Annotated in this window: 49 protein-coding genes, 1 tRNA gene and 1 rRNA gene; 35 read left to right on the forward strand and 16 right to left on the reverse strand. The window is 64.7% G+C overall.

Going from position 1 to position 57671, the window contains the following annotated elements:
• Positions 1–69 precede the first annotated feature (69 nt).
• Positions 70–183: ribosomal RNA gene (gene rrf / locus M3A49_RS34490) — 5S ribosomal RNA — on the forward strand.
• 126 nt (positions 184–309) lie between these two features.
• On the opposite strand, the gene M3A49_RS34495 is transcribed toward rrf, so the two are convergent.
• Entirely contained in the window at positions 310–1503 is a 1194-nt protein-coding gene (locus M3A49_RS34495) for a M20 aminoacylase family protein (protein WP_266232906.1), read from the reverse strand.
• A 179-nt stretch (positions 1504–1682) separates the two neighbouring features.
• On the opposite strand from M3A49_RS34495, the gene M3A49_RS34500 reads away from it, so the two are divergent.
• Together M3A49_RS34500 and M3A49_RS34505 are read left to right on the forward strand one after the other, a co-directional pair.
• On the forward strand, positions 1683–3761 hold the full coding sequence (locus M3A49_RS34500; RefSeq protein WP_266232907.1) for a molybdopterin-containing oxidoreductase family protein: 2079 nt from the start codon (positions 1683–1685) through the stop codon (positions 3759–3761).
• Positions 3762–3908: 147 nt separating this feature from the next.
• On the forward strand, positions 3909–5582 hold the full coding sequence (locus M3A49_RS34505; RefSeq protein ID WP_266232908.1) for a long-chain fatty acid--CoA ligase: 1674 nt from the start codon (positions 3909–3911) through the stop codon (positions 5580–5582).
• Between the two features lie 168 nt (positions 5583–5750).
• On the opposite strand, the gene M3A49_RS34510 is transcribed toward M3A49_RS34505, so the two are convergent.
• A complete protein-coding gene (locus M3A49_RS34510; RefSeq protein WP_266232909.1) occupies positions 5751–6950 on the reverse strand; it encodes a porin in 1200 nt (399 codons plus the stop codon).
• A 306-nt stretch (positions 6951–7256) separates the two neighbouring features.
• Between M3A49_RS34510 and coq7 the strand changes: the two genes are divergently transcribed.
• The 18 genes from coq7 to lpxC all read left to right on the forward strand — a co-directional run bounded on the left by coq7 (position 7257) and on the right by lpxC (position 27771).
• Entirely contained in the window at positions 7257–7919 is a 663-nt protein-coding gene (gene coq7, locus M3A49_RS34515) for a 2-polyprenyl-3-methyl-6-methoxy-1,4-benzoquinone monooxygenase (RefSeq protein ID WP_254356883.1), read from the forward strand.
• A gap of 397 nt (positions 7920–8316) precedes the next feature.
• Positions 8317–8745: a division/cell wall cluster transcriptional repressor MraZ gene (mraZ, locus tag M3A49_RS34520; RefSeq protein ID WP_028207782.1), complete on the forward strand. Its 429-nt coding sequence runs from the start codon at positions 8317–8319 to the stop codon at positions 8743–8745.
• Between the two features lie 17 nt (positions 8746–8762).
• Positions 8763–9716, forward strand: a complete 954-nt coding sequence (gene rsmH, locus M3A49_RS34525) for a 16S rRNA (cytosine(1402)-N(4))-methyltransferase RsmH (RefSeq protein ID WP_266232910.1) — start codon at positions 8763–8765, stop codon at positions 9714–9716.
• Positions 9713–10069, forward strand: coding sequence for a cell division protein FtsL (ftsL, locus tag M3A49_RS34530; protein ID WP_254356881.1), 357 nt, complete (start codon positions 9713–9715; stop codon positions 10067–10069). Before rsmH ends, ftsL begins: the two co-directional genes overlap by 4 nt.
• Entirely contained in the window at positions 10066–11958 is a 1893-nt protein-coding gene (locus M3A49_RS34535) for a peptidoglycan D,D-transpeptidase FtsI family protein (RefSeq protein ID WP_266232911.1), read from the forward strand. Before ftsL ends, M3A49_RS34535 begins: the two co-directional genes overlap by 4 nt.
• Complete coding sequence (locus M3A49_RS34540; protein WP_266232912.1) at positions 11955–13505, forward strand: UDP-N-acetylmuramoyl-L-alanyl-D-glutamate--2,6-diaminopimelate ligase; 1551 nt, start codon at positions 11955–11957, stop codon at positions 13503–13505. Before M3A49_RS34535 ends, M3A49_RS34540 begins: the two co-directional genes overlap by 4 nt.
• Positions 13502–14938: a UDP-N-acetylmuramoyl-tripeptide--D-alanyl-D-alanine ligase gene (locus M3A49_RS34545; RefSeq protein WP_266232913.1), complete on the forward strand. Its 1437-nt coding sequence runs from the start codon at positions 13502–13504 to the stop codon at positions 14936–14938. Before M3A49_RS34540 ends, M3A49_RS34545 begins: the two co-directional genes overlap by 4 nt.
• A 20-nt stretch (positions 14939–14958) precedes the next feature.
• On the forward strand, positions 14959–16128 hold the full coding sequence (mraY, locus tag M3A49_RS34550; RefSeq protein WP_254356877.1) for a phospho-N-acetylmuramoyl-pentapeptide-transferase: 1170 nt from the start codon (positions 14959–14961) through the stop codon (positions 16126–16128).
• 28 nt (positions 16129–16156) lie between these two features.
• A complete protein-coding gene (gene murD / locus M3A49_RS34555; protein WP_266232914.1) occupies positions 16157–17674 on the forward strand; it encodes a UDP-N-acetylmuramoyl-L-alanine--D-glutamate ligase in 1518 nt (505 codons plus the stop codon).
• Complete coding sequence (gene ftsW / locus M3A49_RS34560; protein WP_266232915.1) at positions 17671–18936, forward strand: putative lipid II flippase FtsW; 1266 nt, start codon at positions 17671–17673, stop codon at positions 18934–18936. The genes murD and ftsW overlap by 4 nt, the downstream gene beginning before the upstream one ends.
• On the forward strand, positions 18933–20048 hold the full coding sequence (gene murG, locus M3A49_RS34565) for an undecaprenyldiphospho-muramoylpentapeptide beta-N-acetylglucosaminyltransferase (RefSeq protein WP_266232916.1): 1116 nt from the start codon (positions 18933–18935) through the stop codon (positions 20046–20048). Before ftsW ends, murG begins: the two co-directional genes overlap by 4 nt.
• Entirely contained in the window at positions 20045–21439 is a 1395-nt protein-coding gene (murC, locus tag M3A49_RS34570) for a UDP-N-acetylmuramate--L-alanine ligase (protein ID WP_028207791.1), read from the forward strand. Before murG ends, murC begins: the two co-directional genes overlap by 4 nt.
• Positions 21440–21444: 5 nt before the next feature.
• Entirely contained in the window at positions 21445–22398 is a 954-nt protein-coding gene (locus M3A49_RS34575) for a D-alanine--D-alanine ligase (protein WP_266232917.1), read from the forward strand.
• A gap of 60 nt (positions 22399–22458) precedes the next feature.
• Positions 22459–23214, forward strand: a complete 756-nt coding sequence (locus M3A49_RS34580) for a cell division protein FtsQ/DivIB (RefSeq protein ID WP_266232918.1) — start codon at positions 22459–22461, stop codon at positions 23212–23214.
• Between the two features lie 27 nt (positions 23215–23241).
• Entirely contained in the window at positions 23242–24474 is a 1233-nt protein-coding gene (gene ftsA, locus M3A49_RS34585; RefSeq protein ID WP_028207794.1) for a cell division protein FtsA, read from the forward strand.
• A 142-nt stretch (positions 24475–24616) separates the two neighbouring features.
• On the forward strand, positions 24617–25819 hold the full coding sequence (gene ftsZ, locus M3A49_RS34590; protein ID WP_028207795.1) for a cell division protein FtsZ: 1203 nt from the start codon (positions 24617–24619) through the stop codon (positions 25817–25819).
• A gap of 265 nt (positions 25820–26084) precedes the next feature.
• The gene (locus M3A49_RS34595; RefSeq protein WP_266232919.1) at positions 26085–26594 is read left to right on the forward strand and encodes a peroxiredoxin; all 510 of its coding nucleotides are present in this window, start codon (positions 26085–26087) and stop codon (positions 26592–26594) included.
• A gap of 259 nt (positions 26595–26853) precedes the next feature.
• Positions 26854–27771 (forward strand): UDP-3-O-acyl-N-acetylglucosamine deacetylase, encoded by a 918-nt coding sequence (gene lpxC / locus M3A49_RS34600; protein ID WP_028207797.1) that lies wholly within the window; start codon positions 26854–26856, stop codon positions 27769–27771.
• A gap of 101 nt (positions 27772–27872) precedes the next feature.
• Here the strand turns inward: lpxC and M3A49_RS34605 are convergent, their stop codons facing one another.
• Entirely contained in the window at positions 27873–28346 is a 474-nt protein-coding gene (locus M3A49_RS34605; protein ID WP_254356872.1) for a DUF721 domain-containing protein, read from the reverse strand.
• A gap of 384 nt (positions 28347–28730) precedes the next feature.
• On the opposite strand from M3A49_RS34605, the gene secA reads away from it, so the two are divergent.
• The 4 genes from secA (at position 28731) to mutT (ending at position 34215) form a co-directional block, all read left to right on the forward strand.
• Positions 28731–31535, forward strand: coding sequence for a preprotein translocase subunit SecA (secA, locus tag M3A49_RS34610; protein ID WP_266232920.1), 2805 nt, complete (start codon positions 28731–28733; stop codon positions 31533–31535).
• 118 nt (positions 31536–31653) lie between these two features.
• Entirely contained in the window at positions 31654–32895 is a 1242-nt protein-coding gene (argJ, locus tag M3A49_RS34615; RefSeq protein WP_266232921.1) for a bifunctional glutamate N-acetyltransferase/amino-acid acetyltransferase ArgJ, read from the forward strand.
• A gap of 19 nt (positions 32896–32914) precedes the next feature.
• A complete protein-coding gene (locus M3A49_RS34620; RefSeq protein WP_266232922.1) occupies positions 32915–33787 on the forward strand; it encodes an ATP-binding protein in 873 nt (290 codons plus the stop codon).
• Positions 33784–34215: an 8-oxo-dGTP diphosphatase MutT gene (mutT, locus tag M3A49_RS34625; protein WP_254356869.1), complete on the forward strand. Its 432-nt coding sequence runs from the start codon at positions 33784–33786 to the stop codon at positions 34213–34215. Before M3A49_RS34620 ends, mutT begins: the two co-directional genes overlap by 4 nt.
• A 90-nt stretch (positions 34216–34305) precedes the next feature.
• Here the strand turns inward: mutT and M3A49_RS34630 are convergent, their stop codons facing one another.
• From M3A49_RS34630 to M3A49_RS34670, 9 genes are all read right to left on the reverse strand, one after another.
• Positions 34306–34500: a DNA gyrase inhibitor YacG gene (locus tag M3A49_RS34630; protein WP_028207803.1), complete on the reverse strand. Its 195-nt coding sequence runs from the start codon at positions 34498–34500 to the stop codon at positions 34306–34308.
• 49 nt (positions 34501–34549) lie between these two features.
• Positions 34550–35305 carry a cell division protein ZapD gene (zapD, locus tag M3A49_RS34635; RefSeq protein ID WP_254356868.1) on the reverse strand — a complete coding sequence of 252 codons (756 nt, stop codon included), beginning with the start codon at positions 35303–35305 and terminating at the stop codon, positions 34550–34552.
• Between the two features lie 128 nt (positions 35306–35433).
• Positions 35434–36054 carry a dephospho-CoA kinase gene (coaE, locus tag M3A49_RS34640; protein WP_266232923.1) on the reverse strand — a complete coding sequence of 207 codons (621 nt, stop codon included), beginning with the start codon at positions 36052–36054 and terminating at the stop codon, positions 35434–35436.
• A gap of 4 nt (positions 36055–36058) precedes the next feature.
• On the reverse strand, positions 36059–36976 hold the full coding sequence (locus tag M3A49_RS34645) for a prepilin peptidase (protein ID WP_266232924.1): 918 nt from the start codon (positions 36974–36976) through the stop codon (positions 36059–36061).
• 28 nt (positions 36977–37004) lie between these two features.
• Positions 37005–38225, reverse strand: coding sequence for a type II secretion system F family protein (locus tag M3A49_RS34650; RefSeq protein WP_266232925.1), 1221 nt, complete (start codon positions 38223–38225; stop codon positions 37005–37007).
• A complete protein-coding gene (locus M3A49_RS34655) occupies positions 38222–39451 on the reverse strand; it encodes a GspE/PulE family protein (RefSeq protein ID WP_266232945.1) in 1230 nt (409 codons plus the stop codon). Before M3A49_RS34655 ends, M3A49_RS34650 begins: the two co-directional genes overlap by 4 nt.
• 141 nt (positions 39452–39592) lie before the next feature.
• A complete protein-coding gene (locus M3A49_RS34660) occupies positions 39593–40912 on the reverse strand; it encodes an HlyC/CorC family transporter (RefSeq protein ID WP_254356864.1) in 1320 nt (439 codons plus the stop codon).
• 198 nt (positions 40913–41110) lie between these two features.
• Positions 41111–41187 (reverse strand) — tRNA-Pro (locus tag M3A49_RS34665).
• Positions 41188–41224: 37 nt separating this feature from the next.
• Complete coding sequence (locus M3A49_RS34670; RefSeq protein WP_266232926.1) at positions 41225–42217, reverse strand: polyprenyl synthetase family protein; 993 nt, start codon at positions 42215–42217, stop codon at positions 41225–41227.
• A 293-nt stretch (positions 42218–42510) separates the two neighbouring features.
• On the opposite strand from M3A49_RS34670, the gene rplU reads away from it, so the two are divergent.
• The 4 genes from rplU (at position 42511) to proB (ending at position 45620) form a co-directional block, all read left to right on the forward strand.
• A complete protein-coding gene (gene rplU / locus M3A49_RS34675; RefSeq protein WP_007180329.1) occupies positions 42511–42822 on the forward strand; it encodes a 50S ribosomal protein L21 in 312 nt (103 codons plus the stop codon).
• A gap of 26 nt (positions 42823–42848) precedes the next feature.
• On the forward strand, positions 42849–43112 hold the full coding sequence (rpmA, locus tag M3A49_RS34680; protein ID WP_028207811.1) for a 50S ribosomal protein L27: 264 nt from the start codon (positions 42849–42851) through the stop codon (positions 43110–43112).
• A 200-nt stretch (positions 43113–43312) separates the two neighbouring features.
• The gene (gene cgtA, locus M3A49_RS34685; protein ID WP_266232927.1) at positions 43313–44416 is read left to right on the forward strand and encodes an Obg family GTPase CgtA; all 1104 of its coding nucleotides are present in this window, start codon (positions 43313–43315) and stop codon (positions 44414–44416) included.
• An 85-nt stretch (positions 44417–44501) separates the two neighbouring features.
• A complete protein-coding gene (gene proB / locus M3A49_RS34690; protein ID WP_266232928.1) occupies positions 44502–45620 on the forward strand; it encodes a glutamate 5-kinase in 1119 nt (372 codons plus the stop codon).
• A gap of 106 nt (positions 45621–45726) precedes the next feature.
• Here the strand turns inward: proB and M3A49_RS34695 are convergent, their stop codons facing one another.
• Together M3A49_RS34695 and M3A49_RS34700 are read right to left on the reverse strand one after the other, a co-directional pair.
• Positions 45727–46296 carry a CNP1-like family protein gene (locus M3A49_RS34695; protein ID WP_266232929.1) on the reverse strand — a complete coding sequence of 190 codons (570 nt, stop codon included), beginning with the start codon at positions 46294–46296 and terminating at the stop codon, positions 45727–45729.
• A gap of 119 nt (positions 46297–46415) precedes the next feature.
• Positions 46416–47096, reverse strand: a complete 681-nt coding sequence (locus M3A49_RS34700) for an RNA pyrophosphohydrolase (RefSeq protein ID WP_266232930.1) — start codon at positions 47094–47096, stop codon at positions 46416–46418.
• A 251-nt stretch (positions 47097–47347) separates the two neighbouring features.
• Here M3A49_RS34700 and M3A49_RS34705 point away from each other — a divergent pair, with 251 nt between their 5' ends.
• Both M3A49_RS34705 and M3A49_RS34710 read left to right on the forward strand, forming a co-directional pair.
• Positions 47348–49084, forward strand: coding sequence for a proline--tRNA ligase (locus M3A49_RS34705; protein ID WP_266232931.1), 1737 nt, complete (start codon positions 47348–47350; stop codon positions 49082–49084).
• 35 nt (positions 49085–49119) lie between these two features.
• The gene (locus M3A49_RS34710; protein ID WP_254343881.1) at positions 49120–49719 is read left to right on the forward strand and encodes a MarC family protein; all 600 of its coding nucleotides are present in this window, start codon (positions 49120–49122) and stop codon (positions 49717–49719) included.
• A gap of 87 nt (positions 49720–49806) precedes the next feature.
• Here M3A49_RS34710 and M3A49_RS34715 read toward each other — a convergent pair whose 3' ends face one another.
• Positions 49807–50358, reverse strand: a complete 552-nt coding sequence (locus tag M3A49_RS34715; protein ID WP_254343882.1) for a hypoxanthine-guanine phosphoribosyltransferase — start codon at positions 50356–50358, stop codon at positions 49807–49809.
• Positions 50359–50506: 148 nt separating this feature from the next.
• Positions 50507–51874, reverse strand: a complete 1368-nt coding sequence (gene ffh, locus M3A49_RS34720) for a signal recognition particle protein (RefSeq protein ID WP_254343887.1) — start codon at positions 51872–51874, stop codon at positions 50507–50509.
• A 116-nt stretch (positions 51875–51990) separates the two neighbouring features.
• Between ffh and M3A49_RS34725 the strand changes: the two genes are divergently transcribed.
• From M3A49_RS34725 to M3A49_RS34740, 4 genes are all read left to right on the forward strand, one after another.
• A complete protein-coding gene (locus M3A49_RS34725) occupies positions 51991–52920 on the forward strand; it encodes a cytochrome C assembly family protein (RefSeq protein ID WP_266232932.1) in 930 nt (309 codons plus the stop codon).
• 22 nt (positions 52921–52942) lie between these two features.
• Positions 52943–53251: a PP0621 family protein gene (locus tag M3A49_RS34730; protein WP_266232933.1), complete on the forward strand. Its 309-nt coding sequence runs from the start codon at positions 52943–52945 to the stop codon at positions 53249–53251.
• Positions 53248–53877: a 1,6-anhydro-N-acetylmuramyl-L-alanine amidase AmpD gene (gene ampD / locus M3A49_RS34735; RefSeq protein WP_266232934.1), complete on the forward strand. Its 630-nt coding sequence runs from the start codon at positions 53248–53250 to the stop codon at positions 53875–53877. The genes M3A49_RS34730 and ampD overlap by 4 nt, the downstream gene beginning before the upstream one ends.
• Positions 53878–54436: 559 nt before the next feature.
• Positions 54437–57427: a ribonucleoside-diphosphate reductase subunit alpha gene (locus M3A49_RS34740; protein ID WP_266232935.1), complete on the forward strand. Its 2991-nt coding sequence runs from the start codon at positions 54437–54439 to the stop codon at positions 57425–57427.
• Positions 57428–57671 lie beyond the last annotated feature (244 nt).

Consider the following 57671-nt stretch of genomic DNA (forward strand, 5'->3'; position numbering starts at 1 on the left):
GCAACACCTCTTTACGCTTCTTCCCGATTGGCTGTGGCGCAGAACCCTGCGACGCAGCAACCCGTCATGCCTGATGACCATAGCGAGCTGGTCCCACCCCTTCCCATCCCGAACAGGACCGTGAAACAGCTCCACGCCGATGATAGTGCGGATTGCCCGTGTGAAAGTAGGTAATCGTCAGGCTCCTTATGCTGTAACGTCCAGAACCCCGGTGTCTCCCAAAGAGCACCGGGGTTCTGGCGTTTGGGCTTCGGATGCGGAAAACAAGAAAGCCGTCCAATGGACGGCTTTTTGCATTGGTGCCTCGAATTACTGCTGAGCCAGAAATTTCGTCGCCAGATGTACCCAAAACGACGACCCCACCGGCAGCAGTTGATCGTTGAAGTCATAGCTCGCGTTGTGCAGCATGCAAGGGCCTGCGCCGTGTCCTGCATCCCGGTGGCCGCCTTCGCCGTTGCCGAGAAACGCGTAGCACCCAGGCTTCTCCAGCAGCATGAACGAGAAGTCCTCGGCGCCCATGGTCGGCTCGACGTTCGCGTCGACGTGATCGGCGCCGACCACCTCACGCATGACCTCCGCGGCAAACTGCGCCTCCGTGCTGCTGTTCACCGTCGGCGGATAGTTGCGATGGAAGGTGATGTCCACCGAGCAGTCGTACGCTTCAGCCGTGCTCCCGGCGATCTTGCGCAGTCGCGATTCGATCAGATCCAGCGTTTCCGTCGTGAAGGTACGCACCGTTCCCGCGATCCAGGCCGTATTCGGCACCACGTTGACCGCATCGCCCGCATGAATCTGTGTGATCGAGAGCACTGCCGTATCGAGCGGCTTCTTGTTGCGCGTGATGATGCTCTGCAACCCGTTCGCGAGCTGCACCGCCGTGAAGACCGGATCGCGGCCATTGTGCGGCAACGCGGCATGCGAACCTACGCCCTGGATTTCAATGCGGAATTCGTTGCTCGAGGCCATAATCGGCCCTTCGGTCACGCCGAAGTAGCCAGCCGGCATGCCCGGCCAGTTGTGGATACCGAAAACGGCGTCCACAGGAAACCGTTTGAAGAGGCCATCTTCGATCATGGCTTTCGCGCCTGCGCCGCCTTCTTCGGCGGGCTGGAAAATGAAGACAATCGTGCCGTCGAACTGACCGTGCCGCGCAAGATATTGCGCCGCGCCAAGCAGCATCGCTGTATGGCCGTCATGGCCGCACGCGTGCATCTTGCCTTCGTTGCGCGAGCGATGATCGAACGTGTTGAGTTCCTGGATCGGCAACGCGTCCATATCGGCGCGCAATCCGACCATCCGTTTGCCGGTGCCGCGTTTGAGCACGCCGACCACGCCGGTCCTGCCCATGCCGCGATGCACATCGATGCCCCATTCCGTGAGCTTCTCCGCAACGAGGTCGGAGGTCTGGGTTTCTTCGTAGCGCAGTTCGGGATGCGCGTGGATTGTTCGTCGGAGGCCCTGAATTTCGCCTTGGGCGGCCTGGATTTCCGGAATCAGTTTCATGGCGGGCGGTGCTCAAAAAGTGGGCGCCCGGCCTTTGTCTCCAAAATTAGCCGGGTCTAGACGGACCATTCTACGCCGAACCTTTTTTTTCGCGCCAACCCACAGGGCGCGTACAGGGCGCGCACCCCGAACATAATAAAATCGCTCTTACGACAAAACGCCTCACCCACGGATTTCCGATGAACGCCTCAGCCGAAATTGCCCGTGCAGTTTGCCCGCACGATTGTCCCGATACCTGCGCGATGCGCGTGACGGTCGAAAACGGCCGGGCGATCAAGGTGAGCGGCGACCCCGACCACCCGCCCACGCAAGGCGTGCTGTGCACGAAGGTGACCCGCTATGCCGAGCGTGTCCATCATCCGAAGCGTCTGACGCAGCCGATGAAGCGTGTGGGGCGCAAGGGGGAAGGGCGTTTCGAGCCGATCAACTGGGACGAAGCCTGTCGCCTTGCAGCCGAACGCCTCGGCGAAATCGCGCAGCGCGCGCCCGAAGCGATCCTGCCGTACAGCTATGCCGGCACGATGGGACTCGTCCAGGGCGATAGCATCGCCCAGCGCTTCTTTCACAAGCTCGGCGCATCGCGTCTCGATCGCGCGATCTGCGCGGCCGCGGGCGCCGCAGGCCTGCGTTATACGTTCGGCGCGAGCCTCGGCATGCTCACCGAGTATTTCGCGGAAAGCGAAGTGATCCTGATCTGGGGCGCCAACCCGATCGCGTCGAACCTGCACTTCTGGACCCGCGCGCAGGAAGCGAAACGCAACGGCGCGAAGCTGATCGCGATCGACCCCTATCGCTCGCTGACGGCCGAGAAGTGCCATCAGCACATTGCGCTCAAGCCCGGCACGGACGGCGCGCTCGCGCTCGGGATGATGCACGTGCTGATCACCGAGGACCGTCTCGATCACGATTACATTGCGGCCCACACGCACGGCTTCGAAGCGCTGAAGGCGCGTGCACTCACCTACACGCCCGCACGCGTCGCCGCAATCTGCGGCATCGAGGAACAGGTCGTCGTCGATCTCGCGCATCTCTACGCCTCGACGCGCAAAGCGGCGATTCGCATGAACTATGGCCTGCAGCGCGTGCGCGGCGGCGGCAACGCCGTGCGCGCCATCGCCTGCCTGCCCGCTTTGACGGGCGCGTGGCGCGAGCGCGCGGGCGGCGTACTGCTTTCGTCGTCGGGCTGGGCACCTGTCGATGCCAACGCGCTCCAGCGTCCGGATCTGATCCCGGGCTGGCCGCAGCATCAGCCGCGCATCGTCAACATGAACCAGATTGGCGATGCGCTCACGCACGCAGGCGACGCCGCATTCGGACCGAAAGTCGAAGCGATCGTCGTCTACAACTCGAATCCGGTTGCGGTTGCGCCCGAGTCGGCGAAGGTCGCGGCTGGCTTTGCGCGCGAGGACCTCTTTACGATCGTGCTCGAGCAGTTCCAGACCGACACCGCCGATTACGCAGACCTGCTGCTGCCTGCCACGACCCAGCTCGAACATCTCGACGTCCACAAGTCGTACGGCCATACGCACGTCATGGCGAACTTGCCTGCCATCGCGCCCGTTGGCGAGGCGCGGCCGAATACCGAAATCTTCCGTTCCATCGCGCGCGCGATGGGCCTGACCGAGCCGGCCCTGTTCGAAAGCGACGAAAACGTGGCAGCCCACGCATTCGACTGGAGCGATCCCGCGCTGGGCGGCGCCGACTGGGCGGCGCTCAAGCGCGAAGGCTGGCTGAAGCTGAACATTGCCGAAGCGCCGTTCGCGAACGGCGGTTTTCGCACGCCCACGGGCAAGTGCGAGTTCCACAGCGAGGCGCTTGCGAAGGCCGGGCTCGATCCGCTGCCCGATTACCTGCCGCCGTACGAGTCGGCGGACGGCGCGCCCGAACTCGCCGCGCGTTATCCGCTCGCGATGATCTCGCCGCCTGCGCGCAACTTCCTGAACAGCACCTTCGTGAACGTTGAGAGTCTGCGCGCGACAGAAGGGGAGCCGCACGTGGACCTCCATCCGGCCGACGCCGCCCATCGCGAGATTGCCGACGGCGACGAGGTGCGCGTGTTCAACGACCGCGGCTCGATGCGCGCACGAGCGCGTGTGACCGATCGGGCACGCAGCGGCCTCGTGGTGGGTCTGTCTATCTGGTGGAAGAAGCTTGCGCCAGACGGCCGCAACGCCAACGAAGTGACGAGCCAGGCGCTCACCGACCTTGGCGGCTCGGCGACTTTCTACGATTGCCTCGTCGAGGTCGAGCGCGCCTGAAAGCGCCTCATGCTACCGTTAGCGGCCCCCCAACACGCGTTCGAGGGGCCTTTCTAACTCGCTGATTTGCTGACATAAAAGCTGCGTCGCCATGCTACGATCCATTTTTTAGCACGACCATTCGAAAAATCCAGGAGGAGACGCTGCATGGAAAAAGTCTGGCTGAAATCGTACCCGCCCGGCGTTCCCGCTGAAATCGACGCGAGCCGTTACGCGTCCATCACTGCGCTGCTCGAGGAGAGCTTCAGCGAATTCCGTGCAAAGCCCGCTTTCGCCTGCATGGGCAAGATGCTCACCTATGGCGAACTGGACCAGCTCTCCCAGCGTCTGGCAGCGTGGTTCCAGGCGCGCGGCATCGTACGAGGCGCGCGCATCGCGCTCATGATGCCCAACGTGCTCCAGTACCCGGTCGCGCTCGCTGCAGTGCTGCGCGCGGGATACGTCGTCGTGAACGTGAACCCGCTCTACACGCCGCGCGAACTCGAACACCAGTTGAAGGACAGCGGCGCCGAGGCGATCGTCGTCCTCGAGAATTTCGCCGGGACGGTAAGCGCGGTGGTCGCCAATACGCGCGTGAAGCACGTGCTGGTCGCGGCGATGGGCGATCTCCTTGGCGCGAAGGGCTTCATCGTCAACTTCGTCGTGCGAAGCGTGAAGAAGATGGTGCCCGCCTGGAACCTGCCCGGCCACGTGCGCTTCAACGACGCGCTCGCCGAAGGCGCGCGCCAAGGCTTCAAGCGCGTCGAGCAGACGCCCGAGGACGTCGCCTTCCTTCAGTACACGGGCGGCACGACCGGCGTGGCCAAGGGTGCGACGCTGCTGCACAGCAACCTGATCGCCAACGTGCTGCAGTCGGCGGCATGGACCGAGCCCGCGCTTGCGAAATTGCCGTCCGGCACACAACCGGTGACGGTTGCGGCGCTGCCGCTGTATCACGTGTTTGCGTTGACCGTTTGCGGGCTGCTGACGCTGCGCACCGGTGGTCTCGCGATCCTGATTCCGAATCCGCGCGATATCGCCGGCATGATCAAGGAACTGCGCGGCTATTCGATCACGTGTTTCCCCGCGGTAAACACGCTCTACAACGCGATGCTCAACCATCCGGAATTCGGCAATCTGGACTTCACGCACCTGCTCGTTGCAAACGGCGGCGGTATGGCGGTGCAGGAAGCGGTAGCCAGGCGCTGGTACGAGCGCACGCATACGCCGATCGTCGAAGGCTATGGCCTCTCGGAAACCTCGCCCAGCGTGACCTGCAATCCGGTCACGGCGACGGAATACACCGGCACGATCGGCTTGCCGCTGCCTTCCACCGAAATCTCGATTCGCGACGACACCGGCAACGAACTGCCGATCGGCGAGGCCGGCGAGATCTGCATCCGCGGGCCGCAGGTGATGGCGGGCTACTGGCAGCGGCCAGAAGAAACCGCGAAGGTCATGACGCCGGACGGCTACTTCAAGTCGGGCGACATCGGTCTCATCAACGCGCGCGGCTACATCAAGCTCGTCGACCGCAAGAAGGACATGATTCTGGTCTCGGGCTTCAATGTTTACCCGAACGAAGTCGAGGATGTCGTGGCCAAGTTGCCGGGTGTCTTCGAGGTGGCGGCGGTGGGCGTGCCGGACCAGAATTCGGGCGAGGCGGTGAAGCTCTATATCGTCAAGAAAGACCCGGCGCTCACCGACAAGGACGTGTTCGAGTACTGCAAGACGCAGCTCACCGGCTACAAGCGGCCGAAGATCATCGAGTTCCGCAACGACCTACCCAAGAGCAATGTCGGCAAGATCCTGCGCCGAGAGCTGCGCGACGGTCGCGCCTGAAAACGCAAAAGCGAAGCGAAAGGCTGGCGAGTCACATGCGAAAAGCGGCCTGCACATCGAGGGCAGGCCGTTTTTTTTGGGGGGCGTGCGCACTGTGGCGAAACGACAAAACGCACCAAAGAAAAAAGGCGCCCGGAGGCGCCTTCGAGATTACAGCGACTGTTCTTCTTAGAACTTGTGACGGATACCGACGCGAGCCGTGAACACGTTGTTGGTCGACGACGCGGTCAGGTTGTTGATCGAAGCGACAGCTGCGACATCGTTCGAGTTCGTGCCCGTAGCGTGCTGGTAGACGCCGATCAGGTAGACGTCCGTGCGCTTCGACAGGAAGTAGTCCGTGCCCAGCGCGTACTGGAAGTACTTCGCGCCGCTGTTGCTCGAGCCGTTCGCCAGGGCGACGCTGCGGCCGTCCGTGTAGTCGAACGCGAAGCCTGCGAGCAGGGCCGGCGTGAACTGGTACTTGAAGTTCGCTTCGACGTTGTTGAACGTGGCGTTCGCGCCGCGCTGGTAAGCCGGCGTGCCGGTGATCGCGACAGCGCCGAGGTTGCGGAAGCTGATGTTCGAGTACGTCAGGCCGAACGTTGCTGCGCCGAACGTGTATGCGCCACCTGCACCGATGACCTGGTACGTGTTGGCCGTCTGGAAGCCGGAATACACGGGAGTCGTCGAGCTGCTCACCGCTGCGGTCGGCGGCGTCGTCGGGGTGCTGCCGGTGTTGAACATACCGCCAGAAGCCGACGGCGTGCGTGCGTTCAGGTAGCCAACGCCGAGAACGAGGGGGCCGTTGTTATAGCCAGCGCCCAACGACCAGATTTGATTACCCGTGAAGTTGCCAGCCTGGCCACCGAAGCTGTAGGTGCCGCCGAACGTCAGACCAGCGTAGTTCGCGCTGGTGAACTTGATCGTGTTGTTCGTACGGTAGGCATTGTTGAAGTTGTCGAGGTCATCCGGGTGAGCTGCGATGTAGCCGCCCCACTGGTCGCCTACTTCGAGCGGGCCGACATAGTCGACGACGGAATCGTACTGGCGACCCAGCGTGACCGTGCCGAACTGCGAGCTCGAGAGGCCGACGTACGCTTGACGGCCGAACAGCAGGCCACCCTGGCCGAGCTTGCCGTTGTTCACGTCGAAGCCGTTTTCCAACACGAAGACTGCCTTCAGGCCGCCGCCGAGGTCTTCAGCGCCGCGCAGGCCGAAACGGCTGCCTTGCAGAACGCCGCTCGACAGGTTGTACAGGTGATGGCCACCCGAATTCGTGTTGATGTTGAAACCTTCGTCGATGATGCCGTACAGCGTGACGCTGCTCTGAGCGTGAGCAACGCCCGCGAACGCGCCCAGCGCAGCCAGCGCGAGAAGCGACTTCTTCATTGAATGATCTCCAGTGTTTGCGAATCTTTTGCGTCTTTTAACGGGACCAGTTTTTTATAGTGCGGGGTCCTGTCCTTCTAACTTCGCGAGAAGTTGCACGTAATGTAACAAAAGGGTTAATAGTCACAAAGGAAAAGCCAGGGCCTCGCTAAGTACCTGTTTCGTTTACACAACATGGTCTAGAATGTGCGGCTATCTATCGGCGCTGCCCCGGATTGACGGATGTCCGTGAGTTTGTGTAGTGGTGAAAGGGCAGTCCGGGCGAGCGACAAATCCGGCTCGCAAACGAAATGAAAGGGAGGCTGGATGACGCTAGACGACTTGATTACCGAATTCGACCGGGGCCTGCGCTCTCTCACCGGCGTGTCGCGCATGACGCGACCGATGCCGCAGCCTTCCCCCGTTACCATCGAAGTGACGCCCGAGGGCGATGCCGTACCCGCCGGCAGTGAACTCACGCCTGCCGAGCGCACGCACGCCGCCGGCCTCATGCGCGTCAACCACGTCGGCGAAGTGTGCGCACAGGCGCTGTATCAGGCGCAGAAAATCTCGGCGCGCTCGCCCTCGCTCAAGGCTGCCTTCGAGCAGGCCGCGCGCGAAGAAGAGGATCACCTCGCGTGGACCTCGCGCCGGCTGCAGGCGCTCGACTCGCGTCCGAGCCTGCTTAACCCGCTCTGGTACGCAGGCGCGCTCGCGATCGGTTTCGCCGCCGGCCGCCTCGGCGACAAGGTGAGCCTCGGCTTCATGGCCGAAACCGAGCGCCAGGTCGAGCATCATCTCGACAGCCACCTCGACAGCCTGCCGCCCGCCGATCTCGAGTCGCGCGCAGTCGTCGAGCAAATGCGCGCCGATGAAATCTCGCACGCAAAATCGGCCGCCGATCTGGGCGGAGCCGAATTGCCTTTGCCGGTGCGTTCGCTAATGCGTGTAGCATCGAAAGTCATGACGCGCACGGCCTACTACATCTGATTAATGGGTTTGGGCCGACAATCGCTGTCGGCCCAAACCGGATTAATCTTTCAGAGCTTTCAGTCCGGTTTTAATCCCCGCAAGCCCCCCGCTCGATCCCGCCATAGGCCGTTTATCGCCGCGCTTTTCACGTATCACCTTCAGAACCTGCGTTAGCTCATTCATTCATAACGGTTTTTGGCTTTTGTCCCGACTTCAACAAGTGCCGCTAAGTCCTTGTTCTAGCGGATAAATTTCGTCAAAAAACGTCCGGTCTCCCTTGACCCTCGTTGGGCGTTCCTCTAAAGTGGGAGACAGTGTGAGAAAGTGTATTTTTGTGTGATTTCAGGCGCGCATTCAGGTAGATTTTCCGGGATTTAGGCGGGCGGCGAAAAGCGCCGCATTTGGGGGGAGCAAATTGTTCCAGGGGGCGTCGGCGCTAACACTCGATGCGAAAGGACGGATGTCGATTCCGTCTCGCTATCGGGAGGCGCTGCAACAACAGGCAGAAGGACGGGTGACGATCACCAAGCACCCGGACGGCTGCCTGTTGCTATTTCCGCGCCCCGAATGGGAAGTGTTTCGCTCGAAGGTCGCCGCCTTGCCGATGGATGCGCACTGGTGGCGCCGCATTTTTCTGGGCAATGCGTCCGACGTCGATGTCGACAGTGCGGGCCGCGTGCTCGTCTCACCTGAATTGCGTCTGGCAGCGGGAATGGAAAAGGAAGTCATGCTGCTCGGCATGGGTAGTCATTTTGAGTTGTGGGATGCGCAGACCTACGCCGCCAAGGAACAGGCGGCGATGGCGCAGGGCATGCCCGACGCCTTGAAAAATTTCACGTTCTGATCGCGGTTCAAAAAGCTATGGCATCTGCGATGGGACAGGGACTGCAGCATCGCACGGTGCTGCTAGACGAAGCGGTGAACGCGCTGATCACGCGCGCGGACGGCGTCTATGTGGACGGCACGTTCGGTCGCGGTGGGCACAGTCGCGCGATCCTCGGGCGTCTCGGCGAGACCGGGCGCCTGATCGCGTTCGACAAGGACCCGCTGGCGATCGCGACGGCGCAAACCGTGAACGACGCGCGGTTTTCGATCGTGCATGAGAGTTTTGCTTCGCTGCGCGACGAGCTCGCGTCGCGCGGGGTAGGGCGTGTGTCGGGAATATTGCTGGACCTTGGCGTGTCGTCGCCGCAAGTCGACGATCCGCAGCGCGGTTTCAGTTTCCGCGCGGATGGCCCGCTCGACATGCGGATGGACCCGACGCGCGGCGAGTCCGCCGCTGACTGGCTCGCTCGGGCCACGTTGCAGGAACTGACGGAGGTAATTCGGGATTATGGGGAAGAACGGTTTGCTTTTCAGATTGCAAAGGCGCTTGTTGCTCGCCGGGCAGAGTCCGACCGTCTCGGGCCTCTCGACAGCACGGGCGAGCTTGCCCAAATCGTGGCTAACGTCGTCAAAACCCGTGAGAAGGGTAAGGACCCGGCAACCCGCACCTTTCAAGCTATACGGATTCACGTCAATCAAGAGCTTGCGGAGCTGCAGGTCGTTCTAGAAGCAGCACTGTCGTTGCTGGAACAGGGGGGGCGGCTGGTGGTCATCAGCTTTCATTCGCTCGAAGACCGGATCGTCAAGCGGTTCATGCAGGCGCACGCGAGCGCGCCGGCGGTGGACCGCCGTCTGCCGATCCGCGCCGTCGATCTGCCGAGCCCGCCGCTCAAGCTGCTCGGCCGCGTGTTCGCGAGCGACGAGGAAGTCGCCGCGAACCCGCGCGCCCGCTCGGCCGTGATGCGCACCGCGGAGCGCATCACGCCATGAATCGTCTGAACATCTTCCTGCTGATCGTCGTCATGGGGTGCGCGCTTTCCGTCGTGAACGCCACCAATCAGCAGCGTCAGATCTTCATCCAGTTGCAACGCGCGCAGTCGCAGGAGCATCAGCTTCAGCAGGACTACGCACAGCTTCAATATCAGCAGAGCGCGCTGTCGAGAACGTCGCGCATCGAACAGATCGCCACCGACTCGCTCAAGATGCAGCCCGTCACGACCGGACGCACGCAATATCTGACGCTCGCGCCCGGCAGCGCAACCGCCGTCGACGCACCCGTGCCGACCTCGGCGCCCCCGCAGGGCGCCGCTCCCACGCCTGGGCGCCGCGGAGGCACGCGATGAAAAAGGACAATCGTCGCAAGAGCGTCGCCTTCAGCGCCAATCCCATTCTCTCCGTACGCCTGCCGATGTGGCGCTCGAAGCTCGTCGTGTTCTTGCTCTTTATGGCGTTCGTCGCGCTCGCCGCGCGCGCGTTCTGGATTCAGGGCCCGGGCAACGCGTTCTATCAGAAGCAGGGCGAAAGCCGCTACCAGCGCACGATCGAGCTGCCGGCCACGCGCGGCAAGATTCTCGACCGTAACGGTCTCGTGCTCGCCACGAGTCTGCCCGTGCGCGCGATCTGGGCGATTCCCGAAGCCGTGCCCGATGATCTCGGCGCCGACAAGCTCAACCAGCTCGGCGCGCTGCTCGGTATGAATACGAAGGAGCTGCGCGCGAAGCTCTCCGAAGACAAGACGTTCGTCTACGTGAAGCGCCAGGTGCCGCTCGACGTCGCGCAGAAAGTGACGGCGCTCGACATCCCGGGCATTTACCAGCGCAACGAATACAAGCGCTTCTATCCGGAAGGCGACGTCACCGCGCACTTGATCGGTTTCACCAACGTCGAGGACGAAGGCCAGGAAGGCGTCGAGCTGTCGGACCAGAAAGTGCTCGCGGGCGTGCCGGGCATTCGCCACGTCATCAAGGACCGCATGGGCCACATCGTCGAGGATGTCGACGAAACAGTCGTGCCCCACGATGGCAAGGATGTCGAACTGTCGATCGACAGCAAGATTCAGTACATCGCCTATTCGAACCTGAAAGCCGCCGTCGAGAAGTTCAAGGCCAAGGCCGGCGCCGCGATGGTGGTCGACGTGCGCACGGGCGAAGTGCTCGCGCTCGTGAACTATCCGACCTACAACCCGAACGACCGCACGCACCTCACGGGCGAGCAGTTGCGCAACCGCATTCTCACCGATGTGTTCGAGCCGGGCTCGATCATGAAGCCCTTCACGGTGTCGCTCGCGCTGGATCTGCACCGCGTCTCGCCGAGTACACTGGTGGATACGGGCCCGGGGCACTTCACGCTCGACGGCGCGACCATCACCGACGACGCAGCGTTCGGCGTCCTCACGGTCGGTGGCGTGATCCAGAAGTCGAGCAACATCGGCGCGACCAAGATCGCGATGACGCTCAAGCCCGAAGAAATGTGGGACATGTACACCAGCATCGGTCTCGGTCAGGCGCCGAAGGTCGGGTTTCCCGGCGCGGCGGCGGGCCGTTTGCGTCCGTGGAAAAGCTGGCGCCGCATCGAGCAGGCGACGATGTCCTACGGCTACGGCCTCTCCGTTTCGCTGTTCCAGCTTGCGCGCGCGTACACGGCGATCGCGCACGACGGCCAGATTCTGCCGGTCACGATCTTCCGTCACCCGGGCGACATGCAGCCGGTGCAGGGCACCCAGGTCTTCGCGCCGACCACGGCGCGTGAAGTGCGCACGATGCTGGAGAGCGTGGTGTCGAAGGACGGCACCTCGCCCGACGCCGCCGTGCCCGGCTACCGCGTGGGCGGCAAGTCCGGTACGGCGTACAAGCACGGCCCGCACGGCTACGATCATTCGAAGTACCGCGCGTCGTTCGTCGGCATGGCGCCGATGCCGAACCCGCGCATCGTCGTGGCCGTCACGGTCGACGAACCGACGGCCGGCAGCCACTTCGGCGGCGCGGTATCGGGTCCGGTGTTCTCGGGCATCGTCGGCGATACGCTGCGCTCGCTCAACGTGCCGCCGGACATGCCGGTGAAGCAGCTCGTTGTCGAGGACAACAGCGGCGCCGCCTCGGCCCCGGCCGTCGCGAACGCGCCCGCTGCGCCTGTGAAGCACGTGGCGAACACGAGCGCCGCGAAAAGCGCCGCAGCCGCGCATCACATGACCGTCGCGGACAACGCGAAAAATCGACCCGGAGTCGTCCGATGAACGCCACGCGCACCCAGCATCCCGCGCACCGGCAGATCGCGGACGCGCTCGCATGGCTGCGCGCGCACGTCGCGCCCGCAGCCGGCCTGCACGCCGACACGCGCTCGCTCAAGCCGGGCGACGTGTTTCTCGCCTACGCCGTCGAGGGCGCGGACAACCGCCCGCACATCGCCAATGCGATCGAGCGTGGCGCCGCAGCCGCGCTGTATCAGCCGGAGGGTTACGCGGGCGAACAGCTCGACGCGTCGATTGCGCTGGCCGTCCCGCAGCTCGACGTGCTCGCAGGGGAAATCGCCAGCGGCTGGTATGGCGACCCGAGCGATGCCATGCTCGTCGTCGGCGTGACGGGCACGAACGGCAAGACGTCGTGCAGCCAGTGGATCGCTTCGGCGTTCACGGCGATCGGCCAGAAGTGCGCGATCGTCGGCACGCTGGGCACGGGCTTTCCGGGCCAGCTCGTGCATACGGGCTTCACCACGCCCGACGCGCCGCAACTGCAACGCAGCCTCGCGCAATTGCGCAGCGCTGGCGCACAGGCGATTGCGATGGAAGTCTCCTCGCACGCGCTGCATCAAGGCCGCGTGAACGGGACCTCGTTCGACATCGCCGTCTTCACGAATCTCACGCAGGACCATCTCGACTATCACCACACCTTCGAGGCCTACGAGGCCGCGAAGGCGCGGCTGTTCGCATGGCCGGGCCTGCGCGCCGCGATCGTCAACGCCGACGACGCAGCGGGGCGCCGCCTGATCGCCGCGACGCGCGGCAAGGCTCGCACGATTGCGTATAGCGTGGCGACGCCCGCCGCCGACGCACTCGTCGCCGACGCGTGGCTGCGCGCGAGCGACGTGCGAGCGACTGCCACCGGCACGGCGTTCCATCTGGAAACGTCGGATTGGGGCGAGGCGCAAGTCGAGGCGCATGTTCTCGGCCTCTTCAACGTGAGCAATCTGCTCGGCGTGCTCGGCGCGCTGCTTGCGGCGAACGTGCCGCTCGTCGCGGCGCTCAACGAGATCTCGAAGCTGCAGCCGGTGAACGGCCGCATGGAGCGTCTTGGCGGCCGCGCCGATCACGACGAGCCGCTTGTCGTGATCGATTACGCGCATACGCCGGACGCGCTCGAAAAAACGCTCGAGGCGCTGCGCCCGATGGCAGCCGCACGCGGCGGCCAGCTCATCTGCATGTTCGGCTGCGGCGGCGATCGCGACGCGACCAAGCGCCCGCTCATGGGGGCGATCGCGGAACGCATCGCCGACCAGGTCGTCGTGACGAGCGATAACCCGCGCAGCGAATCGCCGGCCGCGATCATCGAGCAGATCGCACAAGGCATGCGCGACGCCGCGAAGGCGCGCCGCATCGAGGATCGCGCGAGTGCGATCCTGCAAGCGGTGCGCGGCGCGGCGCGCGAAGACGTCGTCGTGCTGGCCGGCAAAGGCCACGAGGCGACCCAGGAAATCATGGGCAAGAAGCGCGCGTTCTCCGACCAGGACCACGCGCGGCTTGCACTCGCCGCCCGTGCCACGCACGGGCGCGGAGGTGGTGAATGACGATGCTTTCCCTGCGGGAAGCCGCGGCGCTGATTCCCGGCGCGAGCGTCCTCGGCGACGAGAACGCCACGTTCGAGCGCATTTCGACCGACAGCCGCACCACGGGCCCGGGCGATCTCTTCGTCGCGCTCAAGGGCGACCGCTTCGACGCGCACGACTTTCTCGGCGAGGTCGCGAACCGCCACGTGAGCGCGGCGCTCGTTTCGCGCAGTCCCGGCGACTGGCGCATTCCCGCGCTGCGCGTGGACGACACGCGCAAGGCGCTCGGCGCACTCGCGCGCGGCTGGCGCCGCCGCTTCTCGATGCCGCTCGTCGCCGTGACGGGCAGCAACGGCAAGACGACGGTCAAGGAAATGATCGCGTCGATCTTTGCGGCGGCCGTTGGAGAAAATTTGCGTCTCGCGACCACCGGAAACCTCAATAACGACATCGGCGTGCCGTTAACGTTGCTGCGTTTGAGCGGCGCTCATCAGCTGGCGGTGGTCGAACTCGGCATGAATCACCCGGGCGAGACCGAGTTGCTCGCGAAATTCGCCGAGCCGACGGTCGCGGTGGTGAACAACGCGCAGCGCGAGCATCAGGAATTCATGGCGACGGTGGAAGCCGTCGCGCTCGAGCATGCGAGCGTGATTCACGCGCTCAAGCCCACGGGCGTGGCGGTGTTTCCCGCCGACGATGCCTACGCGAGCATCTGGCGCGTGGCGGCCACGGGTTCGCGCATTCTCGACTTCGCGTTGCATACGGATACGAGTGCGGTTGAAGCGGCAGTCACCGGCAAGCTCGTCGACAAGCTCGGGGGCAACCGTCTCGCGATCGCGACGCCGGAAGGCCATCTCGAGGTGGAGTTGAAGGTGCTGGGCGCGCACAACGCGCGCAACGCGCTCGCGGCCACGGCGGCGGCGATGGCGTCGGGCGTGTCGCTCGAAGCGATCGGCCGCGGGCTCGAGGCGTTCGAGCCGGTGAAGGGCCGCTTGCAGGTGAAGCGCGCGGCGCTTGGCGAGCTGACGGGCGCGACGGTGATCGACGACACCTACAACGCGAATCCCGATTCGGTGCGTGCGGCGATCGACGTGCTGGCTTCGCGCGTGTCGCCGCGCGTACTCGTGCTCGCAGACATGGGCGAAGTCGGCGACGACGGTCCCGCATTTCATCGCGAGGTGGGCGCTTACGCGAAGGAACGCGGCATCGACGCGCTCTACACGCTCGGCGACGCGGCGCGTGACAGCGCGGCGGCGTTCGGCGCTCAGGCGCTGCATGCCGCCGACGTGGGCGAACTCGTGCAAGCGCTGGCTGGTGCCGGTTACGGCGCTGGCGCAACGATTCTCGTGAAAGGCTCGCGCTTCATGCAGATGGAACGCGTGGTGGCGGCATTGACGAGCCCGAAAGCGAATCCGCAAAACCCTGCGCCGGACGCCAAGTCCGGTGCGCACTGAAATACGAAGGAATACAAGGCATGCTACTGGCGCTGGCGCAATGGCTGCAGAATGACGCAAGCTTCTTGCGCGTGTTCAGTTATCTGACGTTCCGTGCGGTGATGGCCACCATCACCGCGATGGCGATCGGGCTTTTTCTCGGCCCGTGGGTGATCCGCAAGCTCACCGCAATGAAGGTCGGCCAGGCCGTGCGTACGGACGGCCCGCAAACTCACCTCGTGAAGTCCGGCACGCCCACCATGGGCGGCGTGCTCATTCTGCTCGGCATCGCGGTTTCCACCTTGCTGTGGGGCGACCTCACGAACCGCTTCATCTGGATCGTGATGCTCGTCACGTTCGGCTTTGGCGCGATCGGCTGGGTCGACGACTATCGCAAGGTCGTCTACAAGGACCCGCGCGGCATGTCTTCGCGCGAGAAGTACTTCTGGCAGTCGGTGATCGGTCTGTTCGCTGCGGTGTACCTCGCGTTCAGCGTCTCCGAAGCGAGCAACGTGCGCGTGTTCGATCTCTTCATGGCGTGGGTGCGTAGCGGCCTGTCGATGGGCCTGCCCGCGCGCGCCGACTTGCTGCTGCCGTTCCTCAAGTCGATGAGTTATCCGCTCGGCGTGTGGGGCTTCATCGCACTCACGTATTTCGTGATCGTCGGCGCGAGCAACGCCGTGAACCTCACCGATGGCCTCGACGGTCTAGTGATCATGCCCGTCGTGCTGGTCGGCGCGTCGCTCGGCGTGTTCGCCTATGTGATGGGCAGCTCGGTCTACTCGAAGTATCTGCTCTTTCCGCACATTGCCGGAGCCGGCGAACTGCTCATCTTCTGTTCGGCGATGGGCGGGGCAGGGCTCGCGTTCCTCTGGTTCAACACGTACCCGGCCCAGGTGTTCATGGGCGACGTGGGCGCGCTCGCGCTCGGCGGCGCGCTGGGAACCATCGCGGTGATCGTGCGTCAGGAAATCGTGCTTTTCATCATGGGCGGCATCTTCGTTGCAGAGACGCTCTCCGTGATGCTGCAGGTCACCTGGTTCAAGTACACGAAAAAGCGTTACGGCGAAGGGCGCCGCATCTTCAAGATGGCGCCGCTGCATCACCATTTCGAGCTGTCCGGCTGGAAGGAAACGCAGGTTGTCGTGCGTTTCTGGGTTATCACGCTGATGCTGTGTCTGATCGGTCTGTCCACGCTCAAGCTGCGTTGAGCCTCTAAGTAAGCAAGGGAAGCAAGCGATGTTTGGCGAGAAGTTTCGGGATCGGCAAAAGCCGATGGTGCTCGTGCTGGGACTCGGGGAATCGGGTCTCGCGATGGCGCGCTGGTGCGCGCGGCATGGTTGCCGCCTGCGCATTGCCGATTCGCGTGCAGCGCCGCCCAATCTTCCCGAACTCGCCGCGCGCGGCATCGACGCCGATTTCGTAGGCGGTCCGTTCACGACGGCGCTGCTCGACGGCGTGGAACTCGTCGCGATCAGCCCGGGCCTCTCGCCGCTCGCCGAAGATCTCGTGCCGCTGATCGCGGCGGCCCGCGAGCGCGGCCTCGAAGTGTGGGGCGAGCTCGAACTCTTCGCACAAGCGCTGCGCCATCTTGGCGAGAGCGGCTACGCACCGAAGGTGCTCGCCATCACCGGCACGAACGGCAAGACCACCACGACGAGCCTCACAGGCATGCTTTGCGAGCGCGCGGGCAAGCGCGTCGCGGTGGCGGGCAACATCAGCCCGGCCATGCTCGACAAGCTCGCCGAAGCCATCGACAACACCGCGCTGCCCGACGTCTGGGTGCTCGAACTGTCGAGCTTCCAGCTGGAGACGGCGCACACGTTCGAGCCGGACGCCGCGGCGGTCCTCAACATCACGCAGGACCATCTCGACTGGCACGGCGGCCTCGACGCCTATGCGGCCGCGAAGGGCCGCATTTTCGGGCCGCGCACGACGCGCGTGCTCAACCGCGACGACGCCCGCGTCATGTCGCTCGCGAGCGTGAAGGCGAGTGGCAACGCGAAAGTCGTGACCTTCGGCCTGAACGAACCCGAGAACGACGGCGACCTGGGTCTGTTGCGCGAGAACGGCATGCAGTGGCTCGTGCAGGCCCACGATCTCGATGCGGCCGACGTGCCTGTGTCCCCGCGTCGCCGCAAGCAGCAGGAAGCGGCGCCCGTAAACCTCGGCATGAAGCGCCTCATGCCCGCCGACGCCCTGCGTATTCGCGGTCTGCACAATGCGGCCAACGCGCTCGCGGCGTTCGCGCTCACGCGCGCGATCGACCTGGCGCCCGCACCGCTTCTGCACGGCCTGCGCGAGTATCGCGGCGAGCCGCATCGCGTGGAGCTGATCGCATCGATCGACGGCATCGACTACGTGGATGACAGCAAGGGCACGAACGTGGGCGCGACGGTTGCGGCGCTCGACGGCCTCGCGCAGCGCGCGGTGCTGATCGCGGGCGGCGACGGCAAGGGCCAGGACTTCGATCCGCTCGTCGCGCCGGTTGCACGCTGGTGCCGTGCCGTGATGCTGATCGGCCGCGACGCGTCGAAGATCCGCGCGGCGCTCGAAGAAACCGGCATCGCGATGAGCGACCACGCGACGCTCGAAGAAGCCACGCGCGCGGCGGCGGCGCTCGCGCAACCCGGCGACGTCGTGCTGCTTTCGCCCGCTTGTGCGAGCCTCGACATGTTCCGCAACTACGCCCATCGCGCGGCTGTGTTCCACGACACCGTAGAAGAAATCGCCGCAGAACGGGGGACGATGATATGAGCTGGTCCGAGCGATTCGGTGCGCGCCTCTCGCGCGAAGACGGTCAGGCCGGCGGTTCGTCGGGCGCCGGCGCGCGCTCGGGCGGTCTTGCGAGCGTCGTCAACGGCGTGCGTCCCGGCCGCTCGCGCATGCTCGACTACGACCACTCGCTCCTGTGGGCCGTGATCGCGCTGCTCGGTCTTGGCGTGGTGATGGTCTACTCGGCCTCGATCGCCATGCCCGATTCGCCCAAGTACGCCTCGTACCGCGACTGGGCGTTCCTCGTGCGCCACATCGTTTCGCTCGTGATCGCCACGGTCGCGGCGCTCGTGACGTTCCGCATTCCCGTTTCCACGTGGGACCGCTACGCGCCGAAGCTCTTTCTGATCGCGCTCGCCATGCTCGTGGTCGTGCTGATTCCGCACATCGGCAAGGGCGTGAACGGCGCGCGGCGCTGGATTCCGCTCGGCGTCACGAACATGCAGCCGTCGGAAATCATGAAGCTCGCCGTGACGATTTACGCGGCGAACTACACCGTGCGCAAGCAGGAATACATGCACAGCTTCGCGAAAGGCTTCCTGCCGATGGCATTCGCCGTGGGCGTGGTCGGCGCGCTGCTGCTGCTCGAGCCCGACATGGGCGCGTTCATGGTGATCGCCGCGATCGCCATGGGCGTGCTGTTCCTCGGCGGCGTGAACGGCAAGCTGTTCGGCGGCCTCGTGGCCACGGCAGTGGGCACCTTTACGCTGCTCGTATGGGCGTCGCCGTGGCGCCGCGAGCGGATCTTCGCGTACCTCGATCCGTGGGACGACCGCTACGCGCAGGGCAAGGCGTACCAGCTCACGCACTCGCTCATCGCGTTCGGTCGCGGCGAGTGGTTCGGCGTGGGTCTGGGCGGCAGCGTCGAGAAGCTCAACTATCTGCCGGAAGCACACACCGACTTCATTCTCGCCGTGATCGGCGAGGAACTCGGTTTCGTCGGCGTGCTCGTCGTGATCCTGCTGTTCTACTGGATCGTGCGCCGCTCGTTCGAGATCGGCCGCCAGGCGCTCGCGCTCGACCGCACGTTCGCGGGCCTCGTCGCCAAGGGTCTCGGCGTGTGGTTCGGCGCGCAGGCCTTCATCAACATGGGCGTGAATCTGGGTCTGCTGCCGACCAAGGGTCTCACGCTGCCGCTCGTGAGCTATGGCGGCTCGGGCATCTTGCTGAACTGCGTCGCGGTGGCGCTGCTGTTGCGTGTGGATTACGAGAACCGGGTCCTGATGCGCGGAGGCAAGGTATGACCGCAGCGACGCGCACGCTCATGGTGATGGCCGGCGGCACCGGGGGGCACGTGTTCCCAGGGCTCGCCGTCGCGCATCGAATGGAGCAGTGGGGCTGGCGCGTGGTGTGGCTCGGCAATCCCGCAGGCATGGAAGCGACGCTCGTGCCGAAGCACGGCATCACGATGGAATACGTGCGCTTTGGCGGCGTGCGCGGCAAAGGCATCAAGACCAAGCTGATGCTGCCGCTGAACCTGCTGCGCGCCTGCACGCAGAGCCTCGCGGCGCTGCGCCGCGTGAAGCCCGACGTCGTGCTCGGCATGGGCGGCTACATCACGTTCCCGGCGGGCGTGATGAGCGCGCTTTCGGGCCGCCCGCTTGTGCTGCATGAACAGAATTCGATTGCAGGCCTCGCGAACAAGGTGCTCGCGAAGCTGGCCAGGCGCGTGCTCGTGGCGTTTCCGGGCGCCTTGCCGAATGCCGAGTGGACCGGCAACCCGATCCGCGAAGCGCTCGAACACGTCGACGCGCCGGCGGCGCGCTACGCCGCGCGCAGCGGTCCGCTGCGCGTGCTCGTGGTGGGTGGCAGTCTCGGCGCCACGGCGCTCAACGAAGTGGTGCCGCGCGCGCTGTCGCTGCTTGCGCCGGAAGAGCGTCCGCACATCGTGCATCAGGCAGGCGCAAAGCACATCGACGTCTTGCGTCAAAACTATCTCGACGCCGGACTCGAACTGAATGACACGGTGCAACTCGTGCCGTTCATCGACGACATGGCGAGCGCCTACCGGAACGCGGACCTCGTGGTCTGCCGTTCGGGCGCAATGACGGTGGCCGAAATCGCGGCCGTGGGCGTGGCGGCATGCTTCGTGCCGTTCCCCTACGCCGTGGACGACCACCAGACCACCAACGCCGCGTTCCTTGCCGACAAGGACGCAGCACTCGTGGTGCAGCAACGCGACCTGACGGCGGAAGGGCTCGCCGACTGGTTGCGGCATCAGACCAGAACATCGCTGGCGGAAATGGCAGGGCGCGCTCGCGCGCTCGCGAAACCCGACGCCGCCGATCAGGTCGCGCGCATCTGCGCGGCCGTGGCGGGCGTAAGTGCGGGCGTAAGTGCGGGAGGAAAGCAATGAAACACATCGTCAAACATATCCATTTCGTTGGCATCGGCGGCGCGGGCATGAGCGGCATCGCCGAAGTGCTCGTCAACCTCGGCTATCAGGTAAGCGGCTCGGACCTCGCGAAGAACGCAGTCACCGATCGACTCGCCGCGCTCGGCGCGCGCATCGCGATCGGCCATGCCGAAGAGAACATCGAAGGCGCGAATGCCGTGGTCGTTTCGACCGCGGTGCGCAGCGACAACCCCGAAGTGCTCGCGGCACGCCATCGCCGCATTCCCATCGTGCCGCGCGCCGTGATGCTCGCGGAACTGATGCGTCTGAAGCAGGGCATCGCGATCGCAGGCACGCACGGCAAGACCACCACGACCTCGCTCGTGGCGAGCGTGCTGGCCGCGGGCGGGCTCGATCCGACTTTCGTGATCGGCGGGCGCCTGATCAGTGCGGGCGCGAACGCGCGCCTCGGCACGGGCGACTTCATCGTGGCGGAAGCCGACGAATCCGACGCATCGTTCCTGAACCTGTTCCCGGTGATCGAAGTCATTACGAACATCGACGCCGATCACATGGACACCTACGGGCACGATTTCGCGCGCCTGAAACAGGCGTTCATCGAGTTCACGCATCGGCTGCCGTTCTATGGCATTGCGGTGCTGTGCGTGGACGACCCGAACGTGAAGGAGATTCTGCCGTTCGTCTCGAAGCCGATCATCCGTTACGGCTTCGCGTCCGACGCGCAGGTGCGCGCGGTGAACGTGATCGCGCGCGAAGGCAAGATGCACTTCACGGTGATGCGTGAAGACGCGCCGTCGCTCGACATCGTGCTGAATTTGCCGGGCACGCACAACGTGCAGAACGCGCTCGCCGCGATTGCGATCGCGACCGAACTCGAAGTGAAGGACGCCGATATTCAACGCGCGCTCGCGGAATTCAACGGCGTGGGCCGTCGTTTTCAGCGCTATGGCGAGATTCCCGTCAACGGCGGCGGCGCCTGGACGTTGATCGACGACTATGGCCATCACCCGGTGGAAATGGCCGCGACGATCGCAGCGGCGCGCGGCGCGTTTCCCGAGCGCCGACTCGTGCTGGCGTTCCAGCCGCACCGCTATACGCGTACGCGCGACTGTTTCGAAGACTTCGTGCGGGTGCTGTCGACCGTCGACGCGCTCGTGCTGACCGATGTCTATGCGGCTGGCGAAGCGCCGATCGTCGCAGCGGATGGCCGCGCGCTCGCTCGCGCGATTCGCGTGGCGGGCAAGGTCGAGCCGGTGTTCGTCGAGACCGTGGATGAAGTGCCGGAGGCGCTTGCAGCCGTGGTGCGCGACGGCGATGTGGTGATTACGATGGGCGCGGGTTCGATCGGCGGTGTGCCGGGCCGGATCGCAGCCCAGGAACAGAAGGCGTGAGCGACATGAGCAGTATCGATCCGAAGTTCGACCCGAAGCAGTTCGGCAAGGTGGCCGTGTTGTACGGCGGCGTGTCCGCCGAGCGCGAGGTATCGCTCAAGTCGGGCACGCTGGTGCTGCAGGCGCTGCAAAGCGTCGGCATCGACGCGCATCCGTTCGACCCGTCAGAACGCCCGCTTTCGGCGCTCAAGGACGAAGGTTTCGTGCGCGCGTTCAACGCGCTGCACGGCGGCTACGGCGAGAACGGGCAGATCCAGGGCGCGCTCGACTTCTACGGCATTCGCTATACGGGCACGGGCGTGCTCGGCTCCGCGCTCGGGCTCGACAAGTTCCGCAGCAAGCTCGTTTGGCAGCAGCTCGGCATTCCCACGCCGCCGTTCGAAGCGGTGCTGCGCGGCGACGACTACGCGGCGCGCGCGCCGCAGATCCTCGCGAAGCTAGGCCTGCCGCTTTTCGTCAAGCCCGCGAGCGAAGGCTCGAGCGTGGCCGTGATCAAGGTGAAGGCGGAAAGCCAACTCGTGCCGGCGCTCGAAGAAGCCGCGAGGTTCGACAAGATCGTGCTGGTGGAAAAGAGCATCGAAGGCGGCGGCGAGTACACCGCGTGTATCGCTGGCGACCTCGATCTGCCGATCATCAAGATCGTGCCGGCGGGTGAGTTCTACGACTACGACGCGAAGTACATCCTCGACACGACGCAGTATCTGATTCCCTGTGGCGTCGCGCCGGAGAAGGAAGCGGAACTGAAGAAGCTCGCGCGCCGCGCGTTCGACGTGCTCGGCTGCACCGACTGGGGCCGCGCCGATTTCATGATGGACCGGGCAGGCAACGCGTACTTCCTCGAAGTGAACACGGCGCCGGGCATGACCGATCACTCGCTGCCGCCGAAGGCCGCGCGCTCGGTAGGCATCGAGTATCGCGATCTCGTGGTGCGCGTGCTGGCACTCACGCTAAAAGATTGAACCCCTGATTAATCTCTGACCGACGAATTGCCGAACCGGAATTGAACCGACAATCTCGAAATGTGGAATAACGTACGCCAGCTCAACCTTGCCGCCAACGCGTTGCACGCGCTGCTCGCGCTCGCGCTGCTGGCGGCTGGCTGTTACTGGCTCGTGCAGCGCCCGAACTTCGCGCTGCGAGAGATCCGCATCGAGGGCGATACCGAGCACATCAACTCGCCCACCGTGCGTGCGAGCGTGGTCGGCCGGCTGAAGGGCAACTTCTTCACGGTCGATCTCGATACGGCGCGCGCCGCGTTCGAGCAGATGCCGTGGGTGCGTCACGCGAGCGTGCGCCGCGTGTGGCCCAACGCGCTGGCTGTCACGCTCGAAGAGTACAAACCACTGGGCACGTGGGGCAGCGATCAGCTCGTGAGCACGGACGGCGAACTGTTCACGGCGAATCAGGGCGAACTCGACGAAGAGTTGCCCGCGTTCGATGGCCCCGACGGCACCGCGCCCGAAGTGGTCGCGCGCTACCGCGACCTGGAGAAGTGGTTCGCGCCGCTCGGGCTCACGCCCGACGAGGTGACGCTCTCGCCGCGTTACGCGTGGACGGTGAAGCTCTCGAACGGCATGCAGGTGGAGCTGGGCCGCGAGCGTAACGCCGACACAATGAGCGAGCGATCGCACCGCCTCATCGCGGCATGGTCGGCGGTGACGCAACGTTGGGGCAAAGAGATCGAATACGCGGACTTGCGTTATCCGAACGGGTTTGCGATAAGGGCGGCCGGCATGCGCTTCATCAGTGACACGCCCGCTCCGGGCAAGAAGTAACAGAACATCACACGCAACGAGCGCGATATGAGTAAAGACTATAAGGATCTGCTGGTCAGCCTCGACATCGGGACGTCGAAGGTGGTGGCCGTCGTCGCCGAATTGAAGGGCGAGGGCCACTACGAAGTGATCGGTCTCGGCCAGAGCGAATCGAAAGGTCTCAAGAAAGGCGTGGTGGTGAACATCGAGGCCACGGTGCAGTCTATCCAGAGAGCGCTCGAAGAAGCGGAACTCATGGCCGACTGCAAGATCACTAACGTATTCACCGGCATTGCGGGCAGCCACATTCGCAGCTTCAACTCGAGCGGCATGGTCGCCATCAAGGAGAAGGAAGTCACGCAGGCAGACGTCGCGCGCGTGATCGAAACGGCGAAGGCGATCAACATCCCGACCGACCAGCAGGTGCTGCATATCCTCACGCAGGAATTCATCATCGACGGCCAGGAAGATGTGCGCGAGCCGATCGGTATGAGCGGCATCCGTCTGGAAGTGAAGGTGCATATCGTGACGGGCGCGGTGAGCGCGGCGCAGAACATCGTGAAGTGCGTGCGCCGCTGCGGCCTCGAAGTGAACGACCTCATTCTGCAGCCGCTCGCTTCGTCGCTGGCGGTGCTGACCGAGGACGAGAAGGAACTGGGCGTGGTGCTCGTCGATGTCGGCGGCGGCACGACCGACATCGCGATCTTCAGCGAAGGCGCGATTCGCCATACCGCGGTGATTCCGATCGCGGGCGACCAGGTGACGAGCGACATCGCCATGGCGCTGCGCACACCCACGCCCGACGCGGAAGATATCAAGGTGAGCTACGGCATCGCGAAGCAGGCCCTCGCCGATCCGGACGAGATGATCGAAGTGCCGGGTCTGGGCGAGCGCGGTCCGCGCACGCTGTCGCGCCAGGCGCTCGCCGCCGTGATCGAGCCGCGCGTGGAAGAGCTTTTCTCGCTCGTGCAGCAGGTGGTGCGCGAGTCGGGCTACGAAGAACTGCTGAGCTCGGGTGTCGTGCTCACGGGTGGCGCCGCGATGATGCCGGGCATGGTGGAACTGGGCGAGGACATCTTCCTGAAGCCGGTGCGCATCGGCGTGCCGGAATACGCGGGCGGTCTGGCCGACGTGGTGCGCAATCCGCGCTACTCGACGGCGATGGGCCTGCTCGTCGAAGGCCGTTCGCAGCGCATGCGCGGGCGCAAGGTTGCAGTGCAGTCGGGGTCGATGGGCCAGGTCTTTTCACGCATGAAGGACTGGTTCCTCGGCAGCTTCTAAGTACAGAAGTCGCAGGACAGAAGGCGAAGTACAAGCTTCGAAAAATCGCGCTGGTGACGGCGGCTAGCGCGCAGTGGAAGGTTGCCCGATCTTCCACTGGATAACGGCCGAGGAGCGGAATCTTTTTCTTGACGGAGGCAACATGGAATTCCAGATGCTGGAAACGGAAACCAACGGCACCATCATCAAGGTGGTAGGCGTTGGTGGTGCGGGCGGCAATGCCGTGCAGCACATGATTAACCGCGGCGTGCAAGGCGTCGATTTCATCGTGATGAACACGGACGCACAGGCGCTCTCGCGCTCGCGTGCATCGGCCGTGATTCAGCTCGGCAACACGGGCCTTGGCGCCGGTGCGAAGCCGGAGATGGGCCGCGCGGCAGCAGAAGAAGCCCGTGAGCGCATCGCCGACGCACTGCGCGGCGCGCACATGGTGTTCATCACGGCCGGCATGGGCGGCGGCACCGGCACGGGTGCAGCCCCGGTCGTCGCGCAGATCGCCAAGGAAATGGGCATTCTCACCGTTGGCGTGGTGAGCAAGCCGTTCGAGTTCGAAGGCGGCAAGCGTATGCGCGTGGCGGAAGCCGGCTCGCAGCAACTGGAGGATCACGTCGACTCGCTGATCGTCGTCCTGAACGACAAGCTGTTCGACGTGATGGGCGATGACGCCGAGATGGACAAGTGCTTCCAGTGCGCGGACGACGTTCTGAACAACGCCGTTGCAGGCATCGCCGAAATCATCAACGTCGACGGTCTCGTGAACGTCGACTTTGAAGACGTGAAGACGGTGATGGGCGAGCAGGGCAAGGCGATGATGGGCACGGCGACGGTTGCCGGCGTCGATCGCGCACGCCTCGCGGCAGAACAGGCCGTGGCGAGCCCGCTGCTCGAAGGCGTCGATCTGTCGGGTGCGCGCGGCGTGCTGGTCAACATCACGTCGAGCCGTTCGCTGCGTCTGTCGGAAACGCGCGAAGTGATGAACACCATCAAGAGCTACGCTGCGGAAGATGCGACGGTGATCTTCGGTGCGGTGTACGACGACGCGATGGGCGACGCGCTGCGCGTGACGGTGGTGGCAACGGGCCTCGGCCGTGCTGCGAAGAAGCAGCAAGCCGCGCCGATGCAACTGCTGCGCACGGGCACGGACAACCAGCCGATCCCGGCTCCGGCGGGTTCGTACGCACCGCAGCACAGCGGCCACGGCAATACGGCCGACTACGGCGCGCTCGACACGCCGGCAGTGTGGCGCACGTCGCGCGACACCGCGGCTTCGCACGTGCAGGCGCTGCAGGAGAAGGGCGTCGACACGTACGATATCCCGGCGTTCCTGCGCAAGCAGGCGGACTGACGCGCGAGCCGATCTGACTGCGGCAGGGCACGCGTTGCCCTCGCCCGCAGACAGAGAGCGCGCGCTGCGTAGCAATGAAGGCGAGCAGGACCAGCAAGGCCGCATCCGCGAGGATGCGCGGCAGGGACGGTTGCCCGCCACGCGTTGAGCGTGGGGGACAGGCGCGGTGTCGCCCAACGAACCTGTGTAACCTTGGAGTACATCGTTGCCCAACATTGCACGACGCCAGCGCGACACGCTTGCGCATCGTTGCGAAGGACGAGTCATGATCAAACAGGGTGAAACGCTGCCCGAAGCGACCATCTTCGAGTTCGTCGAAGACGCGCGCGAGGGTTGCACGCTGGGGCCTAACAGCTTCGACGTGCAAAAGGAAGCGGCGGGCAAGCGCGTGGTGATCTTCGGATTGCCGGGCGCATTCACGCCCACGTGCTCCGCGAAGCACGTGCCGGGTTACGTCGAACACTTCGACGCGCTGCGCGCGGCCGGTGTCGACGAGGTCTGGTGCGTGTCCGTCAACGACGCGTTCGTCATGGGCGCGTGGGGACGCGATCAGCGTACCTCGGGCAAGGTACGCATGATGGCCGACGGCAGCGCAGCGTTGACTCGTGCACTCGGACTGGAGCAGGATTTGTCGGCGCGTGGCATGGGAATCCGCTCCCAGCGCTATGCGATGGTGGTCGACGACGGCGTGGTCAAGACGCTGCACGTCGAAGCACCCGGCAAGTTCGAAGTAAGCGATGCTGCGAGCATACTTGCCACGTTGACCCACGCATGAGCGCGTTCGCGGGCGCGGCGTTGCCCTGATGCAACGCGCACCTGCGACATAAATGTGACAGGTGATTACGTGAGCCAAGCGGGCCGATCACCCCGGGAACGCCTCCGTTCCGGGCATCGGCCCGCGCTCCATCCCTGGTGGGTAACACGGGGAAACAGTTTGTCACGCAGGTGAAAACGACGGACTCGGCGCAACTGGAGTATAATTCGTGCTATGAATTAAAAAGTCCCGATTGGGATTTTCAATGAGCAAGAAGACCATGTTGAAGCAGCGAACCATCAAATCAATCGTGAAGACAGTCGGCATTGGCCTGCACTCGGGGCGCAAGGTCGACCTGACGCTCCGTCCGGCGGCGCCGAACACGGGCATCGTGTTTTCGCGCGTGGATTTGCCGACGCCGGTGGATATCCCCGCATCGGCGATGGCGATTGGCGATACGCGCCTGGCCTCGGTGCTGCAGAAAGACGGCGCACGTGTCTCGACGATCGAGCACCTCATGTCCGCCTGCGCAGGCCTTGGCATCGACAACCTCTATGTGGATGTGACCGCCGAGGAAATTCCGATCATGGACGGCAGCGCGGCTTCGTTCGTGTTCCTGATCCAGTCGGCGGGTATTGAGGAGCAGAACGCTCCGAAGAAGTTCATCAAGGTCAAGAAGCCGGTGGAGATCCGCGACGGCGACAAGTTCGCACGTCTCGAGCCTTATTTCGGCTTCAAGCTCAAGTTCACGATCGACTTCCGCCACCCGGCCGTCGACAAGACGGGCCAGGCGCTCGAAGTGGACTTCGCGAATACCTCGTACGTGCGCGAAATCGCGCGCGCCCGCACGTTCGGCTTCGCACACGAAGTCGAGATGATGCGTGAGCTGGGCCTCGCGCGCGGCGGCAGCATGGACAACGCCATCGTGCTGGACGAGTACCGCATTCTGAACAACGACGGCCTGCGCTACGACGACGAGTTCGTGAAGCACAAGATGCTCGATGCGATCGGCGACCTCTACGTGGTCGGCCATCCGCTGCTGGCGGCGTACGACGCCTACAAGTCGGGCCACGGCCTGAACAACGCGCTGCTGCGCGAGCTGCTCGCGAATGAGGACGCTTACGAGATCGTCACGTTCGACGATCCGCAGAAGGCGCCGCGCGGCTTCGGCTACGAGGCGCAGACGGCATTCGCCTGAGTTTCGAGCGCGATACGCCAGTAAAAAAGGCAGCTTCAAGCTGCCTTTTTTCTTTTTGCGCGGTTTCGTTGCGCAGTTTCGTGAGATTTGGGCGCGCCGGATTAGCGCTTTTTCGTGTGGCGCGCCGCCATCTTCGCGAGGGCTGCCTGCAGCGGCGAGGCCTCCAGCGTTTCGCTCAGCGCCTGGAGCGCTGCCGCGCCAGCCGGCGTCATGCGCGCCTGCTTGGGCGGCGCGGGATCTTTCACGGCTTGGGGGCGCACGCGGATGCGCACGCTGTTCAACGCCCAGCCGCGCGCCTGAAGGTCGGCCACGAGGCGCGGCTCCAGATGCCGCAACCGCGCGGCGAGCGCGTTGTGCGCAGTGAAAAGGGCCAACGTGCCGTCCTTGATGAAGCCGGGCTCGACGCTAGCCGCGAGATAGTCGGGCAGCAGTGCGTTCAGGTCGCGCTGGATCGCCGCGATCTGCTCGACGCCGGCGCGCAGCGGCGCGAACGCGTCCGTGCGGCTCAGCACTTCGGCGAGCGGCTGGGGGGCGCGTGGTCCCCTGGACCTTGAAAACGGCGAGAAACGGCTCATGTGGCGTAAGGATGGGCTAGCGCGCAGGGGCGGCGTCTCGTTGCTGAACGCGGGAAGCCCGACGCACTACGGGACTGCGATGCCGTCATTGTAGCCTGCGCACCGCTCATCCAAGCGCCTTCAGGCCATTCGGCCAGGGCCGCATCGCGGCCCTTCGCCGCACGGTGGGAAGGCGTCCGTGCGGGCACCGCGCACGCCAGAGCCGTCTTCGCGCTGACACAGGCGGGTGAGAGGGCGCGTGCTAAAATGCCCGATTCGAATCCACCATTTTGGGCTAAAGCCGCCGAGGTCCCTCCGGTCCGGATGCGTAGTGCACACCCTGCACAACCCGCTGAACCCACCCTCAGGAATCCCGGCCGAAGCCGCGACGCAGACACCGATCCGATGACCACCGGTTTCTTACAGAAAATCTTTGGCAGCCGCAATCAGCGCCTGATCAAGCAATATCAGAAGACGGTCGCGGCGATCAACGCGCTCGAACCGAAGATCGAGCAGTACACCGACGAGCAGCTGCGCGCGAAGACGGTCGAGTTCCGCGAGCGCGTGGCCAATGGCACGTCGCTCGACGAGCTGCTGCCCGAGGCGTTCGCCGTTTGCCGCGAGGCGAGCAAGCGCGTGCTGAAGATGCGCCACTTCGACGTGCAGCTGATCGGCGGCATGGTGCTGCATTACGGCAAGATCGCTGAAATGCGCACCGGCGAAGGCAAAACGCTCGTCGCCACGCTGCCCGTGTACCTGAATGCGCTGTCGGGCCGCGGTGTGCACGTCGTGACGGTGAACGACTACCTCGCGCAGCGCGACGCCGAATGGATGGCGCGCCTCTACAACTTCCTGGGTCTGTCCGTCGGCATCAACCTGTCGCAGATGGACCATGCGATGAAGCAGGAAGCGTACGCGGCGGACATCACCTACGGCACGAACAACGAGTTCGGCTTCGACTACCTGCGCGACAACATGGTCTACGAGACCGAGGCGCGCGTGCAGCGTGCGCTGAACTTCGCCGTGGTCGACGAGGTGGACTCGATCCTGATCGACGAAGCGCGCACGCCGCTCATCATCTCGGGCCAGGCCGAAGACCACACCGAACTCTACGTGCGCATGAACGCGTTGCCGCCGCTGCTCGAGCAGCAGATCGGCGAAGAGAAGGCCGACGGGACGGGCGTGGAAAAGCCGGGCGACTACACGCTCGACGAAAAGGCGCGCCAGGTGTTCCTCACGGAATCGGGCCACGAGAAAGCCGAGCGCATGCTCGCCGAGTGGGGGCTGATCGGACCGGGCGAAAGCCTCTACGCACCGCAGAACATCACGCTGATGCACCACGTGTACGCCGCGCTGCGCGCCCACACGCTGTTCTACAAGGACCAGCATTACGTGGTGCAGAACGGCGAAGTCATCATCGTCGACGAATTCACCGGCCGTCTGATGGCCGGGCGCCGTTGGTCGGACGGCCTGCACCAGGCCGTGGAAGCGAAGGAGCACGTGAAGATTCAGAGCGAGAACCAGACGCTCGCCTCGATCACGTTCCAGAACTATTTCCGCATGTACGCGAAGCTCTCGGGCATGACGGGTACGGCCGACACCGAAGCGTACGAATTCAACGAGATCTACGGTCTCGAAACGGTCGTGGTCCCGACGAACCGCCCGCCCAAGCGGATCGACAAGCAGGACCAGATCTACAAGACGGCGAAGGAACGCTACGACGCCGTGATTCGCGACATCCGCGACTGCTACGAGCGTGGTCAGCCGGTGCTGGTCGGCACGACCTCGATCGAAAACTCCGAGCTTCTCTCGGACCTGCTCACGAAGGCCGGTTTGCCGCACGAAGTGCTCAACGCGAAGCAGCACGCGCGTGAAGCCGCGATCGTTGCCGAAGCCGGTCGTCCGCAGCGCGTCACCATCGCCACCAACATGGCGGGCCGCGGTACCGACATCGTGCTGGGCGGCAACGTCGAAAAGCAGTCGGCGTTCATCGAGGCCGACGACGCCATCCCCGCTGACGAAAAGGCGCGCCGCATCCAGCAACTGAGCGACGAGTGGCAGACGCTGCACGATCGGGTGAAGGCCGCTGGCGGTCTGCACATCATCGGCACCGAGCGTCACGAGTCGCGCCGGATCGACAACCAGCTGCGCGGCCGTGCGGGCCGTCAGGGCGACCCGGGCTCGTCGCGTTTCTATCTCTCGCTCGAAGACCCGCTCCTGCGCATTTTCGCGGGCGACCGCGTGCGCGCGATCATGGACCGCCTGAAGATGCCGGAAGGCGAGGCGATCGAGGCGGGTATCGTCACGCGTTCGATCGAGTCGGCGCAGCGCAAGGTCGAAGCGCGCAACTTCGACATCCGCAAGCAGCTGCTCGAGTACGACGACGTCTCGAACGACCAGCGCAAGGTGATCTACCAGCAGCGCAACGAACTGCTCGAAGCGCATGACATCACCGAAACGATCGGCGCGATGCGTCATGGCGTGATCACCGACATCGTGCGTCAGTTCGTGGCGCACGGCAGTATCGAAGAGCAGTGGGACGTGCCCGAGCTCGAAGAAGTGCTGCGCAACGAATGGCAGCTCGACCTCGCGATCCAGGAGATGATCAACGAGTCGTCGTCGATCGACGCCGATGAAATTCTCGAAGCCGTGCTCGCCGCCGGCGACGAAGCGTACGAGCAGAAGGTCGCGCTCGTGGGCCGCGAATCGTTCAGCGCGTTCGAGCGCTCGGTCATGCTGCAAACGCTCGACCGCAGCTGGCGCGAGCACCTCGCGGCGCTCGACCATCTGCGCCAGGGCATCCATCTGCGCGGTTATGCGCAGAAGAACCCGAAGCAGGAGTACAAGCGCGAGGCGTTCGAACTGTTCGCCGCGATGCTCGAAGCCGTGAAGCTCGAAGTCACGCGTATCGTGATGAACGTGCAGATCCAGTCGCCGGAGCAGCTCGAACAGGCGGCCGAGCAGATCGAAGAGCAGGGCCATCATGTCGAGAACGTCGAGTTCCGCCATGCCGAGTTCGCCGAAGCCGACGCAGCGCCGGCTCCCGCGGCTGCCGCACCGGTGGCCGCCGACGCCGCCGCCGCGATGGTGGGCGCGGCCATGAGCCATACGCCGCCGGTGGGCAGCGAGCTGCCGAAGGTGGGCCGCAACGATCCGTGCCCGTGCGGCAGCGGCAAGAAGTACAAGCAGTGTCACGGCAAGATCGCGTGACGCAGGCTTGAACGTAGATTCCGGTGGCCCGCTTTTCCAGGCGGGCCTTGCGTTTTGAATCCCGATGCCGGCCAGGCTCCAGCCCTCGCCGGCATTGCCTTTTCGACAGGTCGCCACCATGGCTGTCAATTTCCCCTCGATTGATCCCGCTCAACTTCATTCGGTCGCCGGCGTGACGCTCGGCTGGGCGGAAGCCAACATCCGCAAGCCCAATCGCAAGGACGTCCTGGTGATTTCTGTCGACGAAGGCGCGAGCGTGGCCGGCGTATTCACGTTGAACCGCTTCTGTGCTGCGCCGGTGACGGTGTGCCGCGAACATCTCGCGAAGGTGCGCGCGGGCGGCAAGGGTATTCGCGCGCTGGTGGTGAACACCGGCAACGCGAACGCGGGCACCGGCGAGCCGGGCATGAAACACGCACGCGAGACCTGCGATGAACTCGCGCGCCTTGCCGGCCTCGAGTCTTCGCAGGTGCTGCCGTTCTCGACCGGCGTGATTCTCGAGCCGCTGCCCATCGACCGTTTGAAGGCGGGCCTTCCCGCCGCGCTGGAGAACCGCAAGACCGCGAACTGGTATGACGCCGCGCAGGCCATCATGACGACCGACACGCTGCCGAAGGCCGTGTCGCGTCAGGTCACGGTCGACGGCCACACCATCACGTTCACGGGTATCAGCAAGGGCGCGGGCATGATCAAGCCGAACATGGCAACCATGCTCGGCTTCCTGGCCTTCGACGCGAACGTTGCTCAGCCCGTGCTCGACGAGCTCGTGAAGTACGTGGCCGACCGCTCGTTCAATTGCGTCACCATCGACGGCGACACCTCGACCAACGACTCGTTCATCATGATCGCCTCGGGCAAGTCGAGCCTGCCCGCGATCACCTCGACTGACACGCCTGCCTACGCCGCGCTGCGCGACGCCGTGACGGCCGTCGCCCAGGAACTCTCGCAGCTCATCGTGCGCGACGGCGAAGGCGCGACCAAGTTCATGACCGTGCAGGTGGAAGGCGGCAAGGATGTGGCCGAGTGCCGCCAGATCGCCTATGCGATCGGCCATTCGCCGCTCGTGAAGACGGCGTTCTACGCATCGGACCCCAACCTCGGCCGTATCCTCGCCGCGATCGGCTATGCCGGCGTGGCGGACCTCGACGTCGACAAGATCGACCTGTATCTCGACGATGTGCTCGTGGCGAAAGCGGGCGGACGCAACCCGGCTTACCGCGAAGAAGACGGTCAGCGCGTCATGAAGAAGAGCGAGATCCTGATTCGCGTGCTGCTCGGCCGCGGCGACGCGCAGGCCACGATCTGGACCTGCGACCTCTCGCACGACTACGTGAGCATCAACGCCGATTACCGCTCCTGATTTCAAGCGCCTTCACCACATGGACAAGCTCGAACAGTTTCTGACCCGCGCCGAAGCGCTGCTCGGCCGCCTCGAAGCCGTGCTGCCGCCGACGGCACCTGATATCGACTGGAACGCGGCCGTTGCGTTTCGCTGGCGCAAGCGCCAGGGGCGCGGCTTCCTGCAGCCGGTGCCCGCGATTTCGCTGATCTCGCTCGACGACCTGCAGAACATCGACCGGCAGAAAGATCTCATCGACCGCAACACGCGCCAGTTCGTGCAGAAGAAGCCCGCGAACAACGTGCTGCTCACCGGTGCGCGCGGCACCGGCAAGTCGTCGCTGATCAAGGCCTGCCTGAACGCGTACGCGCAAGAGGGCCTGCGCCTGATCGAAGTCGACAAGGACGATCTGCATGACCTCGGCGATATCGTCGATCTCATCTCGACGCGCCCCGAGCGCTTCGTCGTGTTCTGCGACGACCTCTCGTTCGAGGAAGGCGAATCGGGCTACAAGGCGCTGAAGGTGGCGCTGGACGGTTCGGTGGCCGCGCAGTCGGACAACGTCCTGATCTACGCGACCTCGAACCGGCGCCATCTGCTGCCCGAGTACATGAGCGACAACGAGACGTACAAGCACATGCCCGACGGCGAGATTCATCCGGGCGAAGTGGTGGAAGAGAAGATCTCGCTGTCCGAGCGCTTCGGCCTTTGGGTGAGCTTCTATCCGTTCAAGCAGGACGACTATCTGACGATCGTCGGCCACTGGCTGCGCCATTTCGGCTGCGACGACGCCGAAGTCGAATCGGCGCGCGGCGAGGCACTTGTGTGGGCGCTGGAGCGCGGCTCGCGCTCTGGCCGCGTGGCGTGGCAGTTTGCACGCGACTGGTCGGGCAAGAAGGCGCAAGAGGCATGAGCGCCGAGGCCAACGCCGCAAACGATGCTTCCGGAAAGACACGCCCGGTGACGGAAGTCGCGGTGGGCGTGCTGGTGCAGCCCGATGGCCGCTACCTGCTCGCGCAGCGCCCCGAAGGCAAGCCGTATGCCGGCTATTGGGAGTTTCCGGGCGGCAAGCTGGAAGCGGGCGAGACCGTCGAAGCGGCACTCGCGCGCGAATTGCACGAGGAACTGGGCATCGACGTGAAGGCGTGTCACCTGTGGCACACGCTCGAACACGATTACCCGCACGCCTATGTGAGGCTCTACTTCTGCAAGGTGACCGAGTGGACCGGCGAGCCGCATGGCCGCGAAGGTCAGGCGTTTGTCTGGCAGTCGCTGCCGGCGAGCGTCGAGCCGCTCTTGCCCGCGACGATTCCTGTGCTGGAGTGGCTCGCCGCGGAGTGACACCCTACGAGACACCACGACGCAAAAGACCGCTGTGCGTGATGCACAGCGGTCTTTTTTCGTCTGGCGCGAGCGCGTCGCGGCGCTCGCTTACTGGCGCGTATCCGTGGGCGGCGCGTCTTCCGGCGGCGTTTCGTCGTCGGCGCCGCCAATGCGGTACTTTTCGGCTGCCCATGCGCCGAGATCCATTTGCTTGCAACGCTCGGAGCAGAACGGCCGGAAGCGGTTTTCCGGGACCCAGCGGACTTCCTTGCCGCAGGTCGGACATTTGACGACAGTGGTCATGCGATAGAACGTTGGTTGCGTTGAGTCTGGCGTGGCGGCGCGTTTGCTTTCAGAGGCTGCACAGTGTGAGCTGGAACGGCACGTCCTGATCGACGGCTCGCGGACGCAAATCGCCATCCTGCACGGTGAAGCGCACCCACAGCATGTACTTGTTCGCGCTCGCTTCAGGAATCATGCGCAATTCCGGTGCCACCCGTACTTGCATGAGCTGATAGGCGCGGCCCGACAGCATTTGCTGATAGCTGCCCTGCATCGCCATCACCTTCGACGCCTGGCCCGACTCGCGCGCGAGGCGCAGCACGATGGCGGCGGCGTCGCGCAGCGGCAGCAGCGGTGTGACCCATTTCGCGATGTCCTGACGGCGCTGATCGGCGTGCAACTGCTGCCACGCGTAATACGACGGCAGATCGAACTTGCAGGTGCCGCCAGGAATGATCGCGCGGCTGCGGATGCTCGTGAGCCACTCGTTATCCATCAGATGCTGGCCCGTCTTGCCTTGCATCTGCGTGAGGCCGGCGAGCGTTTGCTCGATTTCGCCCAGCACGGTTTCGAGCGCATTTTGCTCGATGCCGGGATTGCCGCGGAACGGCGCGAGCGTTTGGCGCTGCCGCTCGAGTTCCTTCATGAGATCCGACTTCAGGTCGGCGCGGCCTGCGACTTCGGCGATTTCGAAGAGCGTCGTGAGCGCGACGTGATGTTCCCTCGGATCCTCCTGGGTCAGGAAAAACGTGAAGCGCTCGAACAGGTCTTCGAGGCGCAGCAGCGTCCGGATTCGCTCGTTGAAGGGATACTCGTAAAGAATCAAGCGCGCTCGCCTCGGGCGTGGTAGGTGACGGATTGCAGGACATTCTAATGCCGTGCGACTACGGTCGCAATCGCGCTGGCCCGGGGCTTTGCCGATGTGACCCGCTAATCGCGCGCGCATGGCGCCTTTTATGCGTTGCTGGCCTTTGCGGCAGCGAGCTTGAGATACGTCTGATGCAATGCGTCGACGTCCTGGTCGAGCGTTTCGAGCGTCGCACCGTTGTCGTTCACCACCACGTTGTCGGCGGCCGCAAGGCGCGCCTCGCGCGTGGCCTGCCGCGCGATGATCGCGAGCACCTGCTCGCGTGTGAAGCCATTGCGGCGCATGACGCGGTTGATCTGCGTTTCCACGCTGCAATCGACGGTGAGCACGCGATCAACGCGCGTCTTCCAGGTGCCCGACTCTACGAGCAAGGGCACGACCACGATCACGTAAGGCCCACTGGCCTCTCGCGTTTCGCGTTCGGTCTCGGAGCGGATCAGTGGGTGCGTGATGGCCTCGAGCCGCTTGCGCGCGGACTCGTCCCCGAACACGAGCGTGCGCATGCGCGCGCGGTCCATCGAGCCGTCCGGCGCGACGAATTCAGGGCCGAATTCCGCGGCGATCTGCGCCATCGCGACGCCGTGAGGCGCGGTAATGCGATGCGCGATGAGATCGGTGTCGACGATCATCACGCCGCGCGCGGCAAAGCCATCCGCGACCGTGGACTTGCCGCTGCCGATGCCACCCGTCAATCCGACCGCGAACATTTGATCAGTTCCCCCACGCAAATACGCCATACAGCGGTGTGCCCGCAAACAAGGTGACGAGTGCGCCAGCGGCCAGATACGGGCCGAACGGCAGCGGCTCTTCGAAACGCATGCGTCCCGTCAACGTAGCGACGATGCCGACGAGCGCGCCGGCCACTGCGGCGATCACGACGATCTGCGGCAGCGCGCTCCACCCGAGCCACGCGCCGAGCGCGGCGAGCAGTTTGAAATCGCCGTGGCCCATGCCTTCTACGCCACGCAACAGCTTGAAGACCCAATAGACGCACCAGAGCGCCAGATAACCCGCGACCGCACCGATCACCGCTTCGCGCAGCGTGACGAAGGTGCCGGCAAAATTGACCAGCAACCCGGCCCACAGTAACGGCTGCGTAATTTCGTCATGCAGCATCTGGTGTTCGAGGTCGATAGCGCTCGCGGCGATGAGCGCGGTGCACAGCACGAAGGCGGCGAGCGCCTTGCCGGTGGGCCCGAAGGCGAGCAATGCGCCGGCCGCGCAAGCCGCGCTCGCGATTTCGATGAGCGGGTAGCGCACGCTCACGTGCGCATGACAGTGCGAGCAACGCCCGCGCAGCGCGACCCAACTGAGCACCGGAATGTTTTCCCAGGCGCGCAAGACGTGGCCGCAGTGCGGGCACGCGCTGCGTGGGACCCAGAGGTTGTAGCGCGCGGGCAGCCCGTCTTGTTCGAAGAGTGGACCGGGCGTGCCAATCGCGTCGGCCACATCGGCGCGCCACGCGCGCTCCAGCATGATCGGCAGCCGGTGCACGACGACGTTCAGGAAGCTGCCGATGACGAGCCCGAACACAGTGGTGAAGACCATGAGCACGCCGAAGGGCAGACCGGCGAGAGCGGCTGCGAGCGGCGTTGCGGTGTCGGGGGCGGAAAGAAGTTGGACGGGCATGAGACGGAACCGGAATCTGGCAGCGATGCTACACCACGTTGCCCAGTTGAATGATGGGAAGATACATCGCAACAACGAGGCCGCCGACCAGCGCACCGAGTACGACGATCACGAGCGGCTCGCACAGGCTCGACACGAGCGCGATCTTTTCGTCGACCTGACGGTCGGCGAGCGAGGCCACATCGAGCAACATCTCGTCGAGCGCGCCCGATTCTTCCGCGACTGCAACGGGCTGAACCACATCGGCCGGAAAGCATCCCGCCGCGCGCATGGCTGCGGCGAGCCGCTCGCCGTGCCGCAGGCGCTCGCTAATGCCTGCGCTCGCGCGATCGAAGAATGCGTTGCCGCTTGCGTGCGCGAGCGAATCGAAGGCGTCGGCGAGTGGCGTGCCGGCGGCGAGCAGCGTGCCGAGCGCGCGGCTCCAGCGGGCGGCGCACAGCGTGGTGAGCAGCGCGCCGCAAAGCGGGAGCTTCAGCAGCGTGCGTCCGAACGCGAGGCGTGCGGCTTCCGAGCGGCGCAAAGCCGCTTGCAGGGCGAGCGTGGCGGTGGCTGCGGCTACGGCGGCCGGCACGCTCCAGCGCGCGGCGCCCGCCGAGAGCATCAGCACGAACTGCGTGGGCGCGGGCAGTGCGGCGCCGAAGCCTTCGAAGATCTGTTTGAACGTGGGCACGACCCAGACCAGCAACGCCGCCGTAATGACGAACGCGAGCAGCAGCACCGCGACAGGGTAGCTGAGCGCTGCGCGCACTTTGGCGCGCTGCGCCGCGGCACGCTCGCGGTCGTCGGCGAGGCGCCCGAGTACGGCGGCGAGCGCACCCGAGGCTTCGCCAACGGCGACGAGCTGGCAATACAGCGCGTTGAAGCGCGCCGGATGTTGCGCAAGCGAGTCGGCAAAGCGCAGGCCGCCGGCGATGTCGCGCGCGAGCGCCGAGGCAATGCGCGGCATGCCGTTCGGCCCCGGCGAGAGCGCGAGCAGTTCGAGCGCGTTCGCAAGCGGCAGGCCGGCACGCAGGAGGCTCGCGAGCTGACGTGTAAAACGCGTGACGTCCGTGTGGCTCGCCCTGGGCGCGCCCGCGTTCGATCTGCGCTCGATGGCGAGCACGGTGATGCGCTCGCGCTTGAGCGCGACGCGCACAGCCGTGGCGTCGAGCGCGATCACCGTGCCACGCTTCGTCGCGCCCGATGCGTCGAGACCGCGCCACGCGAAGCGCCACTCGGATGGGCCGCGATGGGCGCGCCCGGTGCTCATGGCGCCTCCGTTGCGGCAAGCGCTTCGGCGAGACTCGTGGTGCCGTCGCGCACGCGTGCGAGCGCGGCGTCGCGCAAGGTTGCCACACCGCATCTGCGAGCTTCGCGAGCGATTTCGTGCGCGCCGCGCCCTGTGACGATCAGGTCGCGTAGGGTCTCCGAGATCGGCAAGACCTCGTGTATCCCCACGCGGCCGCGATAGCCAATGCCGTGGCAAGCGTCGCAGCCACGCGCGACATAAGGCTGCGTCATGTCACCGTCGTGCGTGTGCAGTCCCGCCGCGACGAGCGCCGCCGGCGAAGCTTCGCCGCGCACGCGGCATTGCGGACATAGCCGCCGCACGAGACGTTGCGCCGTGACGAGCCGCAGCGAGCCCGCCAGGTTGTACGGTTCGACGCCGATGTCGACGAGCCGTGCGCAGGCCGCGCTGGCGTCGTTCGTGTGCACGGTCGAGAGGACGAGATGGCCGGTCTGCGCGGCCTTGACGGCCACGCTGGCGGTTTCTTCGTCGCGAATTTCGCCGATCATGATGACGTCCGGGTCCTGGCGCAGCAGCGCACGCAGTGCCACCGCAAAGGTGAGCCCGGCCTTCTCGCGCACGTTGACCTGATTGATGCCCGCGAGCTGGATTTCGGCGGGATCTTCCACCGAGCAGAGATTGCGCGCCGTGCCGTTGAGCCTTTGCAGGAAACAGTAGAGCGAGAGCGTCTTGCCGCTGCCGGTGGGGCCCGTGACAAGGACAAGACCATGCGGCGCGCTGATCGCTTCGGCTACTGTGCGCCGTTGCGCTTCATCGAGCCCGAGTTCGGCAAGCGACAGATCGGCCGGAAGTGCTTCGAGCCTGCGCAACACGAGCTTTTCGCCGTGAAGCGTCGGCAGCGAATTCACGCGATAGTCCTCGGCGGCGCGGGACGCAGCCGAGGGCGCAAGCCGCAGCCTGCCGTCCTGCGGAATGCGCCGCTCGGCGATGTCCATGCGCGCGAGCACCTTGATGCGCGTGACGAACGCATCGCGCAGATGCGCAGGCGGTCGCGCCATTTCGTGCAGCACGCCGTCGATGCGCAGACGCACGCGCCAGCCGTGTTCCATCGGCTCGACGTGTAGATCGGAGGCGTTGCGTCGCGCGGCTTCGTGCAGCGTTTCGGAGAGCAGGCGAACGGCGGGTGCGTCGTCGAGCTGCGGTGCAGAGACAGGCGCAGGGGGGCGCGCTGTTGCTCCGCCGCCCATACCGCCTTCGGAAGCCACGGTGGCGAAAGGGCGCGCACGATAAGGAGTAGAAAGCATCGGCATGCCGGCGCGAAGCCGCCTCGAACAGATGACGCCTTCATCATGGCGTGCGGCGCACGGCGCCGCCACCTGGCCGGACGGCTAACGTCCCGGCAGCAGCTTCTTCGCCTTTTGCAGCGTGCCCTGGCGCGGCTTGGCGCCAGGCTTGAAGAGCTTGACCGTGCGTACGGCCTGGTCGTCGCTGCGCAGCACTTCGAGCTTCACGTCGCCGATCTGCAGGCACACGTCGCCTTCCGGAATCTCTTCGAGCACTTCGAGGATCAGGCCGTTGAGCGTCTTGGGACCGTCCGTGGGCAGCTTGATATGGAGCCAGCGATTGAGTTCGCGCAAAGGCATGCTGCCCGGCACGATACATTCGCCTTCGTCGTTCCAGCCGCCGCGTCCGGTGCCGCTGCGCGGCATCGACGTGGTGAATTCGCCGATCAGTTCCTCGATGATGTCTTCGGGCGTCACGAGCCCTTCCATCTCGCCGTACTCGTTCACGACGAGCGCGATGCGATGGCGGCTTTCCTGGAAGTACTGAAGTTGCTGGAACCCGGGCGTGCCCGTGGGCACGAAGTACGGCTCGGCGAGCAGTTCGCGCAGCGTCTCGCGCTCGAACTCCTGGTTGTGCAGCGCAGCCAGCGTCTTGCGCACATGCAGCACGCCAAGCACGCGGTCGATGTCGCCTTGATAGACGATCAGCTTGTTGTGATAGCAGGTCTCGAGTTGATGCAGGATGTCTTCGAGCGGGGCGTCGTAATCGAGCGCCTCGATGCGCCGGCGCGGAATCATCACGTCGTCGACGGTGATGTTCTCCAGATCGAACAGGTTGAGGAGGATGCTGCGGTGCTTGGTCGGCATGAAACTGCCCGACTCGAGCACGATGGTGCGCAACTCCTCGGTCGAGAGCCGCTGGTCATGCGCCTTGTGCGTATTGATGTGCAGGATGCGCAGAATGGTGTTCGCAAACATGTTGACGAACCAGATAAGTGGCTTCGTCACACGCATGAGCGGCGCGATCAACAGGCTCGCGGGCAGCGCGATTTTCTCCGGAAACGTTGCGCCCACAATCTTCGGCGTGATTTCCGCGAACACGATGATGAGAAACGCGACGATGCCCGTAGCGATCGACAGCACGAGGTTGTTGCGGCCGAAGGTATGGAGCGCGATCGAGGTCGTGAGGACCGGAATGATGGTGTTGAAGAGATTGTTGCCGATCAGGATCACCGAAAGCAGCAGGTCGGTGCGCGCGAGCAGCTTCTGGGTGGTCTTCGCGCCGAGCGTGCCGTGATTGGCGAGGTATTTGAGCCGATGGCGATTGAGCGCCATCATCGCCGTTTCGGAGATGGAGAAGAAGCTGGAGCAGATGAGCAGGACGAAGACGGCGCCAATCTGCGCCCATAAGGGAAGGTGGTCCACGCGTCGAGAAAATGAGGGGGGGCGGATGGGGAAACTATAACAGAGGGGTACCGCAGTTCCAGGGCGACTGGCCGAACGGACAAGGCCGCTGCCGGCTGCGCGAGGGGCGGTGCGCCGCGAGTTGCCGGGACAGGACGCAGTACAAAAGGTACAGACGAAAAAAAACCGCGCAATGCATGCGCGGTTTTTTTCGAATTCTGGTCGGGGTGAGAGGATTCGAACCTCCGGCCTCTACGTCCCGAACGTAGCGCTCTACCAGGCTAAGCTACACCCCGAATTGACTGCTGGACTCCACAATCCGCTTCGTCTGTTTCAAGACTGGCGCGTCGTCGAGTAAGAACATAATTCTAGCAGGCTATCTTTGTAAATGGAAGGGGGGAACGCTGAAATCGCGTCGGCAGCGGCCTGCGCCTCGGTGCGCGCGCATTGCAGCGTGTGCTCGAGCGCGCCCGAGCGCGTAATCGCCGCGAAGATTTCGTCGAAGCGCGTCGTGCCGCCTTGCTCGATCGCTTCGCGCGCAAGCGCGGCTTCCGCCGCCGTGCCGTGCTCGATCAGCCAGATCAGCGGCAGCGTGGGTTTGCCTTCGCGCAGGTCATCGCCTGCGTTCTTGCCCATCGATTCAGGCGTGCCCGTGTAGTCGAGCCAGTCGTCCATGATCTGGAATGCCGTGCCGATGCGCCGTCCGTATTCGGCCGCGGCTTCCTCGATGTGCGCATCCGCCCCCGAAAGCACCGCGCCGAGCTGCGCTGCGGCTTCGAAAAGCTTGGCGGTCTTGTAGCGGATTACCTGCATGTAGCGGTCGGTGTCCACGTCGGCGTCGTGCATGTTCAGCAGTTGCAGGACTTCACCTTCGGAGATGATCGTCGTGGCGGCGGAGAGAATTTCCATCACGCGCATCTTGCCGACGCCCACCATCATCTCGAACGAGCGCGAATACAGGTAATCGCCCACCAGCACGCTGGCGGCGTTGCCGAACAGCGCGTTGGCCGTCTGGCGGCCGCGCCGCAGGTCCGATTCGTCGACGACGTCGTCGTGCAGGAGCGTCGCCGTGTGAATGAACTCGACGACCGCCGCGAGCACATGGCGCTCCGTGCCGTGGTCGCCGAGCGCGCCGGCCACCATCAGCAGGAGCGCCGGACGCAGCCGCTTGCCGCCCGCGCCGATGATGTACTCGGAGATCTGGTTGATCAGCATCACCTCGGACGCCAGGCTCTGCCGGATGACACGATTCACCTGCTCCATGTCACTGGCGATGGGGGCAAGCAGGGTGGCTGCGCTAGGGGATGGAGTGGCGGTGGACGACATGATGGCAAATAGGGGTAGTGCCGCGGATTATAAGGCGAATCGACTGCATCCCGGACGCTCCGCTGCCGCCCTGCCGATGGCTCCCTCTATTTTCGCGCGGCCCGGGCGGCCGCATGGACGCTGGCGCTATGCCGTGCGGATAGCCCTGGAGCCTGTCTGACGGGCCCCCAACCCCTCGCTAGCCGTCGCGCAACGGACTTGCATGTCTTTTGACCGCGGAGCTAACTCTATGTATAATCTAAGGTTTCGGGCGCGCAGTGTGCCTGAAAAGATTACTCAGAGTGAGGTTCTCAATGTACGCGGTCATAAAAACCGGCGGCAAGCAGTACAAAGTTGCCGTTGGCGAAAAACTTAAAGTAGAACAGATACCGGCTGACATTGACGCAGAAATCACGCTCGACCAGGTTCTCGCAGTGGGCGAAGGCGAATCGATTAAGTTCGGTACGCCGCTGGTCAGTGGGGCTTCCGTCAAGGCCACCGTTGTGTCGCAAGGCCGACACGCCAAAGTGACCATCTTCAAGATGCGTCGCCGGAAGCACTACCAGAAGCATGGCGGCCACCGCCAGAACTACACCGAACTGCGCATCGACGCGATCAACGCGTAAGCGCACGCAGGTAAAGGAGCAAACAAATGGCACACAAAAAGGCAGGCGGGTCGTCACGTAACGGCCGCGACTCAGAGTCGAAACGACTTGGCGTGAAGGTGTACGGCGGCCAGGCGATCCTTGCAGGCGGCATCATCGTTCGCCAGCGCGGCACGCGCATGCATCCTGGCCTGAACGTCGGCATCGGCAAGGACCACACGCTCTACGCGCTGGTCGACGGCCACGTCGCGTTCACGATCAAGGGCGCAGCCAACAAGCAACTGGTCAACGTCGTCCCGGCAGCGGCCTAAGCTTTAGACCGCTCGCGAGCGGGCTACACGCGACGCAAAGAAGGCCCCGCGAAGTTTGCGGGGCCTTTTTATTTATCCGCAGTCTTTCGGGGTCGTAACGGGCTTCCGTTGGCTTGCGGAGCGTCGTTGGCCGTTCGCCCGGGTTGGCCAGTTTCGGCCATGGCGGGCAAAATATCGATATCCACGGGACGGAGTAACTCATGAAGTTCATTGACGAAGCGAAGATCGAAGTCATCGCCGGCGATGGGGGCGATGGCAGCGCGTCGATGCGACGCGAGAAGTTCGTCCCGTTCGGCGGGCCGGACGGCGGTGACGGCGGGCGCGGCGGCAGCGTCTACGCAGTCGGGGACCGTAACATCAACACCCTCATCGACTACCGCTACACGAAGAAGCACCAGGCGCGCAACGGCGAGAACGGCCGCGGCTCCGACTGCTACGGCAAGGGCGGCGACGACATCACGCTGCGCATGCCGGTGGGCACGGTCATCACCGACCAGGACACGGGCGAGTTGATCGCAGACCTGACCGAGCACGATCAGCAAGTCATGGTCGCGCAGGGCGGCGCGGGTGGCCTCGGCAACCTGCATTTCAAGTCGTCCACGAACCGCGCACCGCGTCAGAAGACCGACGGCAAGCCGGGCGAGCGCCGCATGCTCAAGCTGGAACTGAAAGTGCTGGCCGACGTCGGCCTGCTCGGCATGCCGAACGCGGGCAAGTCCACGTTCATCTCCTCGGTGTCGAACGCGAAGCCCAAGATTGCCGACTACCCGTTCACAACACTCGCGCCGAATCTGGGCGTGGTGCGCGTGGGGCCGAGCAAGAGCTTCGTGATCGCCGACATTCCGGGCCTGATCGAAGGCGCGGCGGAAGGCGCGGGCCTCGGTCACCAGTTCCTGCGCCACCTGCAGCGCACGAACCTGCTGCTGCATCTGGTCGACCTCGCGCCGTTCGACGAAAGCGTCGATCCGGTTGTGGAGGCCAAGGCGATCGTCGGCGAACTGCGCAAGTACGACGAGACGCTCTACGACAAGCCGCGCTGGCTCGTGCTGAACAAGCTCGACATGGTGCCGGAGGACGAGCGCGCCGAGCGCATTGCCGACTTCGTGAAGCGCTTCGAGTGGGACGGTCCCGTGTTCGAGATTTCCGCGCTCACGGGGCAGGGCTGCGAAAACCTGTGTTACGCGGTGTACGACTACGTCTCCGCGCACTCCGACGCGCGCCGTGCAGCCGAAGCCGAAGACCTCGCATCCGATGTGCGCTTCCGCGAGGGGCAAGGCGGGAACGCGCAGCAGCCGCAGGAGTAATTCGTCGCACCGGCCGGCGCGCGAGCCGCGCTGGCCGCGCCAAGGACACTTCACGCGTCATCAGTCATTTGGGAGACCGCGCAGCATGCGTTCCGTCATCGCCGATTCGCGGCGTCTGGTAGTGAAAGTCGGTTCGAGCCTCGTCACCAACGACGGCCGCGGGCTCGATCATGCGGCAATCGGCCGCTGGGCCGAGCAGATTGCGGCGCTGCGTGCGCAGGGCAAGGAGGTCGTGCTCGTGAGTTCGGGCGCGATCGCCGAAGGCATGCAACGGCTCGGCTGGACCAGGCGGCCGCGCGAGATCGACGAGCTTCAGGCTGCCGCGGCAGTCGGGCAGATGGGGCTCGCGCAGGTCTACGAGAGCCGCTTTGCCGAGCACGACATCCGCACTGCGCAGATCCTGCTCACGCACGCCGACCTGGCTGACCGCGAACGCTATCTCAATGCGCGCTCCACGTTGCTCACGCTGCTGCGCCTCGGCGTCGTGCCGATCATCAACGAGAACGACACCGTGATCACCGACGAAATCAAGTTCGGCGACAACGACACCCTCGGCGCGCTCGTCGCGAACCTGATCGAAGGCGATGCGCTCATCATCCTCACCGACCAGAGCGGCCTTTATACGGCCGATCCGCGCAAGGACCCGAGCGCGACGCTCGTGCAGGAAGCCGATGCAGGCAAGCCGGAGCTCGAGGCAATGGCGGGCGGCGCGGGGTCGAGCATCGGCCGCGGCGGCATGCTCACCAAGATCCTCGCGGCCAAGCGCGCCGCGCATAGCGGTGCGAACACGGTGATCGCGAGCGGGCGCGAAGCGCAAGTACTCGTGCGTCTGGCTGCGGGCGAGGCGATCGGCACGCAGCTCATCGCACGCACGGCGCGCATGGCGGCGCGCAAGCAGTGGATGGCCGACCACCTGCAGGTGCGCGGCCACGTCGTGATCGACGACGGCGCGGTGCAGAAGCTCACGGCGGACGGCAAGAGTCTGCTGCCCATTGGCGTGACCGGCGTGCAAGGTGCGTTCGCCCGCGGTGAAGTGATCGCTTGCCTGAACGGCGCGGGCGTGGAAGTCGCGCGCGGGCTCACCAACTACAGCAGCGCGGAAACGAAGCTGATCCAGCGTCATCCGAGCGGCGAGATCGAGGGCATCCTCGGCTATATGCTCGAGCCGGAGTTGATCCACCGCGACAATCTAGTGCTGGTTTGACGGCCGTTCCCAGCGAGCCGCGCATCGCCAAAAGCTAAAAAGCCGCTGTGGCCAAAGGCCGCAGCGGCTTTTTTCATGCCCATCACAGCATGCCGTGGCTTGGTCGTTAACGCACCAGCGTCGACTGCGTGCGGCCGTAGCGTAGATTTTCGATGAGGGTCGACGCCTTCGCGATCGGCATCTTGTTGGCGCAGAAGTAGTCCTGATAAAGCCTCGACTGGTACGCGTTGAGCGTGCCGTTCTCGATGCGCGACCAGTTGTTCGCGACGGTCTGGTCCCAGCCGTTGTGATCGGCATCGAGGCTCGCGTAGAGGCGCCACTCGTAGGTGTCGCAGCGAATCCCTTCGTAGTTCACGTTACGCGCGCCGCTCGGGCTCGTGATGACGATCGTGTAGCGCACGACGCCGTCCGTGCCGACCGTGAGCGCGGCAGGGTCGACTGCGAACTTGAGCGGCGAATTGTTCGAGACGTCGAACGGCAGCAGCGTCGCGCCTGCCTGCGGCAGCGGCGGCAGGCCCTCGAGCTTGTTTTCCTGCCATTCGCCCTTGCGGTCCAGAAGGTAGACGAACGTACTGTCGTCCTTGTTCGTGGGACCGGAACTGGAGCACGCGGCCAGTCCCGACACAAGCAGCACACCGCCTGCGGCGCATGCCGCAGCAAGAGCAAATCGTTTCAAATTGGTTTTCCTCGAAGCACGGGCGCGAGTTGCGAACGAACTGCGCCGCGAATGCGAACCGGCGGGGCCCGGCGCGTGATGCGCCGGGCCCCGCCGGTTCGGGCGTTCTTTGCGTTGGCTCAAGCCCCTTGATCCTGCTCGTCCTGCGCAGGCTCGATGATACTCTGCGCCGACGCGCAATCGCTTTCGATCGGCGTACGTTCGGGTACGCTTTCTGCCACGACCTCGTACGGCTCGGCGTGCACCGCGTCTGCGTGCGCCGACGTCACGATGCGCGGGTAGCGCACCTCGTGAGCCTGCACGCCCAGGCGCTCCTGACGCGGCGCGGGCCGGCGCAGGAAGCGCGAGAGCTCGGTCAGTGCGAGCTGATAGACGTCCCGCTTGAACTCGATGACCGCTTCGAGCGGCACCCAGTATTCGTTCCAGCGCCACGCATCGAACTCGGGATGCTCCGTTGCCCGCAGGCAGATATCGCAGTCGCGCCCGACCATGCGCAGCAGAAACCAGATCTGTTTCTGGCCGCGATAATGGCCGCGCACTTCGCGCTTGATGAACTTGTCCGGCACCTCATAACGCAACCAGTCGCGTGTGCGACCGACGATCTTGACGTGCTCCGGATGCAAACCGGTTTCTTCGTGCAACTCCCGAAACATTGCCTGCATGGGGGTTTCACCATACTTGATGCCCCCTTGCGGAAACTGCCAGGAATGTTCGCGAACCCGCTTGCCCCAAAACACCTCGTTTCGCGCGTTCAAGAGGATGATGCCGACGTTCGGGCGAAACCCCTCACGATCCAGCATACAACCACCTTCGAATCCTTTAAAATTGCTTTGATTATAAACAGATAACGGTCCTCACGCACCCGCCCTCAGGAAAGTTGAGCGAATGGCGGCGACCGCGCAAAACGGTCTCGGGGCGCGATCGGCTTCGAATCTGGCCGGCGTCATCGGCGCGGGACCCGGCACGTTGTCATAATGGCGGGTTCGTGAACTCCTCCGTTGGTCACTTCTTCGGGCGGTCTGCACCGGGCCGCCGCTTTTGGATAATTTGAATGAAAGCCTCCCGTTTCTTTATCGGTACCCTGAAGGAAGCGCCCGCTGACGCGGAAATCGTCAGCCACAAGCTGATGGTTCGCGCGGGCATGATCCGTCGCATCGCTGGCGGCATTTACAACTATTTGCCGATCGGCCTGCGTTCGATCCGCAAGGTCGAGCAGATCGTGCGCGAGGAAATGAACCGCGCCGGCGCCATCGAGCTGCTCATGCCGGCCGTGCAGCCGGCCGAGCTGTGGCAGGAATCGGGTCGCTGGGAACAATACGGGCCGGAACTGCTGCGCTTCAAGGATCGCAAGCAGAGCGACTTCGTGATGGGCCCGACGCACGAAGAGGTCGTCACCGACATCGCGCGTGGCCAGATCAAGAGCTATCGCCAACTGCCGGTGAACTTCTATCAGGTGCAGACGAAGTTCCGCGACGAAATCCGTCCCCGTTTCGGAGTGATGCGCGGGCGCGAATTCATCATGAAGGACGCGTATTCGTTCGATAAGGACGTCGAAGGTCTCAAGCTCTCGTACCAGAAGATGTACGACGCTTACGTGCGCATCTTCACGCGTCTCGGCCTGCAGTTCCGCGCAGTCGCGGCCGACAACGGCTCGATCGGCGGCAGCGGCTCGCACGAATTCCACGTGATCGCGGAAACGGGCGAGGACGACATCGCCTACTGCCCGACCTCGGACTTCGCGGCCAACGTCGAAGCCGCCGAAGCGCTGCCGCTCATCGCGCAGCGCGGCGCCCCCACGCAGGCGCTCACGAAAACGCCCACGCCGGGCGCGGCCAAGTGCGAGGCAGTCGCCGAACTACTCGGCATTGCGCTCGAAAGCACCATCAAGTCGATCATCCTCGCGACGGACAACGAAGGCGCCGAGCCCACCATCTGGCTGCTGATGCTGCGCGGCGACCACGATCTGAACGAGATCAAGGTCGGCAAGCTCGAAGGCCTGAGCGGCTTCCGCTTCGCGACCGAAGCGGAAATCGTCGAGTGGTTCGGCACGCCGCCGGGCTACCTCGGGCCGCTCAACACGAAGAAGCCGGTCAAGGTGATCGCCGATCGCACGGTCGCGAACATGAGCGATTTCGTGGTCGGCACGAACGAAGTCGATTTCCACACCACGGGCGTGAACTGGGGCCGCGACCTGCCGGAGCCGGTCGTCGCCGACATCCGCAACGTGAAGAAGGGCGATCCCTCGCCGGACGGCAAGGGCGTGATCGACATTTGCCGTGGCATCGAAGTGGGCCACGTGTTCCAGCTCGGCACGAAGTACTCGGAAGCGATGAACGCCACCTTCCTCGCCGAGAACGGCAAGCCTGCGCCGATGCAGATGGGCTGCTACGGCATTGGCGTCACGCGTATTCTCGGTGCAGCCATCGAGCAGAACTTCGACGAGAAGGGCATCATCTGGCCTGAGTCGATCGCGCCGTTCCAGGTCGTCGTGTGCCCGATGGGCATGGACCGCAGCGAGCTCGTGCGCGAGCGCGCCGAGCGCGTCTACAACGAACTCGTCCAAGCGGGCGTGGACGCGATTCTCGACGACCGCGGCGAGCGCCCGGGCGTGATGTTCGCCGACTGGGAGCTGATCGGCGTGCCGCATCGTCTCGTGATCGGCGAGCGCGGCCTGAAGGACGGCAAGATCGAGTACCAGGGCCGCCGCGATACCGAAGCGACGCTGCTGCCGGCCGATGAGGCCGTGCAGACGGTGGCGCAGAAGATCCGCGCGGCGCTCGCGGTTTAACGACGATCCATCACGGTTAAAGGGGCGCTGCGAGCGTGGAGTATAGTTTTCTGTCCGCTACGGTCCTGCTGCTCCTCATCACCGACCCGCTCGGTAATATTCCGCTCTTCATCAGCTGCTTGCGCGGCGTCGCCAAGCAGCGCCGCGCGATCGTGATCCTGCGCGAGGTCGCGATTGCGTTCGTGATCCTGCTCATCTTCATGGTCGCCGGCAACAGCTTCCTGCGCATGATGGGGCTCACGGATACCTCGCTGCGCATCGGCGGCGGCATCGTGCTGTTCCTCATCGCGCTGCGCATGATCTTTCCGCATCCGGGCGGCCCGTTCGGCGGCGGCGACAAGGGCGGCGAGCCGCTCATCGTGCCGCTCGCCATTCCCGCGCTGGCGGGGCCTTCGGCGCTTGCTACGGTCATGCTGCTCACCTCGCAGGCGCCTGGCAAACTCTATGAATGGATGACGGCGCTCGTCGTGACGATGGTGATCTGCGCGATCGTGCTGGTGATGGCGGAGCGCATCCAGCAGTTGCTGGGCGAGCGCGTGGTGACGGCCTTCGAGCGGCTGATGGGTCTCGTTCTCGTGGCGATATCGGTGGAGATGATCCTCGCGGGAATCGCCAACTTCGTGCATCACCTCTGACGTCGCGTGCAGCGGGCGTCGCAGGCAACAAAAAAGCAGCCCGCGGGCTGCTTTTTTTCATGGTGCGTCAGAAAGTCGACGCGCGCTTCACGCGCCTTCGGTCAGCGCGCGGATGGTCGGCAAATTGCGCCAGTAACCCTTGGCGTCCATGCCGCAGCCGAACACGTAGCGGTCCGGCACCGAAAAGCCGCAGTAGTCGGGATGCAGCGGCTTGGCCTTCGTGAGGGTCTTTTCGCACAGCACGGCCGAGAGGAAACGCTTCGCGCCCATGTCCATGATGCGGTCGCGAATCGCGGCCATGGTCTCGCCTTCGTCGAGGATGTCGTCGAGCACGAGCACTACCCGGTCCTTCACCGACTCGCGCGGCGCCACGCGCCACTGCATCTCGGCGCTGCCCTTGATCGCGTTGCGGTAGCGCGTGAGGTGGATGTAGTCGAACTCGAGCGGGAAGTCGAGGTGCGGCAGCAGCATGCCGGTGAACACGGCGGCACCGCCCATCACCGACAGCACGAGCGGGAAGTCCTCGCTGATCTCGGCGCGGATGGCTTCGGCCATCCGGCCGATCGACGCATTGACGTCGCCCTCCGAAACGATCTCTTCGGAGTGGCGGATAATGTGCAGGGCTTCTTCGCGATTCATGACTCTGGCGGGAAGGTAGCTGTAGCTATTGAAGTGTGGAAAATAACGGCGGCGCGCGCTACAGCATAAACCCGCGCATTTGGTCCGTCGCGCGCCGCGTCGAGTGGGGCCGCCAGCGCGCGCGATGTGCGCCGCGCGGCCCGCAGGATCAGCGCATGCCCGGCATCATGCCCTTCATGCCGCGCATCATCTTTTGCAGATTGCCGCCTTTGAGCTTCTTCATCATGGTGCGCATCTGCTCGTACTGGTTGAGCATACGGTTCACTTCCTGAACCTGCACGCCGGCGCCCGCCGCAATGCGGCGCTTGCGCGTGGCCTTGATGAGTTCGGGCTTGGCGCGCTCGGCGGCCGTCATCGAGTTGATGATGCCTTCCATGCGGCGCATCTGCTTCTCGGCCTGGCCCATGTTGGCGCCCGAGGCGGCCTGCTGGAACTGCGCGGGCAGCTTGTCCATGAGCGACGACAGGCCACCCATGTTCTTCATTTGCGAGAGCTGCGCGCGGAAATCGTTGAGGTCGAAGTCGCCGCCTTTCTTGACCTTGTCGGCGAGCTTTTGCGCGGCCTGGACGTCCACGCCGCGCTGCGCTTCCTCGACGAGCGCGAGAATGTCGCCCATGCCGAGAATACGGTTCGCCATGCGGTCCGGGTGGAACACCTCGAGGCCGTCGAGCTTTTCCGCGACGCCGACGAACTTGATCGGCTTGCCCGTGATGTGGCGCACAGAGAGCGCCGCGCCGCCGCGCGAGTCGCCGTCGAGCTTGGTGAGCACGACGCCGGTGAGCGGCAGGGCGTCGTTGAACGCCTTCGCGGTGTTGACCGCGTCCTGGCCGAGCATGGCGTCCACCACGAAGAGCGTTTCAGCCGGCTTGAGCGTGGAGTGCAGCGCGGTGATCTCGTTCATCATCGCCTCGTCGATACCGAGGCGGCCGGCCGTGTCGACGAGCAGCACGTCGTGATAGTGGCGTTTGGCCCAGTCGACCGCCGCGGCGGCGATCTCGACGGGCTTCTGGTCAGGCTGCGAGGGGAAGAAGTCGGCGCCGACCTGTTCCGTCACCGTCTTCAACTGCGCGATAGCGGCAGGGCGGTAGACGTCGCACGAAACGGTGAGTACCTTCTTCTTGTACTTCTCGCGCAGGAGCTTGGCGAGCTTGCCGGTGGTGGTGGTTTTACCGGCGCCCTGCAGACCCGCCATGAGGATGACGGCAGGCGGCGTGACGGCGAGATCGAGTTCGGCGGCCTTGCCTTCGTAGTCGCCGCCGATCACGGCGGTCAGCTCGCGCTGCACCACGCCGACGAGCGCCTGGCCCGGCGAGAGGCTGGCGATCACATCCTCGCCGAGCGCCTTCTCTTTCACCTTGGCGATGAATTCGCGCACGACGGGCAGCGCCACGTCCGCTTCGAGCAGGGCGAGACGTACCTCGCGCAGCATTTCCTGCGTATTGGCTTCGGTCAGCCGGGCTTCGCCGCGCAGCGTCTTGACGACGCGCGCCATCCGTTGAGTGAGATTGTCGAGCATGGGGAGGCGGTGAGCAGTGCGGCCCCGCCCGCGCGCGCTAAACGGGAACGCGCCGCGTTTCGTCGCCGATTCGTTACGTGAGCGCGCGGCCAGGGGGCCTATAGTAAACTTCGAACATGGATATTGTACTGTATGCCCTCACCGTGCTCCTGTACGGCGGATTGTGCGCCGCCGACTGGCGCGCGCTGCGCCGCGCTGGCACCGCGCCGCTGCTAGGCAGCGTGCCGCCCGTTCCGGTGACGCTCGGCGCGGGCGGCGACGCCCTGCGCGCCCGGACCTTCGGCCCGCTTTCCCGTGCGCTGCTCTTCGTCGCGCTCGCCGCGCACGGCGTGCTGCTGCACATGACGATCTTCCCCGCCAACGAAATGGTGTTCGGCTTCGCCTTCGCGTTGTCGGCCATGTTCTGGCTCGGCGCGGGCATCTACTGGATCGAGAGCTTTTTCTTTGCGCTCGACGGCCTGCGTCTTTTGCTGCTGCCGTTGGCGGCCGTCGCGTCGATCCTGCCGCTCGTATTCGGCGGGGTGCGCGTGCTGCCCTACGCGGCCGCGCCGATGTTCAAGCTGCACTTCGTCATCGCGAACATCGCCTATGGGCTCTTTGCGATCGCCGCGCTGCACGCGGTGCTGATGCTCGCCGTCGAGCGCCGGCTGCATGCCCTGAAGGGCGCCGGCTTCCAGCGCAACGCGAGCAATCGCGGCGGCGGCTGGCTGTCGAACTGGATCGAGACGCTGCCGCCGCTCCTCACGATGGAAAAGCTGCTGTTCCGCCTGATCGGCGCGGGCTTCGTGCTGCTCACGGCCACGCTCGTCTCGGGCATCGTGTTCAGCGAGCAGTTGATCGACCGGCCGCTTTCGCTCGATCACAAGACCGTCTTCGCGATTCTTTCGTGGCTGATGTTCGGCGCGTTGCTCACCGCTCGCAAGGTTTCCGGCTGGCGCGGCCGCGCTGCGCTGCGCTGGGTGATCGCATCGTTCATCGCCTTGCTGCTCGCTTATGTGGGCAGCCGTTTCGTCTTCGAGGTGCTGCTGCACCGCCCTGTGGTTTGAGTCGTGTGAGTCGCGTGTTCCGATGAGACAGATTCTTCTCCTCGTACTGCTGTTCGTGGTCGGACAGTGGTTCGTCAAGGCGCTGCGCCGTGCGCAGACGCAAACGCGTGCCGGTGCGCAGCCGGAGCAGGGCGCCGCGCGCAACGCCAATGGCGGCGCGAGCGCGAGCGGCAAGGCTGCGCTGCCCGAGCCGATGGTGCGCTGCGCCGAGTGCGGCGTGCATGCGCCGCGCAGTGAATCGGTGAATGTCGGCGCGCGCTCGTTCTGCAGTTCCGAGCACGCGCGCGCCTGGGACGCGCGCACCACGGCCCAGGATCGCCCCGCACGATGAGTGCTGCCGCATCGCCAGGATCGCGCGCGTACGCAGTCGATGCGCAGGGCTGGGTGCCCGGCGCGCGCCACCTACCTTCGCCCAACTTCGAGGCCCGCCCGCAAGGCGCCGTGCCGACGCTCATCGTCGTCCACAACATCAGTCTGCCGCCCAACGTCTTCGGCGGCCCTGAGATCGCCGATCTCTTTCTCAACCGCCTCGACTGCGACGCGCATCCTTACTTCGATGCCAACCTGCGCGGCGTGCGCGTCTCGGCGCACTTCGTCATTCATCGCGATGGCGCCCTCGAGCAGTTCGTCTCGTGCGACGAGCGCGCGTGGCACGCGGGCGCGTCGAGCTTCTTCGGGCGCGAGCGCTGCAACGATTTCGCCATCGGCATCGAACTGGAAGGCAGCGACACGACGGCCTTCGAGGCGCCGCAATACGCCACGCTCGCGGCGCTCGTGAAGGCGCTCGTCGCGCACTATCCGATCGAGGCGCTGGCGGGCCATTCGGACATCGCGCCTGGGCGCAAGACCGATCCCGGCCCGCACTTCGACTGGGCGCGCCTCAAACACGATACGCAGCTCGCCGATGCCAGCTTCCCCTATATCCAGGGGCACGGCGCTCAGAACGCGGCGTCGTGACACGCTCAAGCGCCCGCTAAACCCTCGCCAGCTGCACAAGAAATAAGCACCTCTCGCGCGCAAACGCAGGGTCTTTGCGCGCGTCTCGCAGACCACTCGAAGGGGGGCTCGCCGCCAAGGCCCGCGCTGCTTGGCTTGTAGCCTTGTCAAGATAGGACCAGCAAAAAAAGCCGTTTGATCGTATTGTTTCTTCCACTATACTTTGTACCTGAAACAAGGCTTCACACCATATGTTGTGTTGTACTGCGGCGCCCCGCTTCACGCGCAAGGCGCCGCGCGCGTTACCAGCATAGAAAAAACAGAAACTTTGTACGGTGCCGTCGGCCGAGAGAACCGGCGCACCGGCTGTAATCGAGAGAGAAGGTACAGCCAATGATCGCGACATCCACGATGAAGACCGAAGCAGTCTGTGATTCATCTGCCTTGTCGCATCCGGCAGCCTCGCCAGGCTGGACTTTTTTCTCTGCCCGATCGAGCGTGCACACGGGGGCACGACGTCGGCGTCCGTCTTAATCCGCGAACTCTCTTCGCACCTTTCCAGGACCCAGGAGCTTTGCACATGCAAACGACCGATAACGTCTCGACCCGGTATGAAGGCGCGCCCGCCGCGCACGCACTGGGTGGCCAACCGCAAGACGGCCAGACGAGCGCGCAGCAGTTCGCCGACCACAAGGTGATTCGCCGCAACGGTAGCGTGGTGTCGTTCGAACCTTCGAAAGTCGCGATCGCGATGACGAAGGCCTTCCTCGCCGTGAACGGCGGCCAGGGCGCGGCTTCGGCGCGCGTGCGCGAGCTCGTCGAGCAGCTCACGCAGAACGTCGTGCGCGCACTCGTGCGCAGCCGTCCGAACGGCGGCACGTTCCATATCGAAGACATCCAGGATCAGGTCGAACTCGCGCTGATGCGCGGTGGCGAGCACAACGTCGCGCGCGCCTACGTGCTGTATCGCGAGAAGCGCAACCAGGAGCGCGCGCAAGCGCCGGAAACGGCAGCGAGCGCAGCGCCCGGCATCAACGTCACGGACAACGGCGTGACGCGCCCGCTAGACATGCAGGCACTGCGCGCGCTGATCGCCTCGTCGTGCGACGGTCTCGGCGACGCGGTCAACGCTGACCCGATCGTCGCGGAAACGGTGAAGAATCTGTACGACGGCGTGCCGATGACCCAGGTCTACGACTCGGCCATCCTCGCTGCGCGCACGATGATCGAAAAGGACCCGGCGTATAGCCAGGCGACCTCGCGCATCCTGCTGCACACGATCCGTCGCGAAATTCTGGAAGAGGAAGTGACGCAAGCCGAAATGGCCGTGCGCTACGCCGACTACTTCCCGCAGTTCATCAAGCGCGGCGTGGAAGCCGGCCTGCTCGACGACAAGCTCCAGCAGTTCGACCTCAAGCGTCTCGGCAACGCGCTCGACGCGAGCCGCGACCTGCAGTTCGGCTACCTCGGCCTGCAGACGCTGTACGACCGCTACTTCCTGCACGTCGGCGGCACGCGCATCGAAATGCCCCAGGCATTCTTCATGCGCGTCGCGATGGGCCTCTCGCTCAACGAGATCGACCGCGAAGCGCGCGCGATCGAGTTCTACAACGTGCTCTCGTCGTTCGACTTCATGTCGTCCACGCCCACGCTGTTCAACTCGGGCACGCACCGCTCGCAGCTCTCGTCGTGCTACCTCACGACGGTTGCCGACGACCTCGACGGCATCTACGAAGCGCTCAAGGACAACGCGCTGCTCTCGAAGTTTGCCGGCGGTCTGGGCAACGACTGGACGCGCGTGCGCGCGCTCGGCTCGCACATCAAGGGCACCAACGGCAAGTCGCAAGGCGTAGTTCCCTTCCTGAAGGTCGTGAACGACACGGCTGTCGCCGTGAACCAGGGCGGCAAGCGCAAGGGCGCGGTGTGCGCCTACCTCGAATCGTGGCACCTCGACATCGAAGAATTCCTCGAGCTGCGCAAGAACACGGGCGACGACCGCCGCCGCACCCACGACATGAACACAGCGAACTGGATTCCCGACCTGTTCATGAAGCGCGTGATGGAAGGCGGCGACTGGACGCTCTTCTCGCCCTCGACCTGCCCGGATCTGCACGACAAGTTCGGCGCCGAGTTCGAACAGGCTTACACGGCTTACGAAGAGAAGGTCGCGCGCGGCGAGATCAAGCTGTTCAAGAAGCTGCCGGCCGCGCAACTGTGGCGCAAGATGCTCGGCATGCTGTTTGAAACCGGCCATCCGTGGATCACGTTCAAGGATCCGTGCAACATCCGTTCGCCGCAGCAGCACGTGGGCGTCGTCCACTCGTCGAACCTGTGCACGGAAATCACGCTGAACACCAGCGACAGCGAAATCGCCGTGTGTAACCTGGGCTCGGTGAACCTGGTCGCGCACATGGTCGAACAGGCCGACGGCACGTTCGCGCTCGACCACGACAAGCTCAAGCGCACCATCAGCGTGGCGATGCGCATGCTCGACAACGTCATCGACATCAACTACTACGCGGTGTCGAAGGCGCGCAACTCGAACCTGAAGCACCGTCCGGTGGGCATGGGCATCATGGGCTTCCAGGACTGCCTGCACGTTCTGCGCACGCCGTTTGCTTCGCAGGAAGCCGTGGAGTTCGCCGACCGCTCGATGGAAGCCGTCTGCTACTACGCGTACTGGGCGTCGACGGAGCTGGCAGCCGAGCGCGGCCGCTACTCGACCTACCGCGGCTCGCTGTGGGATCGCGGCATCCTCCCGCAGGACACGCTCAAGCTGCTCGCCGAAGCACGCGGCGGCTACGTCGAAGTCGACTCGAGCGAGTCGATGGACTGGACGTCGCTGCGCGAGCGCATCGCGACGCACGGCATGCGCAATTCGAACTGCATCGCGATCGCACCGACCGCGACCATCTCGAACATCATCGGCGTGTCGCCTTGCATCGAGCCGACGTTCCAGAACCTCTACGTGAAGTCGAACCTCTCGGGCGAATTCACGGTGGTGAACGACTACCTGGTGCGCGACCTGAAGGCGCGCGGCCTGTGGGACGAAGTCATGGTCGCCGACCTGAAGTACTTCGACGGCATGCTCTCGCGCATCGACCGCGTGCCGGCCGATCTACGCGCTGTGTATGCAACGGCGTTCGAAGTCGACCCGACGTGGCTCGTCGAAGCCGCATCGCGTCGTCAGAAGTGGATCGACCAGGCGCAGTCGCTGAACATCTTCATGGCGGGCGCATCGGGCAAGAAGCTCGACGAGATCTACAAGCTCGCATGGGTGCGCGGCCTGAAGACCACGTACTACCTGCGCACGATGGGGGCTACGCACGTCGAGAAGTCGACGGTTGCGCACGGCGCGCTCAACGCCGTGCCGACGGGCGGCGAAGGTGGCGGCAATGCAGGCGGCGCGTTTGGCGGCGCAACGGGCGGCGCATTCGGCGGTGCAGCAGGGTCGACCACGATGCAGGCCGCACCGCAAGCCGCGGTTGAAGCGACGCCGGAAGCAGATGGTCCGGTGTGCATGATGCGTCCGGGCGACCCCGGCTTCGAAGAGTGCGAGGCTTGCCAGTAAAGCTGGCTGCGCATGATGCGTGCGGTGCAACGCCGCTCGCATCATGCGAGGACCGAAGCATCAGTAGTAAACAGTAGTCGAAGTAGCCGTAGCGAGATGTAACAGCGAACGAGGCGCGCGCAATGCGCGCCGACTCTCCCGGCAACGCGCACCGCGCGCGCTGCAGTACGCGAAAGAGGCAACAGGAAGGAATCCCTGGAGTTTCTCGCAGGGACAAGACTCAGGCCGCGCGAGCTTCCAGCGC

This window comes from Paraburkholderia sp. CNPSo 3076, assembly GCF_026343935.1.
Classification (GTDB): domain Bacteria; phylum Pseudomonadota; class Gammaproteobacteria; order Burkholderiales; family Burkholderiaceae; genus Paraburkholderia; species Paraburkholderia nodosa.

Coding starts and splice junctions, on each gene's coding strand:
- M3A49_RS34495 (WP_266232906.1), bottom strand. CDS start 1,503: ATGAAACTGATTCCGGAAATCCAGGCCGCCCAAGGCGAAATTCAGGGC.
- M3A49_RS34500 (WP_266232907.1), top strand. CDS start 1,683: ATGAACGCCTCAGCCGAAATTGCCCGTGCAGTTTGCCCGCACGATTGT.
- M3A49_RS34505 (WP_266232908.1), top strand. CDS start 3,909: ATGGAAAAAGTCTGGCTGAAATCGTACCCGCCCGGCGTTCCCGCTGAA.
- M3A49_RS34510 (WP_266232909.1), bottom strand. CDS start 6,950: ATGAAGAAGTCGCTTCTCGCGCTGGCTGCGCTGGGCGCGTTCGCGGGC.
- coq7 (WP_254356883.1), top strand. CDS start 7,257: ATGACGCTAGACGACTTGATTACCGAATTCGACCGGGGCCTGCGCTCT.
- rsmH (WP_266232910.1), top strand. CDS start 8,763: ATGGCATCTGCGATGGGACAGGGACTGCAGCATCGCACGGTGCTGCTA.
- ftsL (WP_254356881.1), top strand. CDS start 9,713: ATGAATCGTCTGAACATCTTCCTGCTGATCGTCGTCATGGGGTGCGCG.
- M3A49_RS34535 (WP_266232911.1), top strand. CDS start 10,066: ATGAAAAAGGACAATCGTCGCAAGAGCGTCGCCTTCAGCGCCAATCCC.
- M3A49_RS34540 (WP_266232912.1), top strand. CDS start 11,955: ATGAACGCCACGCGCACCCAGCATCCCGCGCACCGGCAGATCGCGGAC.
- M3A49_RS34545 (WP_266232913.1), top strand. CDS start 13,502: ATGACGATGCTTTCCCTGCGGGAAGCCGCGGCGCTGATTCCCGGCGCG.
- mraY (WP_254356877.1), top strand. CDS start 14,959: ATGCTACTGGCGCTGGCGCAATGGCTGCAGAATGACGCAAGCTTCTTG.
- murD (WP_266232914.1), top strand. CDS start 16,157: ATGTTTGGCGAGAAGTTTCGGGATCGGCAAAAGCCGATGGTGCTCGTG.
- ftsW (WP_266232915.1), top strand. CDS start 17,671: ATGAGCTGGTCCGAGCGATTCGGTGCGCGCCTCTCGCGCGAAGACGGT.
- murG (WP_266232916.1), top strand. CDS start 18,933: ATGACCGCAGCGACGCGCACGCTCATGGTGATGGCCGGCGGCACCGGG.
- murC (WP_028207791.1), top strand. CDS start 20,045: ATGAAACACATCGTCAAACATATCCATTTCGTTGGCATCGGCGGCGCG.
- M3A49_RS34575 (WP_266232917.1), top strand. CDS start 21,445: ATGAGCAGTATCGATCCGAAGTTCGACCCGAAGCAGTTCGGCAAGGTG.
- M3A49_RS34580 (WP_266232918.1), top strand. CDS start 22,459: ATGTGGAATAACGTACGCCAGCTCAACCTTGCCGCCAACGCGTTGCAC.
- ftsA (WP_028207794.1), top strand. CDS start 23,242: ATGAGTAAAGACTATAAGGATCTGCTGGTCAGCCTCGACATCGGGACG.
- ftsZ (WP_028207795.1), top strand. CDS start 24,617: ATGGAATTCCAGATGCTGGAAACGGAAACCAACGGCACCATCATCAAG.
- M3A49_RS34595 (WP_266232919.1), top strand. CDS start 26,085: ATGATCAAACAGGGTGAAACGCTGCCCGAAGCGACCATCTTCGAGTTC.
- lpxC (WP_028207797.1), top strand. CDS start 26,854: ATGTTGAAGCAGCGAACCATCAAATCAATCGTGAAGACAGTCGGCATT.
- M3A49_RS34605 (WP_254356872.1), bottom strand. CDS start 28,346: ATGAGCCGTTTCTCGCCGTTTTCAAGGTCCAGGGGACCACGCGCCCCC.
- secA (WP_266232920.1), top strand. CDS start 28,731: ATGACCACCGGTTTCTTACAGAAAATCTTTGGCAGCCGCAATCAGCGC.
- argJ (WP_266232921.1), top strand. CDS start 31,654: ATGGCTGTCAATTTCCCCTCGATTGATCCCGCTCAACTTCATTCGGTC.
- M3A49_RS34620 (WP_266232922.1), top strand. CDS start 32,915: ATGGACAAGCTCGAACAGTTTCTGACCCGCGCCGAAGCGCTGCTCGGC.
- mutT (WP_254356869.1), top strand. CDS start 33,784: ATGAGCGCCGAGGCCAACGCCGCAAACGATGCTTCCGGAAAGACACGC.
- M3A49_RS34630 (WP_028207803.1), bottom strand. CDS start 34,500: ATGACCACTGTCGTCAAATGTCCGACCTGCGGCAAGGAAGTCCGCTGG.
- coaE (WP_266232923.1), bottom strand. CDS start 36,054: ATGTTCGCGGTCGGATTGACGGGTGGCATCGGCAGCGGCAAGTCCACG.
- M3A49_RS34645 (WP_266232924.1), bottom strand. CDS start 36,976: ATGCCCGTCCAACTTCTTTCCGCCCCCGACACCGCAACGCCGCTCGCA.
- M3A49_RS34650 (WP_266232925.1), bottom strand. CDS start 38,225: ATGAGCACCGGGCGCGCCCATCGCGGCCCATCCGAGTGGCGCTTCGCG.
- M3A49_RS34655 (WP_266232945.1), bottom strand. CDS start 39,451: ATGGGCGGCGGAGCAACAGCGCGCCCCCCTGCGCCTGTCTCTGCACCG.
- M3A49_RS34670 (WP_266232926.1), bottom strand. CDS start 42,217: ATGTCGTCCACCGCCACTCCATCCCCTAGCGCAGCCACCCTGCTTGCC.
- rplU (WP_007180329.1), top strand. CDS start 42,511: ATGTACGCGGTCATAAAAACCGGCGGCAAGCAGTACAAAGTTGCCGTT.
- rpmA (WP_028207811.1), top strand. CDS start 42,849: ATGGCACACAAAAAGGCAGGCGGGTCGTCACGTAACGGCCGCGACTCA.
- cgtA (WP_266232927.1), top strand. CDS start 43,313: ATGAAGTTCATTGACGAAGCGAAGATCGAAGTCATCGCCGGCGATGGG.
- proB (WP_266232928.1), top strand. CDS start 44,502: ATGCGTTCCGTCATCGCCGATTCGCGGCGTCTGGTAGTGAAAGTCGGT.
- M3A49_RS34700 (WP_266232930.1), bottom strand. CDS start 47,096: ATGCTGGATCGTGAGGGGTTTCGCCCGAACGTCGGCATCATCCTCTTG.
- M3A49_RS34705 (WP_266232931.1), top strand. CDS start 47,348: ATGAAAGCCTCCCGTTTCTTTATCGGTACCCTGAAGGAAGCGCCCGCT.
- M3A49_RS34715 (WP_254343882.1), bottom strand. CDS start 50,358: ATGAATCGCGAAGAAGCCCTGCACATTATCCGCCACTCCGAAGAGATC.
- ffh (WP_254343887.1), bottom strand. CDS start 51,874: ATGCTCGACAATCTCACTCAACGGATGGCGCGCGTCGTCAAGACGCTG.
- M3A49_RS34725 (WP_266232932.1), top strand. CDS start 51,991: ATGGATATTGTACTGTATGCCCTCACCGTGCTCCTGTACGGCGGATTG.
- M3A49_RS34730 (WP_266232933.1), top strand. CDS start 52,943: ATGAGACAGATTCTTCTCCTCGTACTGCTGTTCGTGGTCGGACAGTGG.
- ampD (WP_266232934.1), top strand. CDS start 53,248: ATGAGTGCTGCCGCATCGCCAGGATCGCGCGCGTACGCAGTCGATGCG.
- M3A49_RS34740 (WP_266232935.1), top strand. CDS start 54,437: ATGCAAACGACCGATAACGTCTCGACCCGGTATGAAGGCGCGCCCGCC.